Here is a 57,671-nt window from a genome sequence, read left to right as displayed (position 1 = left end):
CGGCACCGCGCCGGGCACCGCGCTCGGCACCGCGCCGGGCACCGCGCTCGGCACCGCGCCGGGCACCGCGCTCGGCACCGCGTGCACCGGATGGGCAAACCGGCGGGCGGGCAGACCGGCGAGCGGCGCGGTCGCGTGGTGGAGGCGTTGTGCGGGTGGTTAGCCGGTAACGTCGGGTGGGTGTCTGAGACCCTGCCGCTCCGCCTTGTGCTCGCCTCGGCGAGCCCCGCCCGTCGCAAGTTGCTCCAGGCTGCTGGGATTGAGCCAGATGTGCTGGTCAGCGGGGTGGACGAGTCGTTGGTGGTGACCGAGCGGGCCGAGGAGTTGTGCCTGGAGTTGGCGCGCCTCAAGGCGCAGGCGGTGTTGACCCGGCTGAGCCCTGGCGCCGACCAGCGGACGTTGGTGATCGGGTGTGACTCCGTGCTCGCGTTCGACGGGGAGATCCTTGGCAAGCCGGCGGACCCGGCGGATGCCACCGGGCGTTGGCTGCGGATGCGGGGGCGCAGCGGTGTCCTGCACAGCGGGCACTGCCTGATCGACGTTGCCGCCGGGCGGCGCGCGGAGGCGGTCGCTTCGACCACTGTCCACTTCGCCGATATCAGCGACGACGAGATCGCCGCGTACGTGGCAAGTGGCGAGCCGCTGGCGGTGGCTGGCGCGTTCACCATCGACGGGTTGGGTGGGCCGTTCGTGGAGCGGATCGAGGGTGACCCGGGGACTGTGGTCGGCTTGTCGATGCCGCTGCTGCGCCGCCTCCTCGCCGAGTTGGATCTGCGGATCACCGACCTGTGGACGAAGGTCGCGCCGGGCGGCCAATCGGTCGAGCCAGTCGGTAACGTCCGGTCATGACCACCAAATCGATCCCGCTCACCGACGAACTGCACGCGTACCTGGTTTCGCACGGCTCCCCGCCGGACGAGATCATTGTGGACCTGGCCGAGGAGACCCGGTCGGTGCTGCCGGAGCATGCCACCATGCAGGTGGCACCGGAGCAGGCAGCCTTTCTGACGTTTCTGACGCGGCTGCTCGACGTACGGCAGGCCGTCGAGATCGGCACGTTCACCGGGCTCTCATCGTTGGCGATCGCCCGCGGGTTGCCCGAGGGCGGGCGGCTGACCTGCTTCGACATCTCCGAGGAGTTCACCGGCATCGCCCGGCGTTACTGGGAGCGGGCCGGCGTGCAGGACCGGATCGAGCTGCGCATCGGCCCGGCCGGGGAGACGTTGCGGGAGTTGCCGCACGAGCGCTACCTGGACTTTGCGTTCATCGACGCCGACAAGACGGGCTACCCGGTCTACTGGGCCGAGTTGGTGCCCCGGATGCGGCCCGGTGGCGTGATCGCTGTCGACAACGTCCTGCGCGGCGGACGGATCGTGGCGCCGCAGAACGAGGGCGACCGGGCGATCGCCGCCTTCAATGATGAGGTGTTGGCCGACGTACGGGTGGATGCGGTGATGTTGCCGATCGCGGACGGCCTCACCCTCGCCCGGGTGCGTTGACCGGCAACACCCGCCGGCCGTTTTGATCCACTCGGGTTCTTGAAAGTCGCGGCATCCCAGGCGGCAGGACACCGCGACTTTCAGGAAAGCGAGTCGATCACGCCGGACCGGGCGCCGAACGCGCCAGACCGGGCGTCGGTCACGCCGGCAGGTCCGGTCAGCGGACGCTGCGGGCGAACTGGCGGGCGGCCCAGTAGACGCCGAGCGCGGCGAGCACCGCGGTGATGCTGAGGCCCTGCCAGACCTTGTCGCTGGCCAGGTCGCCGGCGAACAGCGCACGGGTGCCGTCGACCGCCCAGGAGAACGGGTTCCAGTTGGCGATGCCCTGCAACCAGCCGGGGGCGAAGGTGAGCGGCAGCAGGATGCCGGACAGCAGCAGCACCGGCTGCGCCACGGTGTTCATCAGGGGGGCCAGCGCGTCCTCGCTCTTGACCTTGAGAGCGACGCCGTAGGAGACGGCCGAGGTCATGAGGGCGATCAGGGCGAGCATCAGGTACGCCAGCAGCAGGTCCCCGATGAACACCCGCAGGTCGAACAGGAGTGCCAGCAGGGTGATGATGATCGCCTGCACGACGAGCGACACGACGTCACGCAGCGAGCGACCGAGCAGCAGGGCGAGCCGGCTGATCGGGGTGACCCGGGAGCGTTCGATGACGCCGGCGCGCAGTTCGGCGATCAGGCCGAAGCCCTGGAACAGCCCGCCAAAGATCGCCAACAGCACCAACAGACCGGGTACGAAGATCTTGTAGGCGGCGGCCTGGGTGGGCGCGTTCAGTGCCGGCTTGAGCAGCGGGGCGAAGAGCAGCAGGTACATGACCGGCTGGAACACGCCGACGAAGACCCAGACCGGGTTGCGCAGCAGGAGTTGCGTCTGGCGCTGGAAGATCAGCCAGGTGTCACGGGCGAATTTCATGAGTCGTCTCCGGTGGTCAGGACTCGCGCAGCGAGCGGTGGTCAGGACTCGCGCAGCGAGCGGCCGGTCTTGGTGAGGAAGACGTCGTCCAGGCTGGGTCGGTGCAGCTCGATCGAGCGCAGCTCCAGCCCGGCCTGGTCGAGCCTGCGCAGCACCTGCGGGATGGCGGTGGCGCCCTCGTCGACGTAGAGGCGCAGCCCGCCCTCGTCGATGGCCTCCAGCTTGTTGACGTAGGGCTCGCCGTCGAGCACCTGGATGGCCTGCGGGGTCGCGGCCAGGTCGAGACCGACAAGCACGACGTCGCCGGAGATCTCGCGCTTGAGTTCGGCTGGGGTGCCCTCGGCCACCACCTCGCCGTTGTCCATGATCGCGATCCGGTCGCAGAGCGCGTCGGCCTCGTCCAGGTAGTGCGTGGTGATGAAGACGGTCATCCCGTCGCTGCGGAGCCGCCGGATCTCGTCCCACATGTGGGCGCGGCTCTGCGGGTCGAGGCCGGTGGTCGGCTCGTCCAGGAAGACGATCTTCGGCTCGTGGATGATGCCGAGTGCGATCTCGACCCGTCGGCGTTGACCTCCCGAGTAGGTCTTGCACTTGCGGTCCGCGTACTCGGTGAGCTGGAAAGCGTCCAGCGCGCGGACCGCGCGCCGCTGCGCGTCGGCCTTGCTGATGCCATACATGCGGGCGTGCAGCACCAGCTCGTCGCGGGCGGTGGACTCGTCCCAGGTGCTGCCGCCCTGCGGGACGTAGCCGATCCGCCGGCGCACCTCGGCCGGGTCCTTGCGCAGGTCGGCACCGGCGATGGTGGCGTCACCGCCGTCCGGCTCGATGAGCGTGGCGAGCATCCGCAGCGTGGTGGTCTTGCCAGCGCCGTTCGGGCCGAGGAAGCCGAAGATCTCGCCTTCGGCGACCTCCAGGTTGACGCCACGCACGGCGTCCACCGTCTTCGTCTCTCGACCCGCGCGGGAGCGGAACGACTTCCGCAGCCCCCTGGTCTCGATCATTTCTGCTCCTGGTCGTTCGGGCCGGCGGGGCCGGCCGTCGAGTGTCGTTCGGGCCGGCCGCGCGCCGGCCGTCGAGTGGGACGAACGCCGGACGGCGCACTCCCCCGCTGTGCCGCCAGCAGGCTAACGCGATATAACTCTTGTAGTCAACGTTGATTATTCCGCTTGCGTTGGTGGCGCCGACTCCCGGCGCTCCTTCCACCCCGACCAACCCTCGACGTTCTCCAGCTCAGCGGGCAGGTACGACACGCCGGAGTCGATCCGCTCGGCGATCCGCTCGCACCACCCCATCTCCGCCTCCGCCCGCGCCGCCCACAGCTCGAACATCCAGCCCACGTGCACCGGCTTGCGGTTACGCACCCAGTCCGACTCGAGGGAGGCCCGCATCGACTCGACACCGGCACGCAGCAGATTGGCCCGATTGCGCAGGGCCGCGGCGGCCTCGGCACGCGGCATGGCCGGCAGGAAGGAGAAGGCCACCGCGAAGGGGTCCGCGGGCTCGACAAGGTTCCACCAGAGGTTGCGCAGCATCGTCTCGAACTCGTCCTCGCCCTTGACCGTCACCTCGTAGGTGGTCCGGGCCGGTCGGGCGCCGACCTGCTCGGTGGCGACGGCCCGGAGCAGCCCCTCCTCGGTGAGCTTGCGCAGGGCGTGATAGATCGAACCGGGCTGCACGTTCGCCCACTTGTCGGCACTCCAGCTCAACAGCTCGCGGCGCACGTCGTAGCCGTGCACGGGCTGCATCCACCGCACCAGACCGAGGATCATCATTCGAGTCGCAGACACCCAGCAAGCGTAATAGCCAAGTTTGACTATGATGAGTGCCGCATTCCACACTGAGCGATCGTTAGGGTCAGCGGGGCGGCCGATACACTCCCCGTCAGTAACCTGCCCGGGGAGGAGCTACGAAGGTGCGCAAGGTACTCATCGCCAACCGCGGCGAGATCGCCGTCCGGGTGATCCGTGCGTGCCGCGACGCCGGCCTGGGCAGCGTCGCCGTGTACGCGGACTCCGACCGCGAGGCCCTGCACACCACCCTCGCGGACGAGGCGTACGCGCTCGGCGGGGACAGCGCGACCGAGACCTACCTGCGCATCGACAAGCTGCTCGACGTGGCCGCCCGTGCCGGCGCGGACGCCGTACACCCGGGTTATGGCTTTCTCAGCGAGAACGCCGACTTCGCCCAGGCGGTCATCGACGCCGGGCTGACCTGGATCGGCCCCACCCCGCAGGCGATCCGTGACCTGGGCGACAAGGTCACCGCCCGGCACATCGCGCAGCGCGCCGGCGCGCCGCTGGTGCCCGGCACCCCGGACCCGGTGGCCAGCCCGGACGAGGTGATGGCGTTCGCCGTCGACCACGGCCTGCCGGTCGCCATCAAGGCCGCCTTCGGCGGCGGCGGGCGCGGCCTCAAGGTCGCCCGGACGATGGAGGAGATCCCCCAGCTCTTCGAGTCGGCCACCCGGGAGGCGGTCGCCGCGTTCGGCCGGGGCGAGTGCTTCGTCGAGCGTTACCTGGACCAGCCCCGCCACGTCGAGGCGCAGGTCCTCGCCGACCAGCACGGCAACGTGATCGTGGTCGGCACGCGGGACTGCTCGTTGCAGCGCCGACACCAGAAGCTCGTGGAGGAGGCACCCGCGCCGTTCCTCACCGACGCCCAGCGGGCCCAGATCCACGACAGCGCCAAGGCGATCTGCCGCGAGGCCGGCTACCACGGTGCCGGCACCGTCGAATACCTGGTCGGCAAGGACGGCACCATCTCCTTCCTGGAGGTCAACACCCGACTCCAGGTCGAGCACCCGGTCACCGAGGAGACCGCCGGCATCGACCTGGTGCGCGAGCAGTTCCGGATCGCCGACGGCGCGAAGCTGCGGAGCACCGAGGACCCGACGCCGCGCGGGCACTCGATCGAGTTCCGGATCAACGGCGAGGACCCGGGCCGCAACTTCCTGCCCGCCCCGGGCACTGTCACCGCGCTGCGACTGCCCACCGGGCCGGGTGTGCGGGTGGACACCGGCATCTCGGCCGGCGACGTGATCGGCGGCAACTTCGACTCGCTGCTGGCCAAGCTGATCATCACCGGTGAGACACGGGCCGAGGCCCTGGAGCGCGCCCGCCGGGCCCTGGACGAGATGATCGTCGACGGGATGGCGACCGCCCTGCCGTTCCACCGGCTGGTCGTGCGGGACAAGGCGTTCACCGCCGAACCGTTCACCGTGCACACCCGCTGGATCGAGACGGAGTTCCACAACACGGTGCCGCCGTTCGCCGCCGCCGGCGCCGCCGAGGCGCCGGCGGAACGCGAGACCGTCGTGGTCGAGGTTGGCGGCAAGCGCCTGGAGGTCAGCCTCCCCGCCGGCTTCGGCGGGAGTACGACCACCGCGGCACCCGCCTCCCGTAAGCCGGCTCGACGCGGCGGGGCGGCCAAGGCGGGCGCGCCGGTCAGCGGTGACGCGCTCACCTCGCCCATGCAGGGCACCATCGTCAAGATCGCGGTAGCGGACGGCGACACCGTGGCCGAGGGGGACCTGGTGGTGGTGCTGGAGGCGATGAAGATGGAGCAGCCGCTGCACGCCCACAGGGCGGGCACGGTCAGCGGGCTCACCGCCGAGGTCGGCGCGGTGCTCACCGCCGGTGCCCCCATCTGCACCATCGCCTGACGGGCCCTTCCGGAGGGCTGGGCGCGCGGCGGGAGTGGTTTGCGGCACCGGACCCGGCAGCGGCGGCCGGAAGCGGGAATGATGGTCCGGTGCGGTTCCTTCACGGCGCGGCCCCCGCGCACGACCTGACCTATACCGACGTCTTCATGGCGCCGGCCCGTTCCGACCTGGGTTCCCGGCTCGACGTCGACCTGTCCACCGGTGACGGCACCGGCACCACCATCCCGTTGGTGGTGTCGAACATGACGGCGGTCGCCGGCCGGCGGATGGCCGAGACGGTGGCTCGGCGCGGCGCGATCGCCGTGATCCCGCAGGACATCCCGATCGAGGTCGTGGCGAACGTCGTCGCCTGGGTGAAACAACGGCACCTGGTCTACGACACGCCGATCACCCTGGGCCCGACCGAGACCGTGGGTGACGCCATCCACCTGCTGCCCAAGCGCTCGCACGCGGCGGTGATCGTGGTCGACGACGCCGGTCGGCCGATGGGCGTGGTCACCGAGGCGGACACCACGGGCGTGGACCGGTTCGCCCAACTGCGGCACGTGATGTCCACCGAGTTGCACACCGTCCCGGCGGACGCGGACCCGCGTACCGGCTTCGACCTGCTCTCCGCGGGCCGGCGCCGACTCGCTCCGGTGGTGGACGCCGACGGTCGGCTGGTCGGGGTGCTGACCCGCCAGGGCGCGCTACGCGCCACCCTCTACACGCCGGCCGTGGACGACCGGGGCCGGCTGCGCATCGCTGCGGCCGTCGGCATCAACGGAGACGTGACCGGCAAGGCCGCCGCGCTGTTGGAGGCGGGGGTGGACACGCTGGTCGTGGACACCGCGCACGGCCACCAGGCGCGGATGATCTCCGCGCTCCAGGCGGTCCGCAAGCTGGACCCGGGGGTGCCCGTGGCGGCCGGCAACGTGGTCACCGCCGAGGGGGTACGCGACCTGGTCGAGGCGGGTGCCGACATCATCAAGGTCGGCGTCGGGCCGGGCGCGATGTGCACCACCCGGATGATGACCGGTGTGGGTCGGCCGCAGTTCTCCGCAGTCCTCGACTGCGCGACAGCGGCCCGGCAACTGGGCCGGCACGTCTGGGCCGACGGCGGGGTGCGGCACCCCCGCGACGTGGCGCTGGCGCTCGCCGCCGGCGCGTCGAACGTGATGATCGGCTCATGGTTCGCCGGCACCTACGAGTCCCCCGGTGACCTCTACACCGAGCCGGACGGCCGGCGGTACAAGGAGAGCTTCGGGATGGCCTCGGCTCGGGCGGTCAGCGCCCGCACCGCCGACGACAGCCCGTACGACCGGGCCCGCAAGGCGGTGTTCGAGGAGGGCATCTCCTCGGCCCGGATGTACCTGGACCCGGCCCGCCCCGGTGTCGAGGACCTGATCGACGAGATCATCGCCGGGGTACGCAGCGCCTTCACCTACGCCGGCGCACGAAACCTGACGCAGTTCCACGAACAAGCGATAGTGGGCGTCCAAAGTGCCGCCGGCTTCACCGAAGGAATGCCCCTACCCACAAGCTGGTAACCCCCCACTCCCCCCACCCCGCCCCGGTCCCCCTCCCACCCCGTTGATCATGGGGTTATCGCCATCCGCATCGGCGTGTCGTGGCAATAACCTCATGATCAACGGGCCGGGGGCGGGGAGGGGGGCGGGGTGTTAGTAGGTGGGGGGCGGCTTAGTACCGCTCGGGCTGCTTCGCGTGGGTTGTCGCCGACGCGGGCTGGCAGTGCGCCCGCCAGCCAGAGGGTGGCGAAGCCGTGGGCTATCGACCAGGCCGCGAGCGAGTCCCGGTCGGGATCGGCGGGCGCGCCGCCGGTGGACAGCGCCACCACCCCGGAGCGGAGCGCGGCGCTGGCGCGGCCCCGCGCGGCGATCACCTCGGCGTCGTCGGCCCGGTAGAGCTCGGGCCGGAACATCACCTCGAAGTACGCCCGGTGCGTGACAGCGAAGTCGACGTACGCCACACCCGCCTCCAAGAGATCGTCACCCGTCGCGGTCAGCGTCTGCGCCAACCGGTCGAAGCCCTCGGCGGCGAGGGCGGTGAGCAGGCCCGCCTTGTCGCCGAAGTGGTGTGCGGGCGCGGCGTGGGAGACGCCGGCACGACGGGCCAGGTCGCGCAGGCTCAGCGCGGCGGGCCCTACCTCCTCGATGGCCACCACGGCCGCGGCGAGGAGTGCGCGGCGTAGGTCGCCGTGGTGGTACGCGCGCGTCTCGGTCATGCCCGAATCCTATCTTGCCATTGACAAGATGCCACTCCGGCGCGCAATCTTGCCACTGACAAGTTACCGAGGAGGATTTCGATGGCACCCCTGATCGCCCTACTGATCGGCACCGCGCTCGCCCGCCTGGCCGGTCTGGCCGGCATTTCCGCACTGGACGGCTGGCACCCCGCACTCCGGGTCGGGTTGGCCCTGCTGTTCGTGGTGACAGGTCTCGCGCACTTCGTCGGTCAGCGCCGCGCCGACCTGATCGCCATGGTCCCGCCACGTCTACCCCGCCCGGCCCTGCTGGTGACCCTCACCGGCATCCTCGAACTCGTCGGCGCCGCCGGGCTGCTGATCCCGGCGACCGCGCGACTGGCCGCGGCCGGGCTCGGCCTGCTCATGCTCGCGATGTTCCCGGCCAACGTCTCGGCCGCCCGCCGGAGGCTGACCCTGGGCGGACGTCCGGTCACCCCGCTCGGGCCGCGCACCGTCCTGCAGATCGTGTTCGTGACCACTGCCGCGGTAATTTCGTTTGGCCCCTGACTATCAGGGAGCTAATCTGCTCCCCGTGGAACTCGTCACTCTCCAGGATGTGCCGCTGGCCCGGCTGCTGGTGGTGGCCGGACACCTGGTCGGGCAACGGTGGAACCGCTACCTCGCCGAGGAGCACGGCCTCACCCAAGCCGGCATGGTCACCCTGATGACGCTCGCCAGACACGGCGAGCTGCCGCACCGGGAGGTCGCCGAGAAGGGCTTCGTCCGGCCGGCGACCCTGACCGGCATCGTGGACACGCTGGTCCGCGACGGGCTCGTCGAACGGCAGCGCGACGACAGTGACCGACGCAGCGTACGCATCGTCCTCACCCCCGCCGGGCGGGAGCGAGCGGCCACGCTCAGCACGCTGATGCACGCCGGACGCCCACTCACCTCGGTCGACAGCGACCCGGCGAAGGCACAGGTGATCCGCGAGTTCCTGCTAGAGGTCATCGGCAGCGGGGACGACCCGCGGATGACCGGCCGCCCTACCGAGCAGAAGGACCCGGCGTGCTGATCCGACTGTTGCGCAACCAACTGCGCACCTACCAACGACCGTTGCTGGCTGTGGTGCTGCTCCAGTTCGTGGGCACCATGGCCTCGCTCTACCTGCCCAGCCTCAATGCCGACATCATCGACAAGGGCGTGGCCCGGGGCGACACCGACTACATCGTGCACACCGGCGGGTGGATGCTGTTGGTCAGCCTGGTCCAGATCGTCTGTTCGATCGCCGCGGTCTACCTGGGCGCGCGGGTCGCGATGGGCTTCGGCCGAGACGTCCGGGCCAACCTGTTCGGCCACGTCAACCGCTTCTCCGCCCGCGAGGTGGCCCGGTTCGGGGCACCGTCGCTGATCACCCGCAACACCAACGACGTGCAACAGGTGCAGATGCTCGTCCTGATGAGCTGCACCATGCTGGTCGCCGCGCCGATCATGAGCGTCGGCGGCGTGGTGATGGCGCTGCGCGAGGATGTCGGGCTCTCCTGGCTGATGCTGGTCAGCGTGCCGGTCCTGGCCATCACGCTCGGCGCGATCATCCGTCGGATGGTGCCGGGCTTCCGGCTGATGCAGACCCGCATCGACACTGTCAACCGGGTGCTGCGCGAGCAGATCACCGGCATTCGGGTGGTCCGCGCGTTCGTCCGCGAGCCGTACGAGACGGACCGCTTCGGCGTGGCCAACGCCGACCTGACCGCCACCGCGCTGCGGACCGGCCGGCTGCTGGCGCTGATCTTCCCGGTGGTCATGCTGGTGCTGAACGTCTCCAGCGTGGCGGTGCTCTGGTTCGGCGCGCAGCGGGTGGACGCCAACGAGATCCAGATCGGCGCGCTCACCGCCTTCCTGCAATATCTGATGCAGATCCTGATGGCCGTGATGATGGCCACCTTCATGCTGATGATGGTGCCTCGGGCCGCGGTCTGCGCCGAGCGCATCGTCGAGGTGCTGGACACCGACTCCTCGGTGGTCCCCGCCGCGGCACCGGTCAGCGAGCTGACCACCCGGGCCGAGTTGGAGCTGCGCGGGGTGCGCTTCCAGTACCCGGGCGCGGTCGAGCCGGTGCTGCGGGACATCTCCTTCCGGGCCACCCCGGGCACCACCACGGCGATCATCGGCAGCACCGGCGCCGGCAAGACGACACTGCTGTCGCTGATTCCCCGCCTGGTCGACGTCACCGCCGGCGCGGTACTTGTCGACGGGGTGGACGTGCGTGAGCTGGCGCCCGACGAGCTGTGGCGGCGGATCGGCCTGGTGCCGCAGCGGCCTTACCTGTTCACCGGGACCGTCGCCAGCAACCTGCGCTACGGCAACCCGGACGCCACAGACGAGGAGCTGTGGGCGGCGTTGGAGATCGCCCAGGCCCGGGACTTCGTGGCCCAGATGCCCGGCGGCCTGGAGGCACCGATCGCGCAGGGCGGCACCACCGTCTCCGGTGGACAGCGGCAACGCCTGGCCATCGCGCGGGCGCTGGTCCGGCAGCCGGAGATCTACCTCTTCGACGACTCGTTCTCGGCGCTCGACCTGGGCACCGACGCGCGGCTGCGGGCGGCACTGCGGCCGGTCACCGCGCAGTCCGCGGTGATCATCGTGGCCCAGCGGGTCTCCACGATCATCGACGCCGACCAGATCATCGTTCTGGAGAACGGAGGGGTCGTCGGAGTGGGACGACACGCGGACCTGTTGGAGACCTGCCCGACGTACGCCGAGATCGTGGCGTCCCAGCAGACCACGGAGGTGGCGGCATGAGCGAGCGCGACGAGCCGCGCGCGGCCGTACCCAGTCAGAAGCCAGCCGCCGACGGACGGACGCCGGGAGGCGACGCGCCGCAGGACGGAGCCGCGCCGCAGGGCGGAGCCGCGCCGCAGGGCGGAGCCGCGCCGCAGGACGGTGGGGAGGCGACGCCGAAGCGGCTGCCGCCCGGCCGTCCGGGCGGCGGCCCACCGTGGATGAGCGCCGGGATGCCCGCCGAGAAGTCGATGAACTTCGGGCCGTCTGCCCGGCGGTTGCTCGGCCGGCTGCGCCCGCACCGGCTGCACCTGGCCGCGATCATCACGTTGGCCGTGGTCAGCGTCGGGTTCAGCGTGGCCGGGCCGAAGATCCTCGGCCACGCCACCGACCTGATCTTCACCGGGGTGATCGGCCGGGACCTACCTGCCGGCACCACCGCCGAGCAGGCCGTCGCCGCGGCCCGGGCCAGCGGCAACAACAGCTTCGCCGACATGCTGGCCCGGATGGACGTGGTGCCCGGTGTGGGCATCGACTTCACCGCCCTGGGGCGGGTGCTGCTGCTGGCGCTCGGGCTCTACCTGGCCGCGAGCGTGCTGTCCTGGTGGCAGGGCTGGCTACTCAACGGGGTGGTCCAGCGCACCGTGCTGCGGCTGCGCGCCGAGGTGGAGGAGAAGCTCAACCGACTGCCGCTGCCGTACTTCGACAGGCAGCCGCGCGGCGAGCTGCTCAGCCGGGTCACCAACGACATCGACAACATCTCGACAAGCCTCCAGCAGACGCTGAGCCAGCTGCTCACCTCGCTGTTGACAGTCGTCGGCGTGCTGGCCGTGATGTTCTGGATCTCACCGCTGCTGGCCCTGGTGGCTCTGGTCGCCGTGCCGCTGTCGGTGCTCGTCACCCAGCGCATCGCCAAGCGCTCGCAGAAGCAGTTCATCGCCCAGTGGACGCACACCGGCGAGTTGAACGGCCAGATCGAGGAGGCGTACACCGGCCATGAGCTGGTGAAGGTCTTCGGCCGGCAGCGTGAGGTGGAAGCCGCGTTCCACGCGAAGAACGAGGAGTTGTTCCGGGCGAGCTTCGGGGCGCAGTTCATCTCCGGGATCATCATGCCGTCGATGATGTTCATCGGAAACCTGAGCTACGTGGCGATCGCCGTGGTCGGCGGGCTGCGGGTCGCCTCCGGGGCGATGAGTCTCGGTGACGTGCAGGCGTTCATCCAGTACTCCCGTCAGTTCACCCAGCCACTCACCCAGCTCGCCTCGATGGCCAACCTGCTCCAGTCCGGGGTGGCGTCGGCCGAGCGGGTGTTCGCGGTGCTCGACGCCGACGAGCAGACCCCCGACCCGGTCCAGCCGGCCCGGGTGGCCGACCCGCACGGGCGGGTCGAGTTCGAGCACGTCTCATTCCGCTACGAGCCGGACAAGCCGCTGATCGACGACCTGTCGCTGATCGCCGAGCCGGGGCACACGGTGGCGATCGTCGGCCCGACCGGCGCCGGCAAGACCACACTCGTCAACCTGGTCATGCGGTTCTACGAGCTGGACGCCGGCCGGATCACGCTCGACGGGGTGGACATCACCACGATGCGCCGCGACGACCTGCGCGGTCGGATCGGCATGGTGCTCCAGGACACCTGGCTCTTCGGCGGCACCATCCGCGACAACATCGCCTACGGGCGACCGGACGCGACCGAGGAGGAGATCCTCGCCGCGGCCCGGGCGACCTTCGTGGACCGGTTCGTGCGCAGCCTGCCGGACGGCTACGACACGGTCATCGACGAGGAGGGCAGCAACGTCAGCGCCGGTGAGAAGCAGCTCATCACCATCGCCCGCGCGTTCCTCGCCGAGCCGTCGCTGCTGATCCTGGACGAGGCCACCAGCTCGGTGGACACCCGCACCGAGGTGCTGCTGCAACGGGCGATGGCCGCGCTGCGTTCGGACCGGACCAGCTTCGTCATCGCGCACCGGCTGTCCACCATCCGCGACGCCGACCTGATCCTGATGATGGAGGACGGTCGGATCGTCGAGCAGGGCACCCACGAGCAGTTGCTCGCCGCCCACGGCGCGTACCACCGGCTCTACCGCTCCCAGTTCACCGGCGCCGTCGCCGACGAGGAAGCGGCCGATCCGGCCGCCCAGCCCGCGGCGGTCTGAGGGGGTGGGTCGCCGTGCGCGCCACGCGACCGACGGCGACCCACCCCAGCTCGGCGGGTGGGTCAGCCGGCGGGAAGCAGCTCGGCGGCGCGCGCGGCGACCTGCCCGCCGATCAGGGCGAGCGCCGCGTCCGCGGGCATCGGATCCAGGGACCGGCCGCCGCGCAGGCGCAGCGCGAGGCGCCCGTCGGCCGCCTCCCGGGCACCCAACACCCCGAGGTACGGGACACGGCGGCGGGCCGCGTCCCGGATCCGGGCGCCCAGCGAGCCGGCGACGTCCACCTCGACCCGTAGGCCGGCGTCGACGGCCCGCCGGGCCAGGTCGGCCGCTGCGGCGGCCTGCCCGTCGTCGACCGGCAGCAGCACCAGTTGGACAGGCGCGTACCAGGCCGGGAAGGCGCCCTCGTGCACCTCGATGAGGTACGCGAAAAGCCGCTCCATGCTGCCGACCAGGCTGCGGTGCACCATGACCGGTCGACGCCGGCTGCCGTCCGAGTCGGTGTACGACAGGTCGAACCGTTCCGGCTTGTCGAAGTCCAGCTGGATGGTGGAGATGGTCGACTCCCGGCCGGCGGCGTCGACGATCTGAATGTCGATCTTCGGGCCGTAGAAGGCCGCCTCCCCCGGCGCCTCGACGTACTCCACCCCGGCCAGCGCGCCCCGGAGCAGGTCCTCCGCGCGGGCCCACTGCGCGTCGTCGCCGACGTACTTCTCGCCCGGTCCACGCAGCGACAGCCGGAACCCCGCCGGGCGGACGCCGAGCGCGGCGTGCACGGCACGGATCAGTCGGAGGATCTCGACGACCTCCCCGCCCACCTGCTCGGGGGCGCAGAAGGTGTGCGCGTCGTTGAGCGAGATGGCGCGTACCCGGGACAACCCGCCGAGCACCCCGGAACGCTCCGAGCGGTACATCCCGCCCAACTCCGCGATCCGCAGCGGCAGCTCGCGATAGGAGCGGCCCCGTGCCCGGAAGACCAGGGCGTGATGTGGGCAGAGCGCCGGCCGGAGCACGAACTCGTCGTCCGCGCTCAGCCGCATCGGCGGGAACATGTCGTCGGCGAAGTAGCCGAGGTGCCCGGAGATGTCGAACAGTTCGCGTTTGCCCAGCGGGGGCGAGTAGACGTGCTGGTGGCCGGAGCGGCGTTCCAGCTCCCGGACGTACTCCTCGACGGCGTGCCGGGCGGCGGCGCCGGCCGGCAGCCAGATCGGCAGGCCGGCGCCGGCCAGCGGATCGGAGACGAAGAGGTCCAGCTCGCGGCCGAGCCTGCGGTGGTCGATCATGTCGGACTCCTGGATCGGGGACGACCCGGAGGCGACCTGGGCTCCGTTCGGCGCGCGGCCCTCCGGGGCGGATCGCCCCGGGGCCTGGTCGACGGTGGTTACGTCAGAGCGGCGCGCCGGGGATTCCCGGCGTCGTGGTCACCACTACCGCACTGCGCATACCGCGACCGTACTCGCCGGACGACCGGGGGCGCACCCGGATTTGTGGCGGCGAGGGAGGAGGTGGGCCGCCGGCGCGGGACCCGCCGGCGGCCCTCGCGGCCCGATTCGTCAGGAACGGGGGACCCGACGGGCGTGGGCCGCGCCCGTCAAAGGTACGCCGACGTACGCCGATCCGCCGACCGGCCCGGGACGGGGTGGGACGGGCACCGGACCCGTCACCCGAGACTGGTTCGCCTCGTTGTATTCGGGTGGGTCCTGTCGTGTCGACCGTCACGACGGGCCGGGCCTGTTCACCGTGACGCCGAACACGCCGTCAGGCTCAGGGCACCCAATCGGCCGCATTCGGCGAGGTGGCAGGCGTGCCCGAACTACTGACTGACGTCGCATCGCCGACGTGGGCGTACCTGGTGCTGCTCGCTCTGCTGATCGCGGACGCCTTCGTCCCGGTGATCCCCACCCAGGTCGTCATGATCACCAGTGGTGCGCTCACCGTCTACGGCGGGCTCAACCTGCCGGTCACCATCGCCGTCGGCGCACTCGGCGTCTTCGCCGGCGACCTGGCCTGCTACCTGCTCGGACGGAACGCACCGGACCGGCGGGCACCCCGGCACGCCGAGCTGAGCCGAGCCCGTCGGGTGGCCAGTCGGGTCACCAAGGGGCTCCGCCAACCAGGGCCGATGGTCATCCTGCTCTGCCGGTTCGTGCCCGGCGGCCGGATGGCGGCCTGCTTCTCGGCTGGCCGCAGTCGCTACCCGTACCGGCTGTTCGTGCTCTACGAGGCCGTCGCCGCGCTGGGCTGGGCCACCTACGGCGCGTTGGTCGGGCACCTCGGCGGCACCGCGCTCACCGAGTCGGCGTGGCGGCTGGCCATCATCGCCACCGCCGCCGCCGTCGGGTTCGCCGCGGCTGGCTGGGCGATGACGCTTGTCAGCGCCCGCCACGCCCGCACCGCCGGAACCGACATACCGCTCGACTGAACCCACAGGAATCCAAGATTGTCGCCACCGGCGTACATCTAGGGGTGGTCCCCTGGGGCGATTTCGGTGGGCTTCCCGGATCCGGCTCGGGTGCCCGCGGCGACAGGCTGAGTCATGTCTGGAACCCGGAACACCGGCCTGCTGGCCCTCGGCGGGATCGCCCTGGCGGCGCTGCTCACCGTGATCGGCCACCTCGAAGTCAACGACGACCTCAACCCGTGGGCGCTGACCATCAGCGACTTCGCGGTCTCCGACCGGGGCGGCGCCATCGACGTCGCCATGGTGGTGCTGGCGCTCGCCACTGTGGCGCTGCTGTACGGGCTGCGCCGCACCGGCCCACCCCGACCGCGCGCCGGGACCGCCGAGCTGCTGCTCGGCGCATGGGTGGGCGGGCTGCTGCTGGCCGCGCTGGTGCCGACGAACGAGCCCGGCACCACCATGACCACCGCCGCGTACGTCCACCGGTACGCCTCGGTCGTCGCCTTCCTGGCGCTGCCGGTCGGCGGTTGGCTGCTCGCCCGCCGACCGGATCTGGCCCCCGCGGCCCGGACGCTACGCGCCCTCGTCCTGCTCAGCCTGGCCCTGGCAGCGGCCATGACCTGGTCCGCCTACCCCGGCGACCGGATGCTCATCGGCCTGGCCGAACGCCTGCTCATCCTCACCGAGGTAGCGGTGCTGGCCACTGTGGCGATGACCCAGACCCGGCGGGTCACTCCAGTTCGTGCAGCATGAGCTGGCGGGCCGCCTCGGTGATGGAGCCGGAGAGACTCGGGTAGATGGTGATGGTCTGGGCCAGCTCGTTGACCGTCAGGTTGTTCTCCACGGCCATGGTGATGGGCAGGATCAGCTCGCTGGCCTTCGGCGCGACCACCACACCGCCGATCACCTGGCCGCTGGCCGGACGGCAGAACAGCTTCACGAAGCCGTCGGAGAGGTCGTCCATCTTCGCCCGGGCGTTGCCGGACAGCGGCAGCATCACCTGCCGGGCCGGGGTCTTGCCCGCGTCCACCTCGTCCTGCGAGACGCCGACGGTGGCCAGCTCCGGGTCGGTGAAGACGTTCGCGGCGACGGTACGCAGCCGCAGCGGGCGCACCGCCTCACCGAGCGCGTGCCACATGGCGATCCGGCCCTGCATGGCGGCGACGCTTGCCAGCAGCAGCACCCCGGTGCAGTCGCCGGCGGCGTAGATGCCCGGCACGTTGGTCCGCGAGGCCCGGTCGACAGTCACGTAGCCGCCCCGGCCCAGCTCCACGCCGTACTCGGTCAGGCCCAGGTTGGCCGTGTTCGGGATGGACCCGACAGTGATCAGCGCGTGCGAGCCGGTGACCCTGCGGCCGTCGGAGAGTTCCACCTCGACACCGTCGGCGGTACGCCGGACCGCGTCGGCCCGGGAGTTGTTGAGGATCTCCATGCCCCGGTTACGGAAGACCCGCTCGATCGCGGACGCGGCGTCGGCGTCCTCGTGCGGCATCACCCGGTCCCGGCTGGACACCAGGGTGACCTGGACCCCCATCGCCAGGTACGCGCTGGCGAACTCCGCGCCGGTGACACCGGAACCGACAACGATCAGGTGCTCGGGCAGCTCCGGTAGGTCGTACACCTGGCGCCAGGTCAGGATGCGCTCGCCGTCCGGGACGGCGGTGGGCAACTGGCGGGGGGTCGAGCCGGTGGCCACCAGCACTGTGGTCGCCGCGATGGAGTATTCCTCGCCGCCGTCCGCGGGAGTCACGACGACCCGGTGGGTGTGCCCGAGGGCGTCCTCGCCGAGCCGCGCGGTGCCGGCCACGACGGTGACGCCGGCCTTGAGCAGCTTGGCGTGGATGTCGGCGGACTGCGCCAGCGCCAACCGCTTGACCCGCTCGTGCACGGCCCGCGCGTCGACGGTGACCGCCTCCAGGCCGTCCGAGTGCACCCCGAACTCCTCGGTGTCCCGGTAGCCGGTGACCACCTGGGAGCTGGCGATGAAGGTCTTCGACGGTACGCAGTCGGAGAGCACACACGCCCCGCCCGCCCCGTCGGCCTCGATCACTGTGACATCGGCGTCCAGTTGGGCGGCGACCAGGGCCGCCTCGTACCCGGCCGGCCCCCCACCGATGATCACGATCTGGCTCACAGCGTTCGCCCTTCATCCATGTTCACAGTGACTTTGTTCTCCCGAGCGCATTCGACACGCACTGTCGTATTCTCCCCCACCCGTCCGCCGGGCTATCGTCATCGCCGTGCGTCATCACGCCGCCTACGGCTCAAATCTCGACCCTGCCCGGATGCGTGCCTACTGTCCGCATTCGCCGATGGTGGGCACCGGCTGGCTGGAAGGCTGGCGGCTGACCTTCGCCGGGGCGGACGTGATCGGCTGGGAGGGCGCGGTGAGCACCCTCGTCGAGTCGCCCGGTGACCGGGTCTTCGTGGCGCTCTACGACATCCACCCGTACGACGCCGGCCAGCTCGACGAGATCGAGGGAGTGACCGCCGGCACGTACCGCAAGCTGCACGTCCGGGTCTCCACCCTCGACGGCGACGTGACCGCCTGGATCTACGTCTTCAACGGGTACGAGGGCGGCCTGCCGACGTCGTGGTATCTGTCCGAGATCGCGAACGCCGCCGAGAAGGCGGGCGCCCCGGACGACTACGTCACCGAACTGCGGTCCCGCCCCACCGGCACCGCGTCGGCGTAGCAGCGCGTATCGCACCCCTCCAGTCTGCTCCCGCCGCCGACCGGACCGGGGGCCGGGCCCGACCGGGGTCGGCAATCACACACCGGCGAGGTCGGCCCGGGTGTCGTGCAGCAACTCCACCAACTCGGCGCCGTCGGCCGGGCCGAGAGCCGTGAACGCCGGCGCGACGAGACGGTTGGTCACCGCCTCCGCCCAGAGTCGCCGGCGCACCAACGGCCCGATCGGCGGGTAGGGCGGCGGCCAACCGCAGGCCACCGCCCCGGCCTCCCCCTCCGGGCCGGCCAGCACCGCCTCCAGCGGGGTCATCCCGGCGGCGCGTACGGCCAGCAGGTAGGCGCCGGTGAAGTGTTCCCGCAGCAGTCGCAGCCCGGCGGCGCTCCGGGCGCCCGGGGAGAGATCCGGCAGTGGCATGACCCGCCACGCGGCGAAGAGCGGCATCCCGCTGGCGTCCGCCGCCGCCACCGCCCGCTCGACGAGCACCGCCAGGCGCTCGGTGGTGGGCAGGGCGTCGAGCTGCTGCGATCCCCACCGACAGCACTCGGCGAGACTCGCCGCCGCCACCTCGACGGGCGCGACGACCCGGGCGGCGGCGTCCCACCCGTCGGCGACCGCGTCCGGGGCGATGAACCCGAGAGCGGCGGCGGCCGTCTCGGCCCGCACGTCGCCGAGCGCGCCCGCGCGGCCACTGATGTAGAACGCCCAGCCGGAGATGCCGAGCAGCCGGGCACGACGCAACGTGGCCGGGTCCCGGGCGAACGCGTCGCCGAGGTCCAGCACGACGGGCTTGCTGGCGGCAGCGACCTGCTCCGGTGTCATCCGAGCGGCCCTCTCGGGCAGCCCGATCCGTCGGCCACGACGGGGCCCCGACCCGGGGTCACCCGCCCTGGACGGCCCGCACACTCGTCGTCGTCCATCGATTGTCAGTCTGCCGCGCCACCGCCCGCGTCCGCATCCCCCTCTTCGGCGGCCAACGCCTCGACCGCCGCCTCCACCTCACCCGCGCGCCGCCGCGCCACGGTGACCGCCCGCTCGGCGGCACGCCGAGCGAGTTTGGCCCGGCTGAGATCCTGCTCGGCGACCGCCCGCCGCCGCTCCAGCTCGGCCAGTTCGGCTTCGATCCCATCGAGTACGGCGGCGTCGTCCCGCTCCTGCCCGGCCGCCCCGGTCAGCTCGGCCTCCGCGCGCTGCTGGTCGGTACGGGCTTTGGCCAGCTCCCGGTCCAGGGCGCGGCGCTGCCGGGCCCGCTCGGCGCGGGCGGCCCGCTGCGCGGTCCGCTCGGCCTGCTCGGCGCGCTCCGCCGACCGGTCGGTGCGGGGCACCGCCTCGGGACGCCCCCGCTGGGCACCCGGTCGACGGGCCGGGCGTTTCTCCTGCGGCTCCTCGTCCTCCCCGGTGACCAACCTCAGCTGTGGCCGGGGCACCTCACCGAAGCCGGCGTAGCTTGTCGCCCGGAGCAGGCGGCCGGCCCGGACCTGCTCGGCGACCTCGACGTCGGAGAACGCCGCGTTCAGGGTCGCCTCCACCTCGGCCAGTGGCAGCCGACCGGCCGGTGGGGCGTCCGGCTCCGCCGCCGCGAGCTTGCGGACCTCGGCGACCAGGGCGCCGACCACCGCCCGGCGCTGCGCGGACAACTCCCGCAGCCGGGCACCCCGCAGCTCACGCTGGGCGGTGCGCAGCGCGTCGGCGAGTTGGACCAGGTCGGCGACCAGCTCCGGGCGTTGGATGGCGAGCAGGTTCACCAGCCAGGCGGCCACCGTCGGACGACGCAGCCGGGCCAACTGTCGGGCGGTGCCCGGATCGCCGGCACGGCGGGCCTCGGCCACGGCGGCGTCCCGGGCGGCCACGAACCGGTCCGGAGGGATGCGGTAGAGCTGCTGCACCAGCTCCGCTGAGGGGCCGGGCATCTCCTCAGACGTCCACCCGGCTGCCGGGCTCCAGCCGCTGGTACTCGGTGCCGGACAGCGCGGTGTACTGCCGGTCGAGCACGCCCAGCCCGTTGTCGTTGAGCAACGCGTCGTGCAGGGCGTACGCGCGCCGGGGCGCGACCGCGCGGATGAAGTCGACCACCTCGGAGAACTTCGACCAGGGGGCGTGGATCGGCGCGAAGAGGGTGTCGACGGGGGTCTCGTCGGGCACCACCAGGGAGTCGCCCGGGTGGTAGACCACGTCGTTGATCAGGTAACCGAGGTTGTCGATCACCGGGATGTCGGGGTGGATCACCGCGTGTCGCCCCCCGTACGCGCGGACGGCGACCCCGGCGGCGGTGAACGACTCGCCGGGGGCGACCGGGCGCAACGCCTCGGCCGTGTCGCCGAGTGCTCCGGCGAGCGAGGCCGGCCCGTGGATCGGGAACGGCTGCCTGTCGAGTTGCCGGCGCACCGCGGCCAGGTCGAGGTGGTCGGGGTGTTCGTGGGTGATCAGCACCGCGTCCGCACCGTCCAACGCCGTCGCGGAGTCGCTGAACACCCCGGGGTCGACGACGAGCACTCCCCCGTCGTGTTCGACCCGGAGGCAGGAGTGGGCGTACTTGGTGAGCCGCATCGTGACTCCTCGATTATCGAATCGTGATGTCCTCAGCGCAGTCTGCCGGAACCAGCCGACGCGTGCGCCGCGTCCGAGCTATCGCCACACCGGATCACGACGATGGGAGCGGGGATGGACGGACAGGTGGTACGACGCCGCGGCACACTGTTGGCGGCAACGGCACTGGCGGCGGCGCTGGTGTTGACCGGCTGCGGGGCCGGCGACGACGGGTCGACGGGCACCGCGGCCGACGCCCCGGCGAAGGGCGACGCCGCGAAACGGGACAACGCGGTGGCAGCACCCGAGGCCGCCGCGGACCCGCAGAAGGGCGGGGCCGGGGCACCACAGGAGGGCGGCACGGGTGCGGCGGACCTCCGTGTCGACCAGCGGGCCATCATCTACACCGGTTCGATGCGGGTGCAGGTGGACGATGTGGACGCCGAAGCCCGGGCGGTGAGCGCCCTGGTCACCCGCGCCGGTGGCTTCGTCGGCGGTGACCAGCGGCGCAGTGCCGACGCCGACGCGGTGGCGGAGTTGGAGTTGCGGGTGCCGGCGGCGAAGTTCACCGAAGTGGTGGACGAGATCGCGAAGCGCGGCAGTCAGCAGAGCCGGGAGATCAGCACCGAGGACGCCACCGAGGCGATCGTCGACCTCGACGCGCGCATCACCAGTCAGCGGGCCAGGGTGGACAGCGCCCGCCGGTTGCTGGCCCGCGCCAGCTCGATCACCGACCTGGTGTCGTTGGAGAACGAGTTGGGTCGCCGCGAGGCCGACCTGGCGTCGCTGGAGGCCAAGAAGCGGCGACTGGCCGACCTGACCGCCCTCTCCACGATCACCGTGACACTGGCCGGGCCGGCCGCGAAGGCCACCGAGGACAAGGCCGAGACCGGCTTTCTGGTCGGGCTCAAGGGCGGCTGGAAGGCGTTCGTCGCCTCGTTGACAGTCCTGCTCACCGTGCTCGGGGCGCTGCTGCCGTGGCTGGTGGCCCTCGGCGTACCGGTGGCGGCGCTGCTGCTGGTGCTGCGTCGGCGCAGGAGGGTCTCGATCCCGACCGCTCCCGTCAGCGCGCCGCCGCCAGTGCCCGCAGCGCGGTCTGCACCATGACGCGTACGCCGGCGGGGATGGCCCGCTCGTCCACGTCGAAGCTGGCCCGGTGCAGGTCGACGTTGGGACCCGCGCGACCCACACCGAGCCGGGCGAGGGCGCCGGGGACGTACTCCAGATACCAGGAGAAGTCCTCGCCGCCCATGCTCTGGGGTGTCTCGGCGATCCCCTCCGGGCCGAGCGCGGCGGCGGTGGCGGCGGTCAGCACCTGGATGGCCCGGGCGTCGTTGGACACCGGCGGTCGGCCGCGCAGGTATTCCAGGTCGACTGTGGCACCGGTCGGCGCGAGCACGTCCCGGACCACCTGAGCGACGATCTTGGGTGCCTGCTCCCACGTGTCGCGGTCCATCACCCGCAGGGTGCCGGAGGCGCTCGCCTCGGAGGGGATGACGTTGTAACGGGTGCCGGCCGAGGCGTGGCCGAAGACCAGCAGCAGACCACTGTTGGCCGGCACCCGACGGCTGACCAGGGCGGGCACCTCGGTGACCAGCCGGCCGAGCGCGTCGACCAGGTCGACGGTCAGGTGCGGGCGGGCGGTGTGCCCGCCCGGACCGGACAGCCGGACGGTGACGTTGTCGGCGGCCGCGGTGATCGGGCCGACCCGCAGCCCGACCCGCCCCACCGGCAGGTTCGGGTCGCAGTGCAGCGCGAAGATCTGCACCACGTCGTCCAGGCCGCCGGCCTCGATGACCTCGAGCGAGCCGCAGGGCAGGATCTCCTCGGCCGGCTGGAAGATGAGCCGGACGCGCCCGTCCAACTCACCCAGGTCCGCGAGTTGGGCCAGCAGCATGCCGACGCCGAGCAGGATCGTGGTGTGCACGTCGTGGCCGCAGGCGTGGCAGACGCCCGCCACTGTCGACCGGTAGGGCACGTCCTTGGAGTCGTCGAGTGGCAGGGCGTCGATGTCGGCGCGCAGTGCGACAACGGGGCCGTCCGGCCGCCCGTTGACGTCGCAGATCACGCCGTTGCCCTTGGGCAGCAGGCGCGGGTTGAGCCCGGCCAGCGAGAGCTCCCGGGCGATCAGTGCGGCCGTCTCGAACTCGGAGCCGGAGAGCTCAGGGTGCGAGTGGAGGTGACGTCGGGTAGCGATCAGCCCCGGCACACGGAGCGCCAGGAGGTGGTCAAGCTCGCGGGGCAGCGGTTCGGATCCCGGGGGCAGATCCGGCCAGGACGACACCAACTGGCCATCCGTGGGCAGCGTCAACGCACTCGTCACGTCGAATTCTCGATCAGTAGAAACGGATGGATCATCGGGGACAGCAGACAGCCTAGACCTCCGACGGTGACGCTGCGCAACCTCGTTACGGTAGTGATCGGACCGCACAGCGTCAGGTATGCCCTGTTCCGGGCGCTCGGAGATGTCTGGGACAGCAGGTAGATCGCTATCGAACGCCGACATCCGTCCCTCACCTCCTACAACGCGTAACCAATCGGGGCGGCGTGAACCTGACGAACACGCGCGGGCCACTGGTGCAAATTGTCGCATTAGTCGGGGTGATGAACTGACACTCCGACAATTAGCCGACCACACTCCGCAACCAGCCGGATAGGGACGCTCACATGACGCCGGCCACCGCGGGCGCACACCGTGTGCGTCCGCGGTCCCCCGATCCGGTACCCGCCAGACCCGGCCCACAACCGCGTGCGCGACCGGAAACGGTCAGAAGCGGTCGGTGGGCCGGTACAGCCCCCACACCTCGCGCAGCGTCCCGCACACCTCACCCACAGTGGCCCGAGCGCGCAGCGCCTCCTTCATCGGGTAGAGCACGTTGTCCGACCCCTCCGCGGCGGCGCGCAGATCGGCGAGGGCCCGCGTCACAGCGTCGGCGTCCCGCTCGGAGCGCAACCGCGCCAGCCGCTCGGCCTGGGCCGCCTCGATCGTCGGGTCCACGCGCAACGGCTCGTACGGCTCCTCCTCGTCCACCGTGAACCGGTTGAGCCCCACCACCACCCGCTCACCCGAGTCGATCTCCTGCGCGATCCGGTACGCGGACTGCTCGATCTCCCGCTTCTGGAACCCGGCCTCGATGGCGTCCACCGCCGAGCCATGATCGGCCACCCGCTCCATCAACTCCAGGGCGGCGGCCTCGATCTCGGCGGTCATCGCCTCCACCACGTACGAGCCGGCGAACGGGTCGACGGTGGCGGTCAGGTCGGTCTCGTACGCCAGCACCTGCTGGGTGCGCAGCGCGAGCCGGGCGGCCTTCTCGGTGGGCAGCGCGATCGCCTCGTCGAAGCTGTTGGTGTGCAGCGACTGCGTGCCGCCGAGCACCGCGCCCAGCCCCTGCACCGCCACCCGGACCAGGTTGACCTCCGGCTGCTGCGCGGTGAGCTGCACGCCGGCCGTCTGCGTGTGGAACCGCAGCATCATCGACTTCGGATCCCTGGCGCCGAAGTCGTCGTGCATCAGTCGGGCCCAGATCCGCCGGGCGGCGCGGAACTTCGCCACCTCCTCCAGCAGTGTGGTGCGGGCCACGAAGAAGAACGACAGCCGGGGCGCGAAGTCGTCCACCGCGAGCCCGGCGGCCAGCGCCGCCCGCACGTACTCGACACCGTTGGCGAGGGTGAACGCGATCTCCTGCGCGGGCGTCGCGCCGGCCTCGGCCATGTGGTAGCCGGAAATGGAAATCGTGTTCCACTTCGGCACCTCCTTGCGGCAGTACGCGAACGTGTCAGCGACCAGGCGCAGCGACGGCTTCGGCGGGAAGATGTAGGTGCCCCGGGCGATGTACTCCTTGAGGATGTCGTTCTGGATCGTGCCGTTGAGCGCCGCGCCGGGCACCCCGTTCTCCTCGGCGACGAGCTGGTAGAGCAGCAGCAGCACCGAGCCGGGCGCGTTGATGGTCATCGAGGTGGAGACCTTGTCCAGCGGGATGTCGGCGAAGAGCAGCCGCATGTCCTCGATGGAGTCGATCGCGACGCCCACCTTGCCGACCTCGCCGTGCGCGATCGGCTCGTCGGAGTCGTAGCCCATCTGGGTCGGCAGGTCGAAGGCGACCGAGAGGCCCATCGTGCCGGCCCGCAACAGTTGGTGATAGCGCGCGTTGGACTCGGTGGCGGTGCCGAAGCCGGCGTACTGGCGCATGGTCCACGGACGGGAGGTGTACATGGTGGGATAAACCCCCCGGGTGTACGGAAACTCGCCGGGGGCGCCCAGCCTGGAGTCCAGATCCTCCGGAAGGTCGGCACCCGTGTAGACGCCCTTGATCGGGAACCCGGACTCGCTTGACCGCCGTTCGCTCATCCCCGGATGGTAGGACGCGCAGGCAGCCGCCGGGCGGAGGGATACCGCACAGCGGATTCCGACCCGCCCACAGGAGGTGAACGGAGGAGCACTTTCCGTCGACTTCGACAAACGTCCGTCGCGTCGGCTTTCGCATCGGGCGTCGGAACCAGCAAGATAGGGGGGTTGTGTCCCAGCCCCCCTCGATTTCCCCCGGTGGCTTTTCTGTGACTCAGATCCCGACGTGGAGCGGCGGACCAGTCAGTCCCGCCAACGGCCGCGCAGCACCCGGCACCACCATCGGTGACCGGTACGCGCTGCGGTCTTCGGTGGGCAACGGCGGCATGGGCACGGTGTGGCGCGCCACCGATACCCTGCTCCGCCGCGACGTGGCGGTGAAGGAGGTCGTCCTGCCCCCGGGGCTGGCCCCCAGCGACCGCGACGCCATGTACGAACGCACCCTGCGCGAGGCGCGGGCCGCCGCCGCCATCCAGCACCCGGCCGTGGTGCAGGTGTACGACGTGGTCACCGAGGCCGGCCGGCCGTGGATCGTGATGGAGCTGCTGGACGCCCGCAGCCTCGCCGACATGGTGATCGAGGACGGGCCGGTCGCGCCCCGCGCCGTCGCCAAGATCGGCATCGCGCTGCTCGGCGCGTTGGAGGTGGCGCACGCGATCGGCGTGCTGCACCGCGACGTCAAGCCGGCCAACGTGCTGATCTGCACCGACGGGCGCTGCGTGCTCACCGACTTCGGTGTCGCCCGGATGCCCACCGACGTGCAGCTCACCACCCCCGGCATGGTGCTCGGCTCGCCGCACTTCATCTCGCCCGAGCGGGCCATGGGCCAGGAGTTCGGCCCGCCGAGCGACCTCTTCTCGCTGGGTGTGACGCTTTACACGGCGGTGGAGGGGCGGCCCCCGTTCGACAAGGGTGACCCGATCGAGACCATGCACGCCGTGGTCGAGGACCCGCCCGCCCCGCCGCAGCGCAGCGGCCCGCTGACCCGCGTGCTGATGGGCCTGCTGGAGAAGGACCCGGCCCGCCGACTGGACGTGCACACCTCTCGGGCCATGTTGCGCGAGCTGCTCGCCGGTCCGCTGGGCAGCACCGCGACCGCGGTGCACTCGGTCACCGACCCGTACGCGGTGGTGCCGGTGCAGCAACGCCCGGTGCCCGTCCTCCCACCGGCCCAGCCGGAGCCGAAGCCGGACAACCAGATCGGTGGCCCGGCGATGCTGGCCCCGAACGAGTCCCTGACCGACCGGCTGGCCGCGCTGCGCCGGGGCGAACGCCCGAAGCCGGTCACCCCGGTCGGCGGCAGCGGGTTCGACGAGACAAGCGCCGACGCGTTGGCCGGCCCGTTGCACACCCCCACCGGCGCGATGCCCGGCCCCGACCAGCAGCCCAGCGGGCGCACCTACGGCGGCAGCTCCGACGCCACCCAACGGGTGGACGCCGGCGCACACCCGGACGCCACCCAGCGGGTCAGCTACGGCAACCCGGCCGACGCCACCCAGCAGGTCGGCTACGGCGGCGCACCGGAGGCCACCCAACGCATCGGCGGTGGCGCACCGCAGGCCGCCCAGCGCGGCGGCACCTACGGCGGCGGCAACCAGTGGTCGGTGCCGGGTACCGGCCAACCCTGGGCCACGCCGCCCGCCGCGTCCGGCGGCGGGGGCGCGCTGGGCAAGGTCCGCGCCACCGGTGGTCAGCTCGTCAGCACGGTCAAGGGCTGGCCCCGCAAGGTGCAGCTCGCCGCGGCCGGCGGGTTGGCCGTCGTGCTGCTGCTCACCGTGGTGGCCCTGTCCAGCGGCGACGACCCCCCGCCGAACACCCCGGCGGCCCAGCCCACCGCGTCCGCCCCGGCGGCTCCCACCGTCGAGATGCAGGAGCACGCGGCCCGCGGGATCCAGGTATCGGTCCCCCAAGGCTGGACGAAGGCCACCGGCGCCAGCTACTTCGACTACGTCGACCCGGGGGACGAGGGCCGCAAGCTTCGGATCCTGACCGAGAAGTGGAGTGGCAGCCCCACCCGCTGGGCGGAAAGCGCCCAGAACTTCCTCAGGACCAAGAGCACGACCTGCAAGAAGCCATACAAGCAGGTTTCCATCAGCGAAAAAGAATCAGCAGGCAGCCCCGGAGTCGAATTTGAGTACACCTGCGGCGAAGGTGGAGACATGCGCCACGGCGTATGGCACGCGGTGGTCAACAACGGCAAGGCCTACTCGTTCTACCTCACCGCAAGTGAGGCCGCGTTCGCCGAGAGCAAGCCGATCTTCGACGAGATGGTCAAGACGTTCCAGCTGACCGGGGAAGGCTGAGCCGGAGGGAACCGCCAGCGGTGATCCGCCGCCGTGCTATCAAGGGGCATGGCGGCGGACACCACTGACATCGACGACATTCGCGAGCAAGCCCGACGCTGGCTCGCCGACGACCCCGACCCGGTCAGCCGGGACGAGCTGACGGCGGTGCTCGACCGGCTGCCGGCGAGCGCCCCCGAGCTGGCCGACCGGTTCGCCGGCCCGCTGACCTTCGGCACGGCGGGCCTGCGGGGCCCGCTGCGCGCCGGCCCGAACGGGATGAACCTCGCCGTGGTCACCCAGGCCGCTGCCGGCCTGGTCGGCTGGCTCGCGGCCCAGGGCGGCACCGGCCCCCTGGTGATCGGGTACGACGCTCGGCACGGCTCCCGGCAGTTCGCCGAACGGACCGCCCAGGTGGCGACCGGGGCGGGCCGCCCGGCGCTGCTGCTGCCCCGCCCGCTGCCCACCCCGGTGCTGGCGTACGCCGTGCGCCACCTCGGCGGTGTCGCCGGGGTGATGGTCACGGCCAGCCACAACCCGCCCCAGGACAACGGCTACAAGGTCTACCTCGGCGCGGAGCTGGGCGGTGACCTGGGCTCGGGTGCGCAGATCGTGCCGCCCGCCGACGCCGGCATCGAAGCCGCCATCCGAGCGGTCGGACCGCTGACCCAGGTGCCGCTGGGCGAGCCCGGTCAGGTGCTCGGCGACGACCTGGTCGCCTCGTACGTGGAACGGGCCACCGCGGTGATCGACCCGGACGGGCCCCGGGACCTGATGGTGGCGTACACCCCGCTGCACGGGGTGGGCGCGGCGGTGCTCACCGCCGCCTTTGCCCGCGCTGGTTTCCCGGTTCCCGGCGTGGTGCCCGACCAGGCCGAGCCGGACCCGGCATTTCCGACAGTGTCGTTTCCCAACCCGGAGGAGCCGGGGGCGGTGGACCGGCTGATCGCGCTGGCCGACTCCACCGGCGCGGACCTCGCCATCGCCAACGACCCGGACGCGGACCGGTGTGCGGTGGTCGTCCGGGACGACCGCGACGGCTGGCGGATGCTGCGCGGCGACGAGGTGGGCGTCCTGCTCGCCGACCACCTGATGCGCCGTGGGGTGACCGGGCTCTACGCCACCACCATCGTGTCGTCGTCCCTGCTGCGGGCGATGTGCGCGGCCCGGGGCCTGCCCTACGACGAGACACTGACCGGCTTCAAGTGGATCGTGCGGGCCGGCGGTGGCAGCGCGCCGCTGGTCTTCGGGTACGAGGAGGCGCTCGGCTACTGCGTCGCCCCGGAACACGTCCGGGACAAGGACGGCATCACCGCCGCGCTGACCGTGGCCGAGCTGGCCGCCGGGCTCAAGACACAGGGCCGCACGTTGACCGACCGGCTGGACGAGCTTGCCGCCGAGTTCGGCGTGCACCACACCGACCAGCTCTCCGTCCGGGTGGACGACCTGCGGGTGATCGTCGACGCGATGGCCCGGATCCGGGCGGCCACCCCGACCACCCTGCTCGGGCAGCCGGTCGACAGTGTCCGGGACCTGCTACCCGAGTCGGACGTGGTGATCCTGCGGACCGCTGTGGCCCGGGTGGTGATCCGTCCGTCCGGGACCGAGCCGAAGCTCAAGGCGTACCTCGAGGTGGTGGAACCGGTCGTGGACGGTGACGTGCCGGCGGCCCGTAGTCGGGCGGCGTCGGCAGTCGCCGCACTCCGCGCCGAGGTCAGCGCCGCCCTCGGCATCTGAGCCCAGGGGTCCCACCCACCACAAGTCCGTCCTTTGCTCTGCACCCGCGGAGGCGCCGGTCACCTGTCGCCCGGTGGCGCCTCGGCGGGTGCAGAGCGGCCGGGTGTGGTGCCTCGGCGGGTGCAGAGCCGGGTGGTGCCTCCGCGGGTGCAGAGCAAAGGGCGCGCCGAGCGGGGTCGGCCCGACGGTCAGCGACGCGGGCCGAGGGCCTGGTCGACGGCCCGGCCCAGAGCGGCGACGACCAGGCCGACCGAGGGACGGACGACCGAGTCGTCGGTGCTCACCTCACCGGAGAAGCCGGCGCCGGTGGCGATCTCCTCCAGCCGGCGGCGCGCGTCGGCGGCGGTCTCGCCGTCCACTCCGAGCGCGGACTCCATCCGCAGCACCACGACCAGGGTGGCCAGCGCGGCGGTCCGCTCGTCCGGGGCCGCCGCGCCGGCCAGGGCCTCGGCCAGCCGCTGCCGGGTCTCCGCCTCGACGGAGGCGTCCACCACCGGGTAGCGGTGCACGTGGATGAAGCCCAGCTCGGTCTCGTCGACGTCGCGGACCACACCCTGGCTGCACAGATCCCCGAGAATCCGGTCCCGCAGGCCGTGCCGCAGGCGCTGCACCCAGGAGGCCGGGCTGTGCGGGGTGTCGGCCGCGACCCGGCCCAACACCTCGTCGGCGACCGGCTCGCCGGTCGGCGTCGGGTCGATCACCGCCAACGATCCGTCGGCGTACGCGATCCGGCCGGCCAGGGCCAGCTCGACAAGCACCGCGGCGGCCATGCCCAGGTCCAGGCTGATTCGCGGCATTGTCGCCTTGCCGGTCGTGTCGTCGTAGGCGAGAAGCAACAACTCCTCGGCGAGCGCAACACCAGTCATGGCCGGAGACGGTAGCGGGTCCGCGCACACCGCGCACGGACCCGCCCGACCCGACACCGACCGGGTGCCCCCTCAGAAGCGGGGCATGCCACCGAACTGACGGTCTCCGGCGTCGCCGAGCCCGGGGACGATGAACATGCGATCGTTGAGCCCCTCGTCGATCGAGGCCGTGACCAGGCGCAACGGCAGACCGGAGCGTTCCAGCCGCTCGATGCCGACCGGCGCGGCGAGCACGCAGAGCACTGTGATGTCGGTGCAGCCCCGGTCGGCCAGCAGCCGGCAGGAGTGCTCCAGCGAGCCACCGGTCGCCAACATCGGGTCCAGCACCAGCACCGGGAGTCCGGCCAGATCGCGGGGCAACGACTCCATGTACGCGCGCGGCTCGTAGGTCTCCTCGTCGCGAGCCAGGCCGACGAAGCCCATCGAGGACTCCGGCAGCAGGCCGAGCGCGGCGTCCGCCATGCCCAGGCCGGCCCGCAGCACCGGGACCAGCAGCGGCGGGTTGGCCAGCCGGGTGCCCTCGGTGCCGGTGACCGGCGTCTGCACCGGGTACCGCTCGACGGGGAAGGTGCGCGCCGCCTCGTACACCAGCATGGTGGTCAGTTCGTGCAGCGCGGCCCGGAACGTCGAGGAATCGGTGCGCGCGTCCCGCATGGCAGTCAACCGGGACTGGGCCAGCGGGTGGTCAATGACGTGTACGTCCACGATCGCTCAACCTACCGGTCCACCCGCGCGGCGGTGTGGCTGCGCTCGGACCAGCGACGCCGCTCACGTCCGCCCACCCACCGTGAGCAAGATCACTTAGCTTTCCGGTGCGTAGACTTCGGGGCATGACGGCGACAACGACGTCGGCCCGGTCGGAGCTCTCCGAGCTGGGACGATCCGAGACCGCTCTGCGGACCTTCCTGCACGGCCTACCGGGCGTGGACCAGGTCGGCGCGGAGCAGCGGGCGGCACAGCTCGGCACCCGATCCATCAAGACCACCGCCAAGGCCCAGGCGATCGACCTGGCGATCCGCATGGTCGACCTGACCACCCTGGAAGGGGCGGACACCCCCGGCAAGGTGCGCGCGCTCGCCGCGAAGGCGCTGCGCCCGGACCCGTCCGACCCGTCCTGCCCGCACGTCGGCGCGGTCTGCGTCTACCCGGCGATGGTCCCGTACGTCGCCGAGGTGCTGCGCGGCAGCGCCGCCGGAGTCGGGCGGCCAGCCGGCGGACCGGTCGAGGCGGCCGGCGCCGCGCCGGCCGGACCCGGCATCGTTCACCTGGCCAGCGTGGCGACGGCATTCCCGTCCGGCCAGGCGCCACTGGAGATCAAACTCGCCGACACCCGGGCCGCCGTGGCGGCCGGCGCCGACGAGATCGACATGGTGATCAACCGGGGTGCGTTCCTGGCCGGGCGGTACAAGGAGGTCTACGACGAGATCGTCGCGGTTAAGGAAGCCTGCGGCCCTGCTGATGGCGGTCGCCGAGGGCGCCCGGCAGCCCACCTCAAGGTGATCCTGGAGACCGGCGAGCTGGCCACCTACGACAACGTGCGACGGGCCTCCTGGCTGGCCATGCTGGCCGGCGGCGACTTCATCAAGACCTCCACCGGCAAGGTCCCGGTCGCGGCGACGATGCCGGTGACCCTGGTGATGCTGGAGGCGGTCCGCGACTTCCGCGAGGCGACCGGACGGCAGGTGGGCGTGAAGCCCGCCGGTGGCATCAAGACCACCAAGGACGCCATCAAGTACCTGGTGATGGTCAACGAGACAGTCGGCCCGGACTGGCTCGACCCGGACTGGTTCCGCTTCGGCGCGTCCAGCCTGCTCAACGACCTGCTGATGCAGCGCACCAAGCTGACGACCGGCGTCTACTCCGGTCCCGACTACTTCACCCTGGACTGATAGCCGATGTTCGAATACGCCCCTGCGCCAGAGTCGCGCGCGATCGTCGACCTCAAGCCGTCCTACGGTTTGTTCATCGACGGCGAGTTCGTCGACGGCGAGGATCTCCACAAGACGATCAATCCTGCTTCGGAGGAGGTACTCGCCGAGGTCACCTGGGCCGGCGCCGCCGACGTCGAGCGCGCGGTACGCGCCGCCCGCAAGGCGTACGACAAGGTCTGGGGTCCGATGCCGGGCCGGGACCGGGCCAAGTACCTGTACCGGATCGCCCGACTCGTCCAGGAACGCTCCCGCGAGCTGGCCGTCCTGGAATCACTGGACAACGGCAAACCGATCCGGGAGAGCCGCGACGTCGACCTGCCGCTCGTCGCCGCGCACTTCTTCTACTACGCGGGTTGGGCCGACAAGCTGGGTCATGCCGGCTTCGGGCCGAACCCGCGGCCGGTCGGCGTGGCCGCGCAGGTCATCCCCTGGAACTTCCCGCTGCTGATGCTGGCCTGGAAGATCGCCCCGGCGCTCGCCGCCGGCAACACCGTGGTGCTGAAGCCAGCCGAGACCACCCCGCTGACCGCGCTGCTCTTCGCCGAGATCTGCCAGCAGGCCGACCTGCCGGCAGGTGTGGTCAACATCCTCACCGGCGCCGGGGACACCGGTCGCACGCTCGTCGAGCACCCCGGCGTGGACAAGGTCGCCTTCACCGGCTCCACCGAGGTCGGCCGGGCCATCGCCCGGTCCGTCGCCGGCACCCGCAAGAAGCTCACCCTGGAGCTGGGCGGCAAGGCCGCCAACATCGTCTTCGACGACGCCCCCATCGACCAGGCCGTCGAGGGCATCGTCAACGGCATCTTCTTCAACCAGGGGCACGTCTGCTGCGCCGGCTCCCGGCTGCTGGTTCAGGAGAACGTCGCCGACCGCGTGCTGGAGTCGCTGAAGCGGCGGATGGCCCAACTCCGGGTCGGCGACCCACTGGACAAGAACACCGACGTCGGCGCGATCAACTCCGCCGCCCAGCTGGAACGGATCCGCGAACTCTCCGACGCCGGCTCCGCCGAGGGCGCCGAGCGCTGGTCACCGCCGTGCGACCTGCCCGACCGGGGCTTCTGGTTCGCGCCGACCATCTTCACCGGGGTCACCCAGGCCCACCGCATCGCCCGCGAGGAGATCTTCGGCCCGGTGCTGTCGGTGCTCACCTTCCGCACCCCGGCCGAGGCCGTGGAGAAGGCCAACAACACGCCGTACGGGCTGTCGGCCGGCATCTGGACCGACAAGGGTTCGCGGATCCTGTGGATGGCCGACCGGCTGCGCGCCGGCGTGGTCTGGGCCAACACGTTCAACAAGTTCGACCCCACCTCGCCGTTCGGTGGCTACAAGGAGTCGGGCTACGGTCGCGAGGGCGGCCGGCACGGGCTGGAGGGGTACCTCAATGTCTGAGCGGGTCGCGGTACGCAAGACGTACAAGCTCTTCATCGGCGGGAAGTTCCCGCGCAGCGAGTCGGGACGGTCGTATCTCGTGCAGTCCTCGAATGTGTCACTGGCCTCCCGCAAGGACGCCCGGGACGCGGTGGTCGCCGCCCGCGCCGCCGTCAAGGGCTGGGCCGGCGCTACCGCGTACAACAGGGGTCAGATCCTCTACCGGGCCGCCGAGATGCTGGAGGGCCGCCGCGAGCAGTTCGTCGCCCTCGGCATCCCCGGCGACGAGGTGGACGCCGCGGTCGACCGCTGGGTCTGGTACGCCGGTTGGGCCGACAAGCTCGCCCAGGTCTACGGGGGCGCCAACCCGGTCGCCGGCCCCTACTTCAACATCTCCGCCCCGGAGCCGACCGGCGTGGTCGCTGTGGTCGCCCCGGAGCGCCCGGCGCTGCTCGGCCTGGTCAGCGTCATCGCCCCGGCGATCGTCAGCGGCAACACCGTGGTGGTGGCGGCGTCGCCGTCGGAGCCACTGGCGGCGGTGACGCTGGCCGAGGTGTTGGCCACCTCCGACCTGCCCGGCGGGGTGGTCAACATCCTCACCGGCGCGATCACCGAGACCGCGCCGGCACTGGCGGCCCACATGGACGTCAACGCGATCGACCTGACCGGGGTGACCGACACCGCACTCGCCACCGACCTTGAGGTCAAGGCCGCGGAGAACCTCAAGCGGGTGCTCCGCCCGGCCTCGGCCGACCACGACTGGACCGCCGACCCGGGGGTGGCGCCGATGACAGCGCTGTTGGAGACGAAGACGGTGTGGCACCCCAAGGGGGTGTGATCGCTTCTGTCCTCGGCCTTGGGGTTTCCGGGGGAGCCCGCCCACTCCGGGCGGTCAGGCTTGATCCCTGCGTGGGCGGGCTCCCCCGGAAAACCTGACGTGGGCCAGGGCCGTCTGGGCGTTGATCTCGCTGGCTGGTGCCCCGGGTTGGGTCACCAGCCAGCGGGCGTTCGGGGCCTCCGGTCCTCGACTCCCCGCCGCCCCGCCGCCCCGCGTGCTGTTCAAGATCCGCGCAACTTCGGTGATGTTGCTGCCTCCGGCGCGTCCGAGGCAGCAACATCCCTGTTCTCGCGCAGATCTTGTGCCGGCGCCCCGGGCCGGACGTGGTGTCGGGGGTGGGGGTCGAGGGGTGTGGGGTGGGTGGAGGGCTGGGGTCTACTACCGGGGGTAGGATTGGGCTGTGACTCGGTTGGGCGATCTTGAGCGTGCGGTGATGGACGTGCTGTGGGACGTGGTCCCCGGTACGTCGGATGGTGTGACCGTGCGCGAGGTGGCCGACGCGCTCGATGGCCGCGAGCTGGCGTACACCACTGTGATGACAGTGCTGGACCGGCTCGCCGGCAAGGGCATGGTGCAGCGGGAGCGCGAAGGTCGGGCCTGGCGGTACCGGCCGGCGGCCAGCCGCGAGGCGCACATCGCGCAGCTCATGCTTGACGCTCTGGACCTGGGCGGCAGCCGGGACGCCGCGCTGGTGCGCTTCGCCCGCTCGGTCACCGGCACCGAGGCCGAGGTGCTGCGGGCGGCGTTGGGGCACGAGGCCGGGCTGGACACCACCGCCGGTAGCACGGGTATGGCCGGACCGAACGCGTCGAAACCGGCCGGGTCGGATGCCGACCTGACCGACCGGGTGGACGGGCCGGTGGGCCGGCGACCTGCCGGCGAGACAGCGGAGCGGTAGGGCGCGCGCCATGGCCTACGCCGTGCACTTCGCCGCCACCATGCTGGCCTGCTATCTGACGGCTCAGGTGTTGGCCCGTTCCACCTGGACGTGGCGCAGCCCCCGGGTGGCGATCATCTGCTGGCAGGCCGTCGGGTTGGCGCTGGGTCTCTCCGCGATGGGCCTGCCGATGGCGCTCGGGTTGAGCACGTACGACCTGCCAACCGGAAGTGCGCTGCTCGCCCTCGCGAATGACCTCGGCCACGGCACCCTGCCGGCCGGAATGAGCACCTTCCACCTTGCCGGCGTCGGCGTGGGCTTCGGCATCGGCGCGGTGCTGGTCACCACGACCGTGCGCAGCATCCACGGCACCGTACGCGCGCAGCGCCGGCACCGGGACCTGCTCTCCCTGGTCGCCCGGGACGATCCGGCCGCGCCCGGCGCGCTGGTGCTGGATCATCCGAGTGCCGCCGCGTACTGCCTGCCGGGCGTGAAGCCGCAGGTGGTGGTCAGCGCCGGCACGCTGAGCCTGCTGGACCGGGCCGAGCTGGCCGCGGTGCTCAGCCACGAGCGCGCGCATGCCCACGAGCGGCACGACCTGGTGCTGCTGCCGTTCACCGCGCTGTGCCGCGCGTTGCCGTGGTTCGCCTGGGTCCGCGACGCCCACGAGCGGGTCGCCCTGCTGGTCGAGATGCGGGCCGACGACAAGGCCCGTGAGCTGCACGCCGAAGCGCCGTTGGCGGGAGCGCTGCGCCGGTTCGCCGCCGCCGGTCACCGAATCACCCCGGCGGGCGCGTTGGGCATGGGCGACCGCGATCTTGACGTACGGGTCCAGCGTCTCCTGGTCAGTGACCGGCCGCCCCGGGTGCTCGGCACCACCGCCCTCGCGGTCGCCACCACGCTGGTCGCCCTCCCGATCTCGCTCTTCCTGAGCTGACCCCAGCGCTCCACCCGAGCTGACCCCAGCGCCACACGCACCCCGCCGCACGCTTTCGCGCCCCAGGCACCGGCCACCCGCGCACCCCACACCCGCGCCCGCCCACCCCGCTCCCCGCGTTCCCGCGCGCTGCGCCCGGCGCCCGATCCGAAGATCGCGCCCGATCCAGGATCGAGTGGCATCCACGGCCGGCGAGGCCACTACATCCCGATCAACGCCGTTGCGTGAGGTGGAACGGCTGTTCGTCAACCAGCACCGCCTCGCCGATCATGGAGTTGTGGTGGGTGACAGAACGCCCGTAAACCCCCCAAAGTCGGCACCACAACTCCATGATCGCCAGGCCGGGCCCCTGTCTCGGGTTGGCCCGCCGGCTACAGCCCTGACGCAACGGTGTTGCTTGACATGTTCGAGCGCGATCTTGCGCGGCGCGGGGCGGGGCGGCGAGCAGGGCCCGGCGGCCGGCACACCCGACGGGGCCTTGCCAGCCAGTGCGACCCTGCCCGGCCGCACATCTACTACATGATGTCGTAGACTCGGCTACGACATCATGTAGTAGTCGGACATGTAGAGAAACTACGTGTAGGGTGGCTACGACAAGGGAGCCAACACTACGGAGAGCCGGCCATGGACACCCTGCTCCTCGCCCGCCTGCAGTTCGCCACCACCACCTCGATCCACTTCCTGTTCGTGGTCGTCACGCTCGGGCTGGTCACCCTGCTGGTCGGGATGCAGACCGCCTGGGTGGTCACCGGCAATTCGAAGTGGGAGCGGCTCACGCGCTACTGGGGTCAGCTCTACGTGATCAACTACGTGCTCGGCATCGCCACCGGCATCGTGATGGAGTTCCAGTTCGGGCTGAACTGGAGTGGCCTTTCGCGCTACGTCGGCAACGTCTTCGGCGCACCGCTGGCCCTGGAGACGCTTGTGGCGTTCTTCCTGGAGTCCACGTTCCTCGGGATGTGGATCTTCGGCTGGCACCGGCTCGGCAAGGGCGTCCACCTCGCGTTGCTGTGGGGTGTGGCGATCACCGCGTACGCGTCGGCCTTCTGGATCATGGTGGCCAACTCCTGGTTGCAGAACCCGGTCGGATACGAGGTCCGCGACGGGATCGCCCACCTCACCGACTTCGGCGCGCTCCTCACCAACCCCACCCTCGGCATGGCGTTCGGGCACGTGGTCTCGGCCGCGTTGCTTGTCGGCGGGATGCTGATGGCGGCGGTCAGCGCGTGGCACCTGCTGCGGCGTACCCCTGACTTCGCGCTCTTCCGCACCTCGCTGCGGATCGGCCTGGTCACCTCGGCGCTGGCGATCTCCCTGGTGCAGGGCTTCGGTTTCGCCCAGTTCGGCCCGGTGGGCGAGGCGCAGCCGACCAAGTTCGGCGGCCAGAGCGCGGAGGCCCAGGCGCTGATCGCCGAGTGGACCGTCCGGTTCGGCCCCGGCGACTACACCCCGCCGGTGCTGGCCAGCGTCGGGCTCGGCTTCATGATCCTGACCGGCTTCACCCTCGGCTGCGTCTGGTTGCTGCTGCCCCTGCTCTTCCGCGACTGGATCATCCGGCTGCGCTTCCCGCTCTGGCTGATCCTGTTGGCGCTGCCACTGCCGTTCGTCGCGGTGATCCTCGGTTGGATCTCCCGGGAGGTCGGCCGGCAACCCTGGGTGGCGTACGGGCTGCTCCCCACCGAGCAGGCGGTCTCCCCGGTCGGCGCACCGCTGATGCTGGCCTCGCTGATCGGGTTCAGCCTGCTGCTGGGCGCCCTCGCCGTCACCAACTGGGTGCTGCTGGCCCGCCACGCCAAGCGCGGCGCTGTCGACCCGGCACTCGGCCGCCCGCCGGCGACGCCCGACGAGCCGGCCCTTCCCGAACCCGCCCTCGTCTGAGCATCTGAGGAGAAGACCGTGGACCTCGCCTGGTACGCCCTGCTCGGCCTCTTCTTCGCAAGCTATCTGGTGCTCGCCGGCTACGACTACGGCGTCGGGCTGCTGCTCGCGCGGGGCGGAAGCCCTGCCGGGCGGCGGGCCGCGCTCACCGCGCTCGGCCCGTTCTTCCTCGGCAACGAGGTCTGGCTGGTGGCCGCCGTGGGCATCCTGTTCGGCGCGTTTCCGGTGCTGGAGGGCGAGTTGCTCGCCGGCTGCTATCCGGCCGTCGCCGGCGCTCTGGTCGGCGTCATCCTGGTCACCGCCGGGGTGCAACTGCGCAGCCGGCACGCCGACGAGCGGATCCGCGCCCGCTGGGACCGCATCGTGACGATCGGCAGCGCACTCGCCGCACTGGGCTGGGGTGTGGTGCTCGCCGCGCTGTTGCAGGGCGTACCCCGCCAGGCCGACGGGCACGTCGCCGGGGTGTCGCACCTCGCCACCCCGTTCGCGGCCGCCGCCGGGCTGGCCATGGTCGCTCTGGTCGCGGCACACGGCGCGACCTTCCTCACCCTGCGACTGCCGGCCGCCGAGGCCGCCGTGCTCGGCCACACCGCCCGCCGGCTGGTGCGGGTGGCGCTCACCGCTGTCGCGCTGGCCACCGTCGTGGGCCTGCTGTCTGCCCGGGTACGCGACGCGGTCCAACGGCCGACGGTGGCCGTACTCCTGCCGGTGCTCCTCGTGGTGGCGCTGCTGGTGGCCCGCGCGGCGCTGGCGCGGCGGCGGCCGGGGTGGGCCCTGGTCGCCACCGGCACCGCCCTGGCGCTGCCGGTGGTGCTGGTCGGCGCGGCCCTCTGGCCCTACGTGCTGGTGTCCACGACCGACCCGGGCGCCTCGCTGACGGTGGCCGACGCGGCCGCCAGCGCACCGACACTGCGGCTGCTGGGCTGGGTGGCGCTGCCGCTGCTTCCGGCCCTACTAGGCTTCCAGGCGATGTGCTGGTGGGTTTTCCGAGGACGGACCGACGGCAGGGCACCGGTGTACTGGTGAACCGCCGTCCGTTCGACCCGCGTCTGCTGCGCCGGGTCCCCGCGGCCCGGCGCGATCTTGCCGTGCTCGCGCTGCTGGGCGTGGTCGCCGCCGGGTTGATCGTGGCGCAGGCCACCGCCCTCGCGTCGGTGCTGGCCACCGCCGTCGACGGTTGGCTGGATCGGCAGGCGTTGGCCGGCTTCATGGTCGCGGTCGGGGCCCGTTCGGCGCTGGTCTGGGCACAGGGCACGGTCTCGGCTCGGGTCGCCGCCACGGTCAAGGCCGCGCTGCGGGCAGACCTGCTCGGTGCTGTGGGCCGGCACGGCCCCGGTTGGGTGGCCGGGCAGCGGGCCGGTGAGATCGCCACCCTGGCCGGACGCGGGTTGGACGCGCTGGACGCCTACTTCACCGGATACCTGCCGCAACTGGTGCTCAGCGTGACGGTGCCGCTGGCGGTGCTGGCCCGGGTCGTCTTCGCCGACTGGAGTTCGGCGGTGATCATCGCGCTGACCCTGCCGCTGATCCCGGTCTTCGGCGCACTGCTCGGTTGGCAGGCGCAGGCCGCCACCGAACGGCAGTGGCGCCGGCTGTCGCTGCTCGGCGGACACTTCCTGGACATGGTCGCCGGGCTGCCCACGCTGCGCGCGTTCGGGCGCGCCCGGGCGCAGACCGACGTGGTGCGGCGGATGGCCGACGGGCACCGCGTGGCCACCATGAAGACACTGCGGATCGCGTTCCTCTCCGCACTGGTGCTGGAGCTGGTCGCCACCCTCTCGGTGGCCCTGGTCGCGGTGCCGGTCGGCCTCCGGCTGCTCGGCGGCGGGCTGGCCCTCCAGACCGCGCTGCTGGTGCTGCTGCTCACCCCGGAGGCGTACCTGCCGCTGCGGTCCGCCGGCAGCCGCTTCCACGCCAGCATGGAGGGGCTCGCCGCGCTGGACGAGGCACTGACCATCTCGGCAGCGCCCGCCGCACCCCGGGCCGCCGAGGGCGCCACCACACCGAACGCCCGACGCGAGATCCGGTTCGAGGGGGTGACAGTCGCGTACGAGCGGACCACCGCGCTGCGCGACGTCACAGTGACCATCCGGCCCGGCGAACGGATCGCCGTCATCGGGCCCAGCGGTGCCGGCAAGAGCACCCTGCTCGGCCTGCTGCTCGGTTTCGTGACCCCGACCAGTGGCCGGGTCACCGTGGACGGGGTCGACCTCGCCACCGCCGACCTGGACGCCTGGCGTCGGCAACTCGCCTGGGTGCCGCAACGGGCTCACCTCTTCGCCGCCTCGCTGGCGGACAACATCCGGCTCGGCGCACCCGACACCCCCGCCGACGCACTCGCCGCGGCGGTGCACGACGCCGCCCTGGACGACGTGCTGGCCGGCCTGCCCGACGGCCTGGACACCCTGCTCGGCGAACGCGGCCACGGGCTGTCCAGCGGGCAGCGGCAGCGGGTCGCGCTGGCGCGGGCATTCCTGCGTGCCGCACCTGTGGTGTTGCTCGACGAACCCACCGCCCGACTGGACACGGCAGCCGAGGCGGTGGTGCTCGACGCCACCCGCCGGCTGGTCGCCGGGCGCACCGCGCTGCTTGTCGCGCACCGACCGGCCCTGCTCGCCGATGCCGACCGGATCCTGCGTGTCGAGGACGGTCGGGTCACCGAGTTGACGCCCGAGCCGACCGGAGGGGCGCCCCGATGACCGCGGCACACGGACCGGACCCGGCAGACGCGCAGCCGGCCGCCGCCGCGCAGGACGGGCCGGCCGACACCGCGCAGGGCGCGCGGACCGCCGCCGCGCCGGACGGGCAGACCGGCACCGCCGCACCGGGCGGGCAGTTCAACGCCGCCGCCGCACCGGGCGGGCACAACGCCGCTGCCACGGGCGGGCGGCTCGACGCCGAGCAGGCCGTGTTGCGGTTGGCCCGGCCGTACCTGGGCCGCCTCGTCGGGGCCGGGCTGCTCGCGGCCGCCACCGAGTTCGCCGGGCTGGCCCTGATGGCCACTGCCACCTGGCTGCTGACGAGCGCCGCCGGTCAACCCCCACTGGACCGGCTCACCGTGGCGATCGTCGCGGTCCGGGCGCTGGCGATCAGTCGGGGCGTGTTGCGCTACACCGAACGGCTCGCCGGGCACGACGCGGTGCTCCGCATGATCACCGATGTCCGGGCCCAGGTGTTCGCCACCCTGGCGGCCCGCCGCAGCGCCGTACACCGCTCGGGAGACGTGCTGAGCCGGCTGGTCTCCGACGTCGAGGCGGTTCAGGATCTGCTGCTGCGGGTGCTGGTCCCGGGCGCGGCGGCGACACTTGTCGGCGTGCTGGCGGTCGCCGGGGCCGCGTTGATCTCGCCGCCGGCCGCCGGGGCGCTCGCCGTCGGGCTACTTGTCGCCGGTGTGGCGCTGCCCGCGTTGGCCACAGTGGTCACCCGCCGCAACGCGGCCGAGGTGGCCCCGCTACGTGGCGCACTCGCCACCGACGCGATCGACCTCACCCACGGCGCCGCCGACCTGGCCGCCTTCGGGGCGACCGACGGCATGCTGCGCACCGCCGAACAACGCGCCCGCCGGCTGGCTCGGCTGGAACGCCGGCTGGCCGCCACCGGGTTCGCGGTGGACGCGGCCGGGGTGCTGACCGCCGGGTTGACCGCCGCCGCAGTGGTGCTGGCCGCGCTGGCCGCCGACGTACCGGGGGTGCTGGTGGGCGTCCTGGCCGTCGGCGCACTGGCCGCCGTCGAGGTGACACTCGCGCTCGTCGCGGCGGCCCGGCAGTGGACGCAACTGCGGCCCGGCCTGGCCCGGGTGGCCGCGCTGCTCGACCCGGGCACGCCGGCTCGCCCGGCCACGGACGGCAGCACCGACCCGACCGGCCCACACGAACTGCGCTTCGACGACGTGACGGTGCGCTACCGGGCCGGCGCCGCGCCCGCCCTGGACGGCGTCAGCCTGGACCTGCCGGCGGGGCGCAGGATCGCGGTGGTCGGCCCGAGCGGCGCCGGCAAGAGCACACTGGCCGCCGTGCTCACCGGCGCCGTCCGGCCGGTGTCCGGCCGGGTCACCCTGGCCGGTCAGGATCTCTCGGCGTACGCCGAGGAGGCGCTGCCCCGCACGGTCGGCGGGCTGCTCGCCGAGGCGTACGTCTTCCACGCCACGGTGCGGGAGAACCTGCTGCTCGGGCGTGCCGGGGCCGACGAGGAGGAGCTGAGCGCCGCCACCGCCGCCGCCGGCCTGCTGGAGTGGGTACGCGCCCAGCCGGCCGGCTGGGACACGCTTGTCGGCGAGGAGGGCGGGCAGCTCTCCGGTGGCCAGCGGCAACGGTTGGCGCTCGCCCGGGCCCTGCTCGCCGCGCCACCGGTGCTGGTGCTCGACGAGCCCACCGAGGGGCTGGACCCGACCGCCGCTGACGCGGTGCTCGCGTCCGCTCTCGCCGCCGCCCCCGCCGGGCACTCGGTGCTGCTGATCAGCCACCGGCTCAGCGGATTGGCCGGGCTGGACGAGATCGTCGTCCTCGACGGCGGGCGGGTGATCCAACGGGGTCGGCACGCCGAGCTGGTCGGCACCGACGGCTGGTACCGGGACCAGTGGCTGCTCCAGGCGGCGGCCGAACGGGGTTACCTGGCGCTCGCCCCCTGACCGTCCTCCGGGGCGGACCAGGGTTCCCCCCGAGGCCGGCGTGGTGAAGTCGTGGCAGGGTGGTGCCATGCCGCGCGGTGAGGATGTGTTGGTCGACGAACACCTGCGGGAGTTGGCCGCCCGCTTGCAGGGGCCGACGCGACTCAAGACCGACCTGCTGACCGAGGCCCGGCACGGGCTGCTGGACGCCGTCGAGGCGTACCGGGAGAGCGGTGTGCCCCCCACGGAGGCGCAGCGCCGGGCGGTGGTCGAGTTCGGCTCACCGGCGCAGTTGCTGCCCTCCTGGCAGGCCGAGCTGGCGGTGGGCGCGCTGCGCGGCCTCTCCCTGCGGATGCTTGCCGTCGCCGGGGTCGGAATGGCCGCCGGCGACCTGACCTGGCGCGGGGCGAGCTGGAGCGACGGCCCCCGACCGCCGGCCGGTTACGTGCTGCTCTCCCACTCGGTCGACTGGATCTGGATCGGCACGCTGCTGGTCGCGGTGGCCGGTCTGCTGGTGGTCGCGGCGAGCGCCAGGTCGCCACGACCGGGCCTGGCCGTGGCGCAGCGCGCGGTGGGCGCCGGCCTGACCGGTCTGCTGGCCCTTGGCATGGTCACCGGCTGCGCCCTCTTCACCTGGTCGCTCAACCTCTGGGACGAGGCACTGCGCTGGCCACCGATGATCATCGGTGCGGTGCTGGTGGGCGGGGCGTACTTCTCGCTGACCCGCGCGACGCGTGGCTGGCTCCGGGCCGTCGCCCGCTGACCCAGACCGCTGACCCAGGTCGGGGGGGTCAGGCCGGGGTGACGGGTGGGCTGCCGGGATCGAGGAACCGGCCGACGGTCAGTTGGAACTCGTGCCAACCGGCGCGCTCCCCGGCCAGCGCCCGGCGGCCGGAGTCGGTGAGCTGGTACGTCCGCCGTTCCCGACCGTTGACAGTGCTCCAGGTGCTCGCCACGTGCCCCGCGCGTTCCAGACGGCGTAGCGCCGGATAGATCGTGCCGGTGGGCAGGTCCAAGCTGCCGTCGCTGCGCTCACGCAGCGCCTCGATGATGGCGTAGCCGTGCTGCTCGCCCTGCTCCAGCACGGCAAGCAGCAGAGCGTCGAGATGGCCGTGCAACGACTGGGCCTTCATACGTAGCTACGCTACTTGTCGAACGGCCGCTTCGCCAGCGGCAGTCACCAGCAGGTCGAACCCACACGCCAGCCGGCCACCGGGGTGCGGGCATCGGTCACCCGGGGCCGCCGACTAGGGTATGTGCCCAGAGTCACTCGTCGGTCAGAGACCCCGGCGGGTGGGCAACCCGAAGCACACGGAGGTCAGCGTGGCCCGCCAGTCGCCCCAACGGCCCGACGCCGACGAGCCCGAGCTCGACGACACCACCGGCGCGGCCGAGCCAGATCAGGCCGAGGAGACCGACAGCGCGTCGGCCTCGGTCGACCGTTCACTCTGGGACGAGCTGCGCATCGATCCGGTGGAGATCGCCCTGCCCGCCGGCACCGGCTTCACGCTTCGGGCGTACCGGCCGGCCAGCGCGCTGACCCCGACCGACGTCACCGAACGCGACCAGGACGACCCGTTCCTCGCCCGCCGCCAGGTCGTCGAGGACGAGGACGACGAGACCGTCGTCATCCTCGACGAGGAGCTGGCCGAAGAGTTCGCCGACAGCGACGAGGACGAGTCGACGGCCCGTCGCGCCGCCGGCAAGGACGAGGACGAGACCGAGGCCGACGAGGCCGACGAGGACGAGGCGGACGACGAGGAGGTGCCGGTCTTCCTCAGCCACCAGGGCAAGCTGCTCCTGTTCAAGACCCCCGAGTCGCTTGTCAGTTTCATCCGGTCTGGCGCTCCCAACGATCTGTCCCAACTGGACAGCTGGAATGAATTGTCCGAACGGGTGGAGCCGGCCGACATCGCTCCGCTCGACGAGGACACCTACGAACTCGACCTGGTCGTGGAGAATCTGCGCGGCGGGCACGACACCTGGGATTCGACCCTGCTGATCGAGGCTGGCGAGATCGCGCGGGACATCTCGTACGCGTTGCGGCTGCCTGCGGTACTCGACATGCTCTCCGCCGGCTCCAGCCTGGACGACCTGGACGAGGCGCTGCGCGCCACCACCAACGGCGGGATCGGCGCTTTCATGGGTCGGCGACGGCTGAAGAAGATCGGAGCACAGACCGCGAGTTTGGGTTGGCGCACCATTGTCGGCAAGATCTCTGCGGTGGTGGACTGGCGCGACTGACCCGTACCGGGGAGCATCAGTTGCTGGCAGAGGAAAGACCTGTCCCGGGAGGAGGACGACGCCGTGGCGCTCGTGCGCGTTTACTGCGGTCTGGCCTCGGCGGATCCGGCTGACCGACCGGCCTCCGCCGGTTCGACGCTGACGTCCGCTGTGGTCGACGACGCAGGCCGTCTGCTGCATGTCTGCGAGATCAGCGACGACGCCGCTGGCTACGCCCAGCTCGTCGCGCTGCTCGTGGAGCGGTCGGGCGGGCCGAGCGGTGCGGCCATCGCCGCCGACAGCGACGACCACACGGTCACCTCGCTGTTGAGCGCGGCGGGTCGGCCGTTGGCTATCGCCGACGACGATTCGGTGGACGACTTCGCCGAGCGGTTCGCCGATGACGACTCGTTGGAGGAGATGCAGTCGCCTCCGGCCGAACGTCGGGCCGTCGGCCTGGCCCGCGCGTTGCAGGCGGGCGCGCTCTCCGCGGTCACCCTGCCGGCACCCCGGGATCTCGCCGGCTACAAGCAGGTCCTCTCCGCGCACGCCGCGCTGGCCAGCGGTCGGCACTCCGCCGCCGTGGCGCTGCGCGAGGTGCTGCGTGAGCTCTACCCGGCGGCGCTACGCGCGTACCCGGATCCGGCCGAGCCGGTCTCGCTGGCGGTGCTGGACGCGCTGCCCGAGCCGGGCATGCTCGGCGGCACCGTCGCCCGGGGCCGTGAGGTGTCCGTCGCGGCGGACGCCATCGCCGCGCACCTGGCCGCCGACGGGGTCGCCGACGCCGAGGAGATCAACGAGGCGGTCACCGCACTGCGGGTCGCCATCTCCGAGACGCCGCGCCGCGCCGCGGTCAACCGGGCGCTCACGTCCGCGGTGGCCGAGACGGTCCGTCAGGCCGTCGCCTCCGTGCGGGCCTGCGACGCGGGATGTGAGGCGCTGGTCAGCGCGCTCAGCTCCCGGGTCAGCACGCCCACCCAGGCGCCCGGTCGCCGGGCCGCCGCCCGCCGTGGCGAGACGGTCGGCGAGCTGACCAGTCTGGCCGGCAACACCGCGGGGTTGACCGGTCTGGCGGGCACCGGTGCCGGTCTGCGGTCGGTCCGCCCCACCCCGCCCGCCGTCGACCCCGCACCCGCCGTCGGTCGGCGCAGCCGCCCCGAGCCGATCCCCGGTAACGCACCGCTGGCGTCGCCCCGCCCGCTCGGGCCGCCACCGGTCGCCCCGCAGCCGGTCACGCCGCCGCCGGTGGCACCCGCGCCGATGGCACCGGCGGCGATGGCTGGCCCGCCGTCGTCCCCGCTGCCCGGGCGCACCGATCCGATGCCCAACCGGATCGACGGCCCGACCAACCGACCGGTGTCGTCTCCGCCCCCTCCGCCGCCCGGGATCACCCCGATCGCACCCGCACAGCGGGGCATGGTGCCTCCGGCAGAGGCCGGTGAGCCGTTCCGGCCGACGCTGACCACCGCCGCGATCAACAACGCGCGCGCGGAGCGGCAGCGCACCGTCATCCCGCCGCGCCCCAAGACCAACGGCGAGCCCCGGCCGAGCCACCTGCAACGCCCGGTCGAGGAGCCACCGACCGGCGGGTTCAGCGCCACTGATCTCAGCATTCCGGTGCCGACCCCCCGGCCTGGTCAGGAGTCGGCACCACCCGGCTCCCGGGCCAACTGGCCGCTTGTCAACAACCCGGAGGACCCGGCCGACAGCTCACCGAACAACCCGGCTCCCTACTCGTACGGCGGCGGCCGCGGCATCGACGCGCCGACCGACCCGGGTCGCGCCGACGGTCGGGTCACCCCGCCCTGGTTGGCGGACGACCTGCCCCAGGAGCCCCCCATGCTGCGGCTGGTGGAGCCACCGCCGCTCGCCGACCGGGCGCTGCGCGAAGGGCTCAACCCGCCGGCCGACGCGCACCTGGAGACGCCGCCGTTGCGGTTGGTCGACCGGGAGCAGGCCGCTCGCGCCGGTCGAGCGGCCGCACGCACCGACCGCACGGCGGAGCACCGGCCGACACCCCCGGTGGAGCACCGGCCACCTCCACTGGAGCGTCGATCGCCTCCGGTCGAGCACCGCCCGCCACCGGTCGCCGACGAGGGCGACGGCGACCTGCTGATCTTCGCGCAGGCCAAGTCGGCCTGGTTCGTCGGTCAGGCCGAGGAGACCGACCTGGACTGGTCGACCACTGCCGACACCGGCTGGCAGGCCGCCGAGCAGGCAGCCCGTCCCGCGGTGGGTGCCGAGACCAACGCCGGGCTGCCCAAGCGCGTGCCTCAGGCCAACCTGGTCCCTGGTTCTCCGCTGCGCGAGGAGCGCCCACTGCGGATAGTGCGTGATGCGGCGAGCCTCGCGGAGAACACCACAGGCTACTTCCGTGGCTGGCGTCGCGGACAGGAGATCGGCGGCTTCGCGGTGGGTGGTCGGCCCGGTCGCGAGGCGGCCGGCGGCTGGGACTTCAGCCGCGACCACGGGGACCGCGACGACGACCGGGAGTACGAGTACCGCTCCGCCGGTTACCAGTCCTGACCGGCACACCCCGCCGGCGTCAATGAGCGCGCCCCCAGTCGGCTGACTGGGGGCGCGCTCGCGTCAGTGCGATGTCCTGCGGACACGACAACGCCGCTCCCCGAAGATCGTGGAGGAGCCGCACCCCCGCAGGGGGGCGACACCTTCCAGGCCACGAGAAGCGGCGTGAGGAGCGCGGCGGGCAGGGCGCGACGCCCGATGGCGGCCGGAGCCACCACCGGGCGGGCGATGCCCGATCAGGCCGGGGCTACCGCGCGCGTACGGCGCATGGTGAGCACGTACTCGACAAGCGAGATCAGCACGTGCTTCGTCGACTCCCGGTTACGGGCGTCGCAGGCCACCACCGGCACGTCGCTCGAGATCGCCAAGGCGTCTCGAACGTCCTGCGGGTCGTGGTACTGCATCCCGTCGAAGCAGTTGATCGCCACCAGGTACGGAAGGCGTCGGTGCTCGAAGAAGTCGATCGCCGCGAAGCAGTCGGCCAGCCGGCGCGTGTCGACAAGTACGACCGCACCGATGGCGCCCCGAACCAGTTCGTCCCACATGAACCAGAATCGGGTCTGACCCGGCGTACCGAACAGGTACAGGATCAGGTCACGGTCGATCGAGATCCGGCCGAAGTCCATAGCCACCGTGGTCGTCGTCTTACCCGGCACCTGCCGGGTGTCGCCGACGCCCACGCCGGCGGAGGTCATGATGGCCTCGGTGGTCAGCGGCGTGATCTCCGAGACCGAGCCGACCAGCGTCGTCTTACCGACGCCGAATCCACCGGCGATAACGATCTTCGCCGACGTCACGCGCCCACTCGGGTTCGGTGGGCGGTGCGACATGTCAGAGCCTGCGAAGTCCACTCAGCACCCTCTCCAGCAGTTCAGTGCCCACCGCGTCGTCGGAGTCGTCCAAAATGGTCGGCTCGTGAACCGCGACCAGGCCGTCCGTCGCCATGTCGGCGATGAGCACCCGGGCCACACCGAGCGGGAGCTGCATCCGCGCCGCGATCTCCGCGAGCGATTGCACGCGACCGTCACACAGCGCGGCGATGTACTGGTGTTCGCGGCCCTGGCCACCGTTGCCATTGGCAGTGGCCCGGCCGCGCACCGTCGTCTCGACGAGCGCCTCCAGTGCGATGTCGAGCCGAGGACGGGTACGACCGCGGGTCACGGCGTACGGACGGACCAATGCTCCGGTTGGTTCGTCACGATCCATCTCGCCGCTCACCCCCTTCGTGCCCGCTACCGGCTCCCACCGGTGAAACCCGTCGTTGTCGTCGTTGCAGTCGTGCCGACCTCACGATCGGCGAGGCGTCAGCCAAGCATGCCCGCGGCCGCACGCGGCTGCGGGGTCAGGGCGTCGCCCACCCGGTCGACCAGCAGCGCCATCTCGTAGCCCACCTGGCCCACGTCGGAGCTGCGGGCGGCCAGCACGGCGAAGGAGGAACCGTCCGAGATGGACATCAGGAACAGGAAACCATTGTCCATCTCCACGACGGTCTGCAACACCGCGCCTCCCTCGAAGCAGCGGGCTGCCCCCTGGGTCAGACTGACCAGACCCGAGGAGATCGCGGCAAGCTGATCGGCCCGGTCGCGCGGCAGATCCCGTGACGACGCCAGGAGTAGGCCGTCCGCCGAGACGGCGACCGCATGCGCGACGCCGGGCACCCGGTCGGCGAAGTTGGCCAGCAGCCAACCAAGATCCTGCGTAGTTGTCATCCTTCTTGCTCCTTCTGCCCGCTCCCGGCCACCGGGCCTGAGCCAGACTGCGAGGATTGCCCTCCCGGAGTTGCCTCCGGGCTGGTCGGGTTGTCCGAGGTGCTACGCCCTCGCTGCACACCCCGGTGGTAGGCGGAGAGCAGGCCACGGACCGCCTCCGGGGAACGGCGCTGGACCGAGGTGGCGGGCTTCTCCACCGCACCCGGTACGAGTTGCGCCATCGGCTTGCGCTTCGGCAGGCCGGTAGTGGTGGTCTCGCTCACCGGTGCCGCGCCGGCCGCCGCCGAAGCGGCACGCCAGCCGTCGTCGGCCGCGGTCTGCCAGCCGTTGCTCTGCGGTTGGGGCCGGCGGTTCGGCAGGCTCTCGGCGAGGCCGGGGCGGGTGCCCTCGTTCGCTGTGGAGCCGTTGTCCCGCGGCGCTCCTCCGGCCGTCGGAGTGTCTGCCATCGGTGTGTTACCTGTCGTCCCGGGTGGTGTCTTGTGGACTGTCCGACCGGTGGCCTCGACCGTGGCGAACTGCTGGGTCGCGGTGTCGCCGTTCGTGCTCGGCTGGGCGCCGGCGGCGGACTCCTCCGAGCCCGGGCGGCGGGTACGGAACCAGGCCGACTCCAGCTCTCGGAAGATCGGCAGCTCCATCGTCTCGTCCGCGTACCGCTGCCGGTTCTGCGCCTGCGGTTGCTGTGGCGTCGGCCGAGTCTGCGGAGCCGGAGCCGGAGCCGGCACCGGTGCCGGCGGCTGGGCCGCGGCGGGCGGCTGCTCGCCGGGCCGCGGCACGCGCGGCAGCTCCGTCGTCATGTCCAGGGCGGCGGCGAGCCGCTCCGGCACCGGCGGGGTCGCCGCGTCCCGCTCGCCGCCCGGCACCGGCGGCCAGGCCGGGGGTGCGGGGGCGCTGGGCGCCTGCGCGGGTGGGGTGGACCGGGTCGCGAACCCGCTGAACGACTGGCTGGACGCCGGTGGCACCGAGTACGGCTGGGCCGAGTACGGCTGACCGGACGCCGGCGACGCGGACACCGGAGAGGCGGACACCGGCGGACCAGCGTACGGCTGCCCGGAGGCCGGGGCGGCGGACACCGGCGCAGCGCCGTACGGGGCACCCGAATAGGGCTGCCCGGAGTATGGCTGACCCGAGGCCGGCGAGGCGGAGACCGGCGCACCGGAGTAGGGCTGCGCGGAGACCGGCGGCACCGAGTACGGGTGCGTCTCGGGGCTGCTCGGCAACTGCCGGGGAATGGACGGCTGCTGACCGGTGGTCGGAGCGTCGTCCCCGGAGCGGCGCTGCGGCAGCGGGTCGATCGGCTGGCCGTTGGCCGGCCGCGGGGTGAACCCGTCGCCGCCGTTGACGCCGTTCGTCCCGGCCGCACCGGTCAGATCGGACCAGGCCGGCATCGAACCGTACCCACCGGCGTTGGCCGGGGTGCCGGCACCGTTGCGCGACGCCGGCTCGAACGGACGACCGCCGAGGGTGACCTGGTTGCCGGACTCGCTGGAGCGCGGGTGGTTGCCCAGCGCGGGCAGCGCACCGAAGACCGGCGCGGGCCCACCCTGCTGGGGTCCGCCGGCCGCGGGCAGGGCCGGCGGTTGCTGCTGCCGGCCGGAGAGCGCCCGGGGCACCAGCACCGAGGTGGGCAGCGTCACGTCTGCGACAGTGCCGCGGTCGGAGCCGGGGCGCAGCTCGACGCGGACACCGTGCCGGGACGCCAGCCGGGCGACCACGACGAGGCCCATCATCCGGGACACCGCCACGTCCACCTGCGGCGGCGTCGCCAGCCGTTCGTTGAGGTCGTGCAACTGCTCGGCGCTGATGCCGATGCCGCGGTCCTCGACGTAGAGCGAGGAGCGGTCGCCGACCCGGCGGGCCTCGACCATCACCTGCGAGTCGGGCGGCGAGAACGCGGTGGCGTTGTCGAACAGCTCGGCGACGAGGTGCACCAGGTCGTTGACCGCGTGCGCGGCGACCTCGATGTCGCGGTCGATGACACCGAACTCGATGCGGGTGTAGTGCTCGACCTCGGACTGCGCGGCACGCAGCACGTCGATCAGAGCGGCCGGCTCACGCTGCACACGTGTGGAGTCGGCACCGGCGAGCACCAGCAGGTTCTCGTCGTTGCGGCGCATCCGGGTGGCCAGGTGGTCGAGCTGGAACAGCTCGGCCAGCCGGTCCGGGTCCTCCTCGCCGCGCTCCAGCCGGTCGAGGTGCCCGATGAGGCGGTCGACCAGGATCTGTGAACGGCGGGCCAGGTTGACGAACATGGTCGCGACGGAGGCGCGCAGTGCGGCCTGCTCGGCGGCCGTGCGGACGGCTTCCAGGTGGACGGCGTTGAACGCCTCGGTCACCTGACCGAACTCGTCCTTGCTGCGCACCGGTAGCGGTTCGGCGATCTGGTTGGCCAACTGCACCGGGGAGAGCTGCCCGACGACCTGCGGGTCACGCAGTCGGGCCACCGCCTGCGGCAGGCCGTACTGGGCGACGGAGAGCGCACCCTGCCGCAGCTCACGCAGTGAGCGGGCCATCGAGCGGGCGACCAGGTACGCGAAGAGGATGGCCAGCAGCAGCATGCTGAGCAGCAGGCCGGTCTCCAGGAAGACCTGGCGCTGGACGTCCGAGCGGAGGGTGTCGGCCTCGGCGACCACCTCACCGTCGAGCTTCCGCTCGACGGTGCGGATCAGCCGGGCGTTGGCCGTCATGGCGGCCTCCCACTGGTCCGGTTTGAACGGCGCGTCGCGCATGTCGCCGGTGGTGTTGCCGTCGATCCAGCCGGTGTAGTTCTGGGCCTCCCGGCGGTCGCCGCCCGCGACCGTCTGGTCGTGGAACTTCGCGTCGTCCGGGGTGGCGACGGCCTTGAAGCTCTGTAGTGCCTGCTGCTGGCCGGTGCCGCTGGCGATGTAGTCGGTGCGCAGCGCGGGCGTCAGGCGCTTGCCGCCCTTCACGCCCAGCGCGCGGTGCACGACGACCCGGCGTGCGGCGAGGAACTCCTTCTCCCGGGCGACCGCCGCGGCGGCGCGCATCCGGTCGCTCAGGTCGTTGTCGCCGGCGAGCTGCGTGGCCGAGTCGCGGATGGCGAGCAGGTCGCTGATCAGGCCCTCGTACGCCTGGACGGTCTCGGTGAGCGCGAGCTTGCCGTTGAACACCTGGCTGCGGATGCCGGACAGGTCCTGCAGGTTCTGGTCGATGCCGTCGAGCAGCGCCTCGAGGCTGCTCGGCAGGTCCTCGACCTCGGTCCGCTGCTGACGGTAGGGGCCGGCTTCCTGGTCCACCCGGGAGTTCACCCGGTTGTAGGCCTCCTGGTACTGAGCCGTCGGCTGCGTCCCGTCCGCGCCCAGCAGCAGCACGGCGGCGGTCCGCTCGTCCTGGAGGGCGTCGACCAGGTCACCCGAATAGCTCGACAGGTTGGCCAGGTCGCCGGCTCGGTTGGCATTGTTGAGCGTCTCCACGTGGTCGACGAGACCACTGGTGCCCACCACGACCGTGGCGATGGTCGGCACGATCATGATGAGACCGAGCTTGGACCAGATCGGCATGTCCCGGAGCCGGCTGGCCGGCCGGCGCAGCCGCGACAGGAAGGAGCCCGCCGTCTTTGGCCGTTTGCTCACGTCACCGCCCTCGCGATTACAGCTTCAACGCGTTGCCTCCGGGCAACGCCCAGCGACCGACCCGGCGGGTCGGACCCCCGAGATTCCATCACGCCGGTCGACAAGAAGAAAGCCCAGGTTGTCACCTACCGAAGGTGTGATGAGATGTTGATGCGATTTGATAGCAGTCCGTCTGGCCGGAGTAACTGAAGGTAATGGAACATCCGCACCGCGTTGTCCTCCTCGCCGGGCCTTCCGGGTCCGGGAAGTCGTACATAGCCCAGCAAACCGGCCTCCCGGTGCTCTGCTTGGACGACTTCTACAAAGACGGCGATGACCCTACGTTGCCGCGACGAAACGACCAGGTGGATTGGGAATCACCAGAGTCCTGGGACGCCCCGAGTGCGGTGGAAATCATTGCCCAGCTAGCTCGTGAAGGCCGCGCCGATGTGCCGGTTTATGCGATCGGCGTGGATCGACGGGTGGCCACCCGGTCATTTGATCTCGCCGGATCGCCACTTTTCGTGGCTGAAGGGATTTTCGCCGCCGAGATTGTCGAGGAGTGCCGTCGCCGAGGGCTGCTGGCCGGGGCGTACGCGCTGCGCCGGCCGCGCGGCGCGACATTCCTGCGCCGGCTGGCCCGCGACCTGTCCGAGCAGCGCAAGGCGCCCCGGGTGCTGGTCCGCCGGGGGGTGGCGCTGTTGCGGGCCGAGCCGGCGGTGCTGCGTCGGCAGACCGGGCTGGGCGCGGAGGCGGCCCGCGCCCGGGAGGTGCTGCGTCGGGTGGCTGGCCTGCTCGCCGGCCACCCGCACGCCTGAGCCGATCAGGCCAGCAGGTCGGCGTACGCCGGCTTGATCACCTCGTCGATGATCCGCAGCCGCTCGTCGAAGGGGATGAAGGCGCTCTTCATCGCGTTGATGGTGAACCACTGCATCTCCTTCCAGCCGTAGCCGAAGTTCTCCACGAGCAGCGACATCTCCCGCGACATCGACGTGCCGCTCATCAGCCGGTTGTCGGTGTTGACAGTGGCCCGGAACCGCAGGTCCCGCAGGAGGCCGATCGGGTGCTCGGCGATCGAGGCCACCGCCCCGGTCTGCACGTTCGACGAGGGGCACAGCTCCAGCGGGATCCGCTTGTCCCGCACGTACGCGGCCAGTCGGCCGAGCGCGCCGTCGGGGGCGATGTCGTCGACGATCCGCACCCCGTGACCGAGCCGGTCCGCACCGCACCACTGGATTGCCTGCCAGATCGACGGCAGACCGAACGCCTCACCGGCGTGGATGGTGAAGTGGAAGTTCTCCCGCTGGAGGTATTCGAAGGCGTCCAGGTGCCGGGTGGGTGGGAAGCCCGCCTCGGCGCCGGCGATGTCGAAGCCGACCACCCCGGCGTCCCGGTGCCGCACGGCCAGCTCCGCGATCTCCTGCGAGCGGGCGGCGTGGCGCATCGCGGTGAGCAGGGTGCCCACCCGGATGGTCAGGCCCGCCTCGACGGCCTGGGCGGTGCCCTCGGCGAACCCGGCCAGCACCGCCTCGACGACCTCGTCCAGGCTCAGGTCCTGTTCCAGGTGCTGCTCCGGGGCGAAGCGCACCTCGGCGTAGACCACCCCGTCGGAGGCCAGATCCAGTGCGCACTCGCGGGCCACCCGACGCAGTGCGGGCGGGGTCTGCATGACCGCCACGGTGTGCGCGAACGTCTCGAGGTAACGCTCCAGGGAGCCGGAGTTGGCCGCCTCCACGAACCAGCGTCCGAGCGCCTCGGGGTCGGTGGTGGGCAACTCGTGCCCCACCTCGGCGGCCAGGTCGACGATCGTCGCCGGCCGCAGCCCGCCGTCGAGGTGGTCGTGCAGCAGCGCCTTCGGAGCCTTGACAATGTCCTCGTACTGGATAGTTGCGACCATGCTCAGACCCTAGCCAGCGACGGATATGACCGGGTGTGGGAGGTCGCTTGAGGTCCCGGCTCCGGCCCAGGACGGCCGGAACTAGGCTGAACGGCATGGAGGCAGCACGGTGAGGGGCAGCCCGCCACACCGCTCGGCGGCGGCCTGACGTGGACCCCCGCATCCTCGACCGGCTGCGCTGCCCGGTCTGCGGCGAGCCGCTGGGGCTGGCCACCGACGCGAAAGCACTGCGCTGCCCACGGCGGCACAGCTTCGACATCGCCCGCCAGGGCTACGTCAACCTGCTCACCGGTCGGGCCCCGCACGTCGGCGACACCGCCGAGATGGTCACGGCTCGCGCGGACTTCCAGGCCGCCGGGCACTATGACGTCATCTCGGCAGCCCTCGCCGCCGCCGCGAGTCGGGCCGCGGCGGACTTCGGGGCGTACCCCCTGGTGGTGGATGCCGGCGCCGGCACGGGCCGGTATCTCGGCGCGGTGCTGGCGGCGCTGCCGGACGCCGTGGGTCTGGCCCTGGACGTGTCCAAGCCGGCGTTGCGCCGCGCGGCCCGCGCGCACCCCCGGGCCGCCGCGGCGCTCGCCGACACCTGGCAGCGGCTGCCGCTCGCGGACGCCTCGACCGCAGTGCTGCTGAATGTCTTCGCCCCGCGCAACGGCCCGGAGTTCCACCGGGTGCTCGACCCGGCGGGCACCCTGCTGGTGGTCACACCCGACACCGATCACCTCACCGAGTTGGTAAGTGCGTTGGACCTGCTGCGGGTGGACCCGGACAAGGCCGACCGGGTGGCCGCCAGCCTGGGCGGGCACTTCACGTCGGTCAGCTCGGCGGTGCACCGGACCGAGTTGACACTGACCCGGCCGGAGGTCGCAACCCTGATCGGGATGGGCCCCAGCGCCTGGCACACCGACCCGACCGCACTCGGCACCCGGCTGGCCGCGCTGCCCGAACCGGTCCGGGTAACAGTGGCGGTCCGGCTCGACGTCCTGCGACCCCGCTGACCTCAGGTGGAGAGGTCGACCTCTTCCCAACCGGGCGGCTCGTCATGGTACGGCCCGCGCAGGATCACCGCCCACTCCAACGCCCAGCGGCGCTGCCCGATCGCGTTCGCGTCGACAAGGCCCGGCGCCCGCCGACCGTCGCGCTCGGTCTCCAGGTACGCCCAGTCCAGGCAGTAGTGCAGGTCGAGCAGGGCGGCCGCGTCGGCGGGGTGCTGCGGCGCGGTGAGGATCCGGGAACGCCAGCGCGGGAACGTCTCCCCCTCGGCGATGTGCGGCAGCCGCTCGACCAGCCGCTCGTCGACGGCCAGGGTCGGGTCGAGTTGCTTGCTCAACCCGAGCACCCAGGCCAGCGCGAAGAGCGCGTCGTGGTGCAGCACGAACGAACGGTGGTCGCCCTTGCCCCCCATCACGAACTGCCACTCCGGCGGCGTGACCATCTCGACCAGGTGCGAGCCGAGCAGCCAGCTCATCGCCGCCTCCGGGGGCATCCCGAAGCAGCGGGCCAGGATCAGGTGCAGCACGGCGATCCGCGCCTCGATCTCCGCGGTGGGGCGCAGGTCGATCTCGTCTCCCGGCTCCCAGACCAGCGGAAACTGGGCCGGCGGCAGCGGCAGACCGAGCCGGGACAACTCGTCCAGGCTCGCTTCGCGCACCTCACGTGGGTTGGGAGCAGCAACGGTCACGGCGGGTCTTCCTGTCTGCTCGCGCCGGCTCAACGCCGGTTGTCCCCCCTTGGCCTGCGACAATAGCGCTCCACGGTGACCGACACCACGCCACCCCGACCCCTGTTTCGCCTCAGCCGACGCGTTCGATGACGAGCGGCGTCGCCGCCGGGGCGGTCGGCGCGATCCGCACCGCGTCGGCGGCCTCGGCCAGCGCCGCCGGAATCCGCGTCGCGTCCTCGGCACGCAGCTCGTAGAGGGGGTCACCGGCCCGGACCGGGTCACCCGGCCGTTTGTGCAACACCACCCCGGCCGGCACGCTGACCGGGTCCTCCTTGCGGGCCCGACCCGCGCCGAGCCGCCACGCCGCAACCCCCATGGCGTACGCGTCGACGGCCGCGACGTGCCCGTCCCGCTCGGCGCGGACCACCTCGACCTCGTTGGCGGTCCGCATCGGCGCGTCCGGGTCGCCGCCCTGCGCCCGGATCATCGCCCGCCAGGAGTCCATCGCCCGGCCGTCCCGCAGCGCCGCCGCCGGGTCGGCGTCCGGCAGGCCGGCCGCGTCGAGCATCTCCCGGGCCAGCGCGAGGGTCAGCTCCACCACGTCGGCAGGCCCACCTCCGGCCAGCACCTCGACCGACTCGGTCACCTCCACCGCGTTGCCGATCGCCAGGCCGAGCGGGGTGGACATGTCGGTGAGCAGGGCGACAGTCCGAACGCCGTGCGCACCACCCAACTCGACCATCGTGCGCGCCAGCTCGCGGGCCTGGTCGACGGACTTCATGAAGGCACCCGAGCCGACCTTCACGTCGAGGACCAACGCGCCGGTGCCCTCGGCGATCTTCTTGCTCATGATCGAGCTGGCGATCAGCGGGATCGCCTCCACGGTGCCGGTGACGTCGCGCAGCGCGTACAGCTTGCGGTCGGCCGGGGCCAGCCCGGCACCGGCCGCGCAGATCACCGCGCCGACCTCGTCGAGCTGGGCGATGAACTCGTCGTTGCTCACCGTTGCCCGCCAGCCCGGGATGGACTCCAACTTGTCCAGCGTGCCGCCGGTGTGCCCGAGCCCGCGGCCACTCAACTGCGGCACCGCCGCGCCGCACGCCGCCACCAACGGGGTGAGCGGCAGCGTGATCTTGTCGCCGACGCCGCCGGTGGAGTGCTTGTCGACTGTGGGCCTGCGTACCGTCGAGAGGTCCAGCCGCTCACCGCTGGCGATCATCGCGGCGGTCCACCTGGCGATCTCCGGCCCGGTCATGCCGTTGAGCAGGATCGCCATCGCCAGCGCAGACATCTGCTCGTCGGCGACAACCCCCCGGGTGTACGCGTCGACCACCCAGTCGATCTGCGCGTCCGACAGCACCCCGCCATCCCGCTTGACCCGAATAACGTCAACAGCAGCAAAACCGCTCACTCTGTGGTTCCTTCTCACGTCGTTGTGAATCCGTCCGGTGCCGTGCCAGCCGCTCGGCGCCCCATGATCGCGCCCGACCTCAACCACAACGCCGTTGCGTGAGGTGGAACGGCTGTTCGTCAACCAGCACTGCCTCGCCGATCATGGAGTTGTGGTGGGTAACAGAACGCCCGTAAAACCCCCAAAGTCGGCACCA

49 protein-coding genes are annotated in these 57,671 nt (G+C 72.0%); 28 read left to right on the top strand and 21 right to left on the bottom strand.

Annotated elements, in window-relative coordinates; translation table 11 throughout:
- The first annotated feature begins 180 nt into the window (after positions 1 to 180).
- Complete coding sequence (locus AB0A95_RS11785; RefSeq protein ID WP_357555651.1) at positions 181 to 849, top strand: nucleoside triphosphate pyrophosphatase; 669 nt, start codon at positions 181 to 183, stop codon at positions 847 to 849.
- Entirely contained in the window at positions 846 to 1,499 is a 654-nt protein-coding gene (locus AB0A95_RS11780) for an O-methyltransferase (RefSeq protein ID WP_357555650.1), read from the top strand. The genes AB0A95_RS11785 and AB0A95_RS11780 overlap by 4 nt, the downstream gene beginning before the upstream one ends.
- A 157-nt stretch (positions 1,500 to 1,656) precedes the next feature.
- On the opposite strand, the gene AB0A95_RS11775 is transcribed toward AB0A95_RS11780, so the two are convergent.
- From AB0A95_RS11775 to AB0A95_RS11765, 3 genes are all read right to left on the bottom strand, one after another.
- Positions 1,657 to 2,412 (bottom strand): ABC transporter permease, encoded by a 756-nt coding sequence (locus AB0A95_RS11775; RefSeq protein ID WP_357076433.1) that lies wholly within the window; start codon positions 2,410 to 2,412, stop codon positions 1,657 to 1,659.
- Between the two features lie 41 nt (positions 2,413 to 2,453).
- Positions 2,454 to 3,413, bottom strand: a complete 960-nt coding sequence (locus AB0A95_RS11770; protein ID WP_357555649.1) for an ATP-binding cassette domain-containing protein — start codon at positions 3,411 to 3,413, stop codon at positions 2,454 to 2,456.
- 156 nt (positions 3,414 to 3,569) lie between these two features.
- Positions 3,570 to 4,184, bottom strand: coding sequence for a PadR family transcriptional regulator (locus AB0A95_RS11765; protein ID WP_357555747.1), 615 nt, complete (start codon positions 4,182 to 4,184; stop codon positions 3,570 to 3,572).
- A gap of 140 nt (positions 4,185 to 4,324) precedes the next feature.
- Between AB0A95_RS11765 and AB0A95_RS11760 the strand changes: the two genes are divergently transcribed.
- Positions 4,325 to 6,073 (top strand): biotin carboxylase N-terminal domain-containing protein, encoded by a 1,749-nt coding sequence (locus tag AB0A95_RS11760; RefSeq protein WP_357555648.1) that lies wholly within the window; start codon positions 4,325 to 4,327, stop codon positions 6,071 to 6,073.
- 89 nt (positions 6,074 to 6,162) lie between these two features.
- Complete coding sequence (locus AB0A95_RS11755) at positions 6,163 to 7,602, top strand: GuaB1 family IMP dehydrogenase-related protein (protein WP_357555647.1); 1,440 nt, start codon at positions 6,163 to 6,165, stop codon at positions 7,600 to 7,602.
- A 98-nt stretch (positions 7,603 to 7,700) separates the two neighbouring features.
- Here the strand turns inward: AB0A95_RS11755 and AB0A95_RS11750 are convergent, their stop codons facing one another.
- Entirely contained in the window at positions 7,701 to 8,297 is a 597-nt protein-coding gene (locus AB0A95_RS11750) for a TetR/AcrR family transcriptional regulator (protein ID WP_357555646.1), read from the bottom strand.
- An 81-nt stretch (positions 8,298 to 8,378) separates the two neighbouring features.
- Here AB0A95_RS11750 and AB0A95_RS11745 point away from each other — a divergent pair, with 81 nt between their 5' ends.
- The 4 genes from AB0A95_RS11745 (at position 8,379) to AB0A95_RS11730 (ending at position 13,195) form a co-directional block, all read left to right on the top strand.
- Positions 8,379 to 8,825, top strand: coding sequence for a DoxX family membrane protein (locus tag AB0A95_RS11745; RefSeq protein ID WP_357555645.1), 447 nt, complete (start codon positions 8,379 to 8,381; stop codon positions 8,823 to 8,825).
- A gap of 25 nt (positions 8,826 to 8,850) precedes the next feature.
- Positions 8,851 to 9,333, top strand: a complete 483-nt coding sequence (locus AB0A95_RS11740; RefSeq protein WP_357555644.1) for a MarR family transcriptional regulator — start codon at positions 8,851 to 8,853, stop codon at positions 9,331 to 9,333.
- Positions 9,327 to 11,060, top strand: coding sequence for an ABC transporter ATP-binding protein (locus tag AB0A95_RS11735; RefSeq protein ID WP_357555643.1), 1,734 nt, complete (start codon positions 9,327 to 9,329; stop codon positions 11,058 to 11,060). Before AB0A95_RS11740 ends, AB0A95_RS11735 begins: the two co-directional genes overlap by 7 nt.
- Before the next feature lie 212 nt (positions 11,061 to 11,272).
- On the top strand, positions 11,273 to 13,195 hold the full coding sequence (locus AB0A95_RS11730; protein WP_357555746.1) for an ABC transporter ATP-binding protein: 1,923 nt from the start codon (positions 11,273 to 11,275) through the stop codon (positions 13,193 to 13,195).
- 62 nt (positions 13,196 to 13,257) lie between these two features.
- On the opposite strand, the gene thrS is transcribed toward AB0A95_RS11730, so the two are convergent.
- On the bottom strand, positions 13,258 to 14,490 hold the full coding sequence (gene thrS, locus AB0A95_RS11725; protein WP_357555745.1) for a threonine--tRNA ligase: 1,233 nt from the start codon (positions 14,488 to 14,490) through the stop codon (positions 13,258 to 13,260).
- A gap of 506 nt (positions 14,491 to 14,996) precedes the next feature.
- Here thrS and AB0A95_RS11720 point away from each other — a divergent pair.
- Positions 14,997 to 15,614: a DedA family protein gene (locus AB0A95_RS11720; RefSeq protein ID WP_357555642.1), complete on the top strand. Its 618-nt coding sequence runs from the start codon at positions 14,997 to 14,999 to the stop codon at positions 15,612 to 15,614.
- 114 nt (positions 15,615 to 15,728) lie between these two features.
- Positions 15,729 to 16,346 (top strand): DUF998 domain-containing protein, encoded by a 618-nt coding sequence (locus AB0A95_RS11715; protein WP_357555641.1) that lies wholly within the window; start codon positions 15,729 to 15,731, stop codon positions 16,344 to 16,346.
- Here AB0A95_RS11715 and AB0A95_RS11710 read toward each other — a convergent pair.
- Complete coding sequence (locus tag AB0A95_RS11710) at positions 16,324 to 17,727, bottom strand: NAD(P)H-quinone dehydrogenase (RefSeq protein WP_357555640.1); 1,404 nt, start codon at positions 17,725 to 17,727, stop codon at positions 16,324 to 16,326. The two genes, AB0A95_RS11715 and AB0A95_RS11710, sit on opposite strands and share 23 nt — an antisense overlap.
- 106 nt (positions 17,728 to 17,833) lie before the next feature.
- Between AB0A95_RS11710 and AB0A95_RS11705 the strand changes: the two genes are divergently transcribed.
- Positions 17,834 to 18,289: a gamma-glutamylcyclotransferase gene (locus AB0A95_RS11705; RefSeq protein ID WP_130407236.1), complete on the top strand. Its 456-nt coding sequence runs from the start codon at positions 17,834 to 17,836 to the stop codon at positions 18,287 to 18,289.
- A gap of 75 nt (positions 18,290 to 18,364) precedes the next feature.
- Here AB0A95_RS11705 and AB0A95_RS11700 read toward each other — a convergent pair whose 3' ends face one another.
- The 3 genes from AB0A95_RS11700 to AB0A95_RS11690 form a co-directional block, all read right to left on the bottom strand.
- Complete coding sequence (locus tag AB0A95_RS11700; protein WP_357555639.1) at positions 18,365 to 19,105, bottom strand: hypothetical protein; 741 nt, start codon at positions 19,103 to 19,105, stop codon at positions 18,365 to 18,367.
- Between the two features lie 104 nt (positions 19,106 to 19,209).
- Positions 19,210 to 20,193 carry a hypothetical protein gene (locus tag AB0A95_RS11695; RefSeq protein ID WP_357555638.1) on the bottom strand — a complete coding sequence of 328 codons (984 nt, stop codon included), beginning with the start codon at positions 20,191 to 20,193 and terminating at the stop codon, positions 19,210 to 19,212.
- A gap of 4 nt (positions 20,194 to 20,197) precedes the next feature.
- Positions 20,198 to 20,830, bottom strand: coding sequence for an MBL fold metallo-hydrolase (locus tag AB0A95_RS11690; protein ID WP_357555637.1), 633 nt, complete (start codon positions 20,828 to 20,830; stop codon positions 20,198 to 20,200).
- A gap of 93 nt (positions 20,831 to 20,923) precedes the next feature.
- On the opposite strand from AB0A95_RS11690, the gene AB0A95_RS11685 reads away from it, so the two are divergent.
- Positions 20,924 to 21,916, top strand: coding sequence for a DUF4349 domain-containing protein (locus tag AB0A95_RS11685; RefSeq protein ID WP_357555744.1), 993 nt, complete (start codon positions 20,924 to 20,926; stop codon positions 21,914 to 21,916).
- Here AB0A95_RS11685 and AB0A95_RS11680 read toward each other — a convergent pair.
- Positions 21,873 to 23,132, bottom strand: a complete 1,260-nt coding sequence (locus AB0A95_RS11680; RefSeq protein WP_357555636.1) for an amidohydrolase — start codon at positions 23,130 to 23,132, stop codon at positions 21,873 to 21,875. The two genes, AB0A95_RS11685 and AB0A95_RS11680, sit on opposite strands and share 44 nt — an antisense overlap.
- Before the next feature lie 444 nt (positions 23,133 to 23,576).
- Positions 23,577 to 25,160, bottom strand: a complete 1,584-nt coding sequence (locus AB0A95_RS11675; protein WP_357555635.1) for a methylmalonyl-CoA mutase family protein — start codon at positions 25,158 to 25,160, stop codon at positions 23,577 to 23,579.
- Positions 25,161 to 25,366: 206 nt separating this feature from the next.
- On the opposite strand from AB0A95_RS11675, the gene AB0A95_RS11670 reads away from it, so the two are divergent.
- On the top strand, positions 25,367 to 27,460 hold the full coding sequence (locus AB0A95_RS11670) for a protein kinase (protein ID WP_357555634.1): 2,094 nt from the start codon (positions 25,367 to 25,369) through the stop codon (positions 27,458 to 27,460).
- A gap of 48 nt (positions 27,461 to 27,508) precedes the next feature.
- Positions 27,509 to 29,176, top strand: coding sequence for a phospho-sugar mutase (locus tag AB0A95_RS11665; RefSeq protein ID WP_357555633.1), 1,668 nt, complete (start codon positions 27,509 to 27,511; stop codon positions 29,174 to 29,176).
- A gap of 188 nt (positions 29,177 to 29,364) precedes the next feature.
- Here the strand turns inward: AB0A95_RS11665 and AB0A95_RS11660 are convergent, their stop codons facing one another.
- Both AB0A95_RS11660 and upp read right to left on the bottom strand, forming a co-directional pair.
- On the bottom strand, positions 29,365 to 30,042 hold the full coding sequence (locus AB0A95_RS11660) for a GPP34 family phosphoprotein (protein WP_357555632.1): 678 nt from the start codon (positions 30,040 to 30,042) through the stop codon (positions 29,365 to 29,367).
- A gap of 72 nt (positions 30,043 to 30,114) precedes the next feature.
- Positions 30,115 to 30,747 carry a uracil phosphoribosyltransferase gene (gene upp, locus AB0A95_RS11655; RefSeq protein WP_357241488.1) on the bottom strand — a complete coding sequence of 211 codons (633 nt, stop codon included), beginning with the start codon at positions 30,745 to 30,747 and terminating at the stop codon, positions 30,115 to 30,117.
- 125 nt (positions 30,748 to 30,872) lie between these two features.
- Between upp and deoC the strand changes: the two genes are divergently transcribed.
- The 10 genes from deoC to AB0A95_RS11605 all read left to right on the top strand — a co-directional run bounded on the left by deoC (position 30,873) and on the right by AB0A95_RS11605 (position 43,240).
- Positions 30,873 to 31,931 carry a deoxyribose-phosphate aldolase gene (deoC, locus tag AB0A95_RS11650; protein ID WP_357555631.1) on the top strand — a complete coding sequence of 353 codons (1,059 nt, stop codon included), beginning with the start codon at positions 30,873 to 30,875 and terminating at the stop codon, positions 31,929 to 31,931.
- 6 nt (positions 31,932 to 31,937) lie between these two features.
- The gene (locus tag AB0A95_RS11645) at positions 31,938 to 33,362 is read left to right on the top strand and encodes an aldehyde dehydrogenase family protein (protein WP_357555630.1); all 1,425 of its coding nucleotides are present in this window, start codon (positions 31,938 to 31,940) and stop codon (positions 33,360 to 33,362) included.
- Positions 33,355 to 34,179 (top strand): aldehyde dehydrogenase family protein, encoded by an 825-nt coding sequence (locus AB0A95_RS11640; RefSeq protein ID WP_357555629.1) that lies wholly within the window; start codon positions 33,355 to 33,357, stop codon positions 34,177 to 34,179. The genes AB0A95_RS11645 and AB0A95_RS11640 overlap by 8 nt, the downstream gene beginning before the upstream one ends.
- Positions 34,180 to 34,579: 400 nt before the next feature.
- Positions 34,580 to 35,077: a BlaI/MecI/CopY family transcriptional regulator gene (locus AB0A95_RS11635; protein WP_357555628.1), complete on the top strand. Its 498-nt coding sequence runs from the start codon at positions 34,580 to 34,582 to the stop codon at positions 35,075 to 35,077.
- A 10-nt stretch (positions 35,078 to 35,087) separates the two neighbouring features.
- Entirely contained in the window at positions 35,088 to 35,993 is a 906-nt protein-coding gene (locus AB0A95_RS11630; RefSeq protein WP_357555627.1) for a M56 family metallopeptidase, read from the top strand.
- Between the two features lie 624 nt (positions 35,994 to 36,617).
- Positions 36,618 to 37,871 (top strand): cytochrome ubiquinol oxidase subunit I, encoded by a 1,254-nt coding sequence (locus tag AB0A95_RS11625; protein ID WP_357555626.1) that lies wholly within the window; start codon positions 36,618 to 36,620, stop codon positions 37,869 to 37,871.
- 18 nt (positions 37,872 to 37,889) lie between these two features.
- Positions 37,890 to 38,897, top strand: a complete 1,008-nt coding sequence (locus AB0A95_RS11620; protein WP_357555625.1) for a cytochrome d ubiquinol oxidase subunit II — start codon at positions 37,890 to 37,892, stop codon at positions 38,895 to 38,897.
- The gene (gene cydD / locus AB0A95_RS11615) at positions 38,894 to 40,570 is read left to right on the top strand and encodes a thiol reductant ABC exporter subunit CydD (protein ID WP_357555624.1); all 1,677 of its coding nucleotides are present in this window, start codon (positions 38,894 to 38,896) and stop codon (positions 40,568 to 40,570) included. Before AB0A95_RS11620 ends, cydD begins: the two co-directional genes overlap by 4 nt.
- Positions 40,567 to 42,498: a thiol reductant ABC exporter subunit CydC gene (cydC, locus tag AB0A95_RS11610; protein ID WP_357555623.1), complete on the top strand. Its 1,932-nt coding sequence runs from the start codon at positions 40,567 to 40,569 to the stop codon at positions 42,496 to 42,498. Before cydD ends, cydC begins: the two co-directional genes overlap by 4 nt.
- Before the next feature lie 67 nt (positions 42,499 to 42,565).
- The gene (locus AB0A95_RS11605; protein ID WP_357555622.1) at positions 42,566 to 43,240 is read left to right on the top strand and encodes a permease prefix domain 1-containing protein; all 675 of its coding nucleotides are present in this window, start codon (positions 42,566 to 42,568) and stop codon (positions 43,238 to 43,240) included.
- A gap of 28 nt (positions 43,241 to 43,268) precedes the next feature.
- On the opposite strand, the gene AB0A95_RS11600 is transcribed toward AB0A95_RS11605, so the two are convergent.
- Entirely contained in the window at positions 43,269 to 43,610 is a 342-nt protein-coding gene (locus AB0A95_RS11600; RefSeq protein WP_357555621.1) for a helix-turn-helix transcriptional regulator, read from the bottom strand.
- Between the two features lie 160 nt (positions 43,611 to 43,770).
- Between AB0A95_RS11600 and AB0A95_RS11595 the strand changes: the two genes are divergently transcribed.
- Positions 43,771 to 44,721, top strand: a complete 951-nt coding sequence (locus AB0A95_RS11595) for a DNA primase (protein WP_357555620.1) — start codon at positions 43,771 to 43,773, stop codon at positions 44,719 to 44,721.
- Positions 44,722 to 44,760: 39 nt separating this feature from the next.
- Positions 44,761 to 47,226 carry a transposase gene (locus tag AB0A95_RS11590; RefSeq protein WP_357555743.1) on the top strand — a complete coding sequence of 822 codons (2,466 nt, stop codon included), beginning with the start codon at positions 44,761 to 44,763 and terminating at the stop codon, positions 47,224 to 47,226.
- A gap of 236 nt (positions 47,227 to 47,462) precedes the next feature.
- Here the strand turns inward: AB0A95_RS11590 and AB0A95_RS11585 are convergent, their stop codons facing one another.
- The 4 genes from AB0A95_RS11585 to AB0A95_RS11570 all read right to left on the bottom strand — a co-directional run bounded on the left by AB0A95_RS11585 (position 47,463) and on the right by AB0A95_RS11570 (position 52,525).
- The gene (locus tag AB0A95_RS11585) at positions 47,463 to 48,056 is read right to left on the bottom strand and encodes an ATP/GTP-binding protein (protein WP_238680483.1); all 594 of its coding nucleotides are present in this window, start codon (positions 48,054 to 48,056) and stop codon (positions 47,463 to 47,465) included.
- Between the two features lies 1 nt (position 48,057).
- Positions 48,058 to 48,432 carry a DUF742 domain-containing protein gene (locus tag AB0A95_RS11580; RefSeq protein ID WP_357555742.1) on the bottom strand — a complete coding sequence of 125 codons (375 nt, stop codon included), beginning with the start codon at positions 48,430 to 48,432 and terminating at the stop codon, positions 48,058 to 48,060.
- A 98-nt stretch (positions 48,433 to 48,530) separates the two neighbouring features.
- Positions 48,531 to 48,935 (bottom strand): roadblock/LC7 domain-containing protein, encoded by a 405-nt coding sequence (locus AB0A95_RS11575; protein WP_030329023.1) that lies wholly within the window; start codon positions 48,933 to 48,935, stop codon positions 48,531 to 48,533.
- Positions 48,932 to 52,525, bottom strand: coding sequence for a nitrate- and nitrite sensing domain-containing protein (locus tag AB0A95_RS11570; protein ID WP_357555619.1), 3,594 nt, complete (start codon positions 52,523 to 52,525; stop codon positions 48,932 to 48,934). The genes AB0A95_RS11575 and AB0A95_RS11570 overlap by 4 nt, the downstream gene beginning before the upstream one ends.
- Before the next feature lie 503 nt (positions 52,526 to 53,028).
- Between AB0A95_RS11570 and AB0A95_RS11565 the strand changes: the two genes are divergently transcribed.
- Positions 53,029 to 53,322 carry a hypothetical protein gene (locus tag AB0A95_RS11565; RefSeq protein ID WP_357555618.1) on the top strand — a complete coding sequence of 98 codons (294 nt, stop codon included), beginning with the start codon at positions 53,029 to 53,031 and terminating at the stop codon, positions 53,320 to 53,322.
- A gap of 5 nt (positions 53,323 to 53,327) precedes the next feature.
- Here the strand turns inward: AB0A95_RS11565 and AB0A95_RS11560 are convergent, their stop codons facing one another.
- The gene (locus AB0A95_RS11560; RefSeq protein ID WP_357555617.1) at positions 53,328 to 54,401 is read right to left on the bottom strand and encodes an adenosine deaminase; all 1,074 of its coding nucleotides are present in this window, start codon (positions 54,399 to 54,401) and stop codon (positions 53,328 to 53,330) included.
- 149 nt (positions 54,402 to 54,550) lie between these two features.
- Between AB0A95_RS11560 and AB0A95_RS11555 the strand changes: the two genes are divergently transcribed.
- A complete protein-coding gene (locus AB0A95_RS11555; protein WP_357555616.1) occupies positions 54,551 to 55,399 on the top strand; it encodes a putative RNA methyltransferase in 849 nt (282 codons plus the stop codon).
- 2 nt (positions 55,400 to 55,401) lie between these two features.
- Here the strand turns inward: AB0A95_RS11555 and AB0A95_RS11550 are convergent, their stop codons facing one another.
- Both AB0A95_RS11550 and AB0A95_RS11545 read right to left on the bottom strand, forming a co-directional pair.
- A complete protein-coding gene (locus tag AB0A95_RS11550; RefSeq protein WP_357076316.1) occupies positions 55,402 to 56,082 on the bottom strand; it encodes a DUF4272 domain-containing protein in 681 nt (226 codons plus the stop codon).
- 112 nt (positions 56,083 to 56,194) lie between these two features.
- Positions 56,195 to 57,475: a thymidine phosphorylase gene (locus AB0A95_RS11545; protein ID WP_357555615.1), complete on the bottom strand. Its 1,281-nt coding sequence runs from the start codon at positions 57,473 to 57,475 to the stop codon at positions 56,195 to 56,197.
- Positions 57,476 to 57,671: the final 196 nt, after the last annotated feature.

It is taken from the genome of Micromonospora sp. NPDC049230 (assembly GCF_040647875.1).
GTDB lineage: Bacteria > Actinomycetota > Actinomycetes > Mycobacteriales > Micromonosporaceae > Micromonospora.
This window is presented reverse-complemented; position numbering and strand designations above follow the sequence as displayed.

What these genes read in the sequence shown, in the direction of transcription:
- AB0A95_RS11630 (WP_357555627.1), top strand. Translation starts at nt 35,088, where the DNA reads ATGGCCTACGCCGTGCACTTCGCCGCCACCATGCTGGCCTGCTATCTG.
- AB0A95_RS11640 (WP_357555629.1), top strand. Translation starts at nt 33,355, where the DNA reads ATGTCTGAGCGGGTCGCGGTACGCAAGACGTACAAGCTCTTCATCGGC.
- AB0A95_RS11745 (WP_357555645.1), top strand. Translation starts at nt 8,379, where the DNA reads ATGGCACCCCTGATCGCCCTACTGATCGGCACCGCGCTCGCCCGCCTG.
- AB0A95_RS11765 (WP_357555747.1), bottom strand. Translation starts at nt 4,184, where the DNA reads ATGATGATCCTCGGTCTGGTGCGGTGGATGCAGCCCGTGCACGGCTAC.
- AB0A95_RS11715 (WP_357555641.1), top strand. Translation starts at nt 15,729, where the DNA reads ATGTCTGGAACCCGGAACACCGGCCTGCTGGCCCTCGGCGGGATCGCC.
- AB0A95_RS11775 (WP_357076433.1), bottom strand. Translation starts at nt 2,412, where the DNA reads ATGAAATTCGCCCGTGACACCTGGCTGATCTTCCAGCGCCAGACGCAA.
- AB0A95_RS11645 (WP_357555630.1), top strand. Translation starts at nt 31,938, where the DNA reads ATGTTCGAATACGCCCCTGCGCCAGAGTCGCGCGCGATCGTCGACCTC.
- AB0A95_RS11560 (WP_357555617.1), bottom strand. Translation starts at nt 54,401, where the DNA reads ATGGTCGCAACTATCCAGTACGAGGACATTGTCAAGGCTCCGAAGGCG.
- AB0A95_RS11660 (WP_357555632.1), bottom strand. Translation starts at nt 30,042, where the DNA reads ATGACTGGTGTTGCGCTCGCCGAGGAGTTGTTGCTTCTCGCCTACGAC.
- AB0A95_RS11690 (WP_357555637.1), bottom strand. Translation starts at nt 20,830, where the DNA reads ATGCGGCTCACCAAGTACGCCCACTCCTGCCTCCGGGTCGAACACGAC.
- cydC (WP_357555623.1), top strand. Translation starts at nt 40,567, where the DNA reads ATGACCGCGGCACACGGACCGGACCCGGCAGACGCGCAGCCGGCCGCC.
- AB0A95_RS11625 (WP_357555626.1), top strand. Translation starts at nt 36,618, where the DNA reads ATGGACACCCTGCTCCTCGCCCGCCTGCAGTTCGCCACCACCACCTCG.
- AB0A95_RS11695 (WP_357555638.1), bottom strand. Translation starts at nt 20,193, where the DNA reads ATGCCCGGCCCCTCAGCGGAGCTGGTGCAGCAGCTCTACCGCATCCCT.
- deoC (WP_357555631.1), top strand. Translation starts at nt 30,873, where the DNA reads ATGACGGCGACAACGACGTCGGCCCGGTCGGAGCTCTCCGAGCTGGGA.
- AB0A95_RS11770 (WP_357555649.1), bottom strand. Translation starts at nt 3,413, where the DNA reads ATGATCGAGACCAGGGGGCTGCGGAAGTCGTTCCGCTCCCGCGCGGGT.
- AB0A95_RS11585 (WP_238680483.1), bottom strand. Translation starts at nt 48,056, where the DNA reads ATGTCGCACCGCCCACCGAACCCGAGTGGGCGCGTGACGTCGGCGAAG.
- AB0A95_RS11605 (WP_357555622.1), top strand. Translation starts at nt 42,566, where the DNA reads ATGCCGCGCGGTGAGGATGTGTTGGTCGACGAACACCTGCGGGAGTTG.
- AB0A95_RS11575 (WP_030329023.1), bottom strand. Translation starts at nt 48,935, where the DNA reads ATGACAACTACGCAGGATCTTGGTTGGCTGCTGGCCAACTTCGCCGAC.
- AB0A95_RS11780 (WP_357555650.1), top strand. Translation starts at nt 846, where the DNA reads ATGACCACCAAATCGATCCCGCTCACCGACGAACTGCACGCGTACCTG.
- AB0A95_RS11600 (WP_357555621.1), bottom strand. Translation starts at nt 43,610, where the DNA reads ATGAAGGCCCAGTCGTTGCACGGCCATCTCGACGCTCTGCTGCTTGCC.
- AB0A95_RS11730 (WP_357555746.1), top strand. Translation starts at nt 11,273, where the DNA reads ATGCCCGCCGAGAAGTCGATGAACTTCGGGCCGTCTGCCCGGCGGTTG.
- AB0A95_RS11700 (WP_357555639.1), bottom strand. Translation starts at nt 19,105, where the DNA reads ATGACACCGGAGCAGGTCGCTGCCGCCAGCAAGCCCGTCGTGCTGGAC.
- AB0A95_RS11665 (WP_357555633.1), top strand. Translation starts at nt 27,509, where the DNA reads ATGGCGGCGGACACCACTGACATCGACGACATTCGCGAGCAAGCCCGA.
- AB0A95_RS11750 (WP_357555646.1), bottom strand. Translation starts at nt 8,297, where the DNA reads ATGACCGAGACGCGCGCGTACCACCACGGCGACCTACGCCGCGCACTC.
- AB0A95_RS11580 (WP_357555742.1), bottom strand. Translation starts at nt 48,432, where the DNA reads ATGGATCGTGACGAACCAACCGGAGCATTGGTCCGTCCGTACGCCGTG.
- AB0A95_RS11675 (WP_357555635.1), bottom strand. Translation starts at nt 25,160, where the DNA reads ATGAGCGAACGGCGGTCAAGCGAGTCCGGGTTCCCGATCAAGGGCGTC.